The organism is Streptomyces sp. NPDC088261 (assembly GCF_044740805.1).
Taxonomy (GTDB): domain Bacteria; phylum Actinomycetota; class Actinomycetes; order Streptomycetales; family Streptomycetaceae; genus Streptomyces.
The window spans coordinates 228,213-285,361 of sequence record NZ_JBIURL010000006.1 but is presented as its reverse complement, the minus strand read 5'-3'; the positions used below and the strand labels follow the sequence as shown (position 1 = coordinate 285,361).

The following is a 57,149-nucleotide window of genomic DNA, read 5'->3' as shown; positions in this document are numbered from 1 at the left end:
GGGAGGGGGATCGCCTCGATGGCGCCCTTGAGAAACGTGACGTTGGTGGCGCCGGCCTTCTTCTGGTTCGCGAGGGCCAGCGCGAGCATCTCCTCGGTCATGTCCAGGCCGTACGCCATTCCCGTCGCGCCGACGCGGCGGGCGGAGAGCAGGACGTCGATGCCGCCGCCGGATCCGAGGTCCAGGACCCGCTCGCCCTCGTGCAGGTCGGCAACCGCGGTCGGGTTGCCGCAGCCCAGCGAGGCGGCGACGGCTTCGGCGGGCAGTTCCCCGCGCTCGGCGCCGGTGTAGAGGCCGGCGCCGAAGTGGTCGTCGATCTCGATCGCGGCCGGTCCGCAGCACGCGGTGCCGCCCTCGGCGACCTGGACCGCCGCTGCCGCGTACCGCCGGCGGACTGTCTCGCGCAGGTCGGTGGACTGCTGCACGGTGGACTGCTGGACGGTGGACTGCTGCTCGGCGACCTGCTGGTCAGTGGGCTGCTGCTCGGGGGACTGCTCGGTCATGACTCGCTCCTCGGCGACAGGGCCGGCGGGGTCGGCGACGCCCGGAGCGGCCTGCATTCACGTTTTTCGATGCAACCTTGCGCCCTGGATCGAAAAACGTCAACATAGAAGCATGTCGAAACAAGAGCGTGTGGTGCTCGGCCAGGACGACCCCGACGGCTGCTGCCCGACCCTGCTGACCGCCCCCCTGGACGAGGAGTCGGCGGCCGATCTGGCGCGGGTGTTCAAGGCGCTCGGGGACCCGGTGCGGCTGCGCCTGCTGTCGATGATCGCCTCCCGCGCGGGAGGAGAGATCTGCGTCTGCGACCTCACCCCGGCCTTCGAGCTGTCCCAGCCGACGATCTCCCACCACCTCAAGCTGCTCAGGCAGGCCGGGCTCATCGACTCCGAACGCCGGGGCACCTGGGTCTACTACCGGCTGCTGCCCGGGACGACCGACCGTCTCGCGGCCGTCCTCACCCGCCCCGCCGTCCCGGCCGAGCCCGCCGGGACCGCCCCGTGAACGAAACGGCCGCCCCGGCAGCCGGGCCCGTCGCGGGCCGGCTGTCCCTCCTCGACCGCTACCTCGCCGGATGGATCGCGGCCGCGATGGCCGCCGGTCTCGCACTCGGGCGTCTCGCGCCCGGCCTGGGCGACGCGCTCGCGAAGGTCACCGTCACCGGCGTCTCACTGCCGGTCGCGCTCGGCCTGCTCGTGATGATGTACCCGGCCCTCGCCAAGGTCCGCTACGACCGCCTCGACACCGTCACCCGCGACCGGCGCCTGCTCGTCCCGTCCCTGGTCCTCAACTGGATCGTCGGCCCCGCGCTGATGTTCGCCCTGGCCTGGGTGTTCCTGCCGGACCTGCCTGACTACCGCACCGGCCTGATCATCGTCGGGCTCGCCCGCTGCATCGCCATGGTCATCATCTGGAACGACCTCGCCCGCGGCGACCGTGAAGCCGCCGCCGTCCTCGTCGCCCTCAACTCCGTGTTCCAGGTGGTCGCGTTCGCCGGACTCGGCTGGTTCTACCTGACCGTGCTGCCCGGCCGGCTCGGCCTGGAACAGACCGCCCTCGACGTCTCCGTGGGGGAGATCGCCCGCTCCGTCCTCATCTTCCTCGGCATCCCCCTCCTCGCCGGGTTCCTCACCCGCCGCCTGGGCGAGAAGGCCAAGGGACGCATCTGGTACGAGACGACGCTGATGCCGCGCATCGGCCCGTTCGCCCTGTACGGACTGCTGTTCACCATCGTGGTGCTCTTCGCCCTCCAGGGCGACGCCATCACCGCCAAGCCCTTCGACGTCGCCCGGATCGCGCTGCCCCTGCTCGTGTACTTCGCGATCATGTGGGCCGGGTCCATGGCCGCCGGCCGCGCGGTCGGACTCGACTACCCACGCGCGACCACCCTGGCGTTCACCGCGGCGGGCAACAACTTCGAACTCGCCATCGCGGTCGCCATCGCCACCTTCGGCGCCACCTCGGGCCAGGCCCTCGCAGGGGTCGTCGGCCCCCTCGTCGAGGTCCCCGTCCTCATCGGCCTCGTCCACGTCGCCCTCGCCACCCGCCGCCACTTCCCCCCGCCCGAACCGGCAGCCGTGCCCGCCGTCTCCCCGGAAGGCCCCGCCCATGTCTGACCTCCGGCCCAGGCCGTCGGTGCTCTTCGTGTGCGTCCACAACGCGGGCCGCTCCCAGATGGCCGCCGCCTTCCTCACCCGCCTCTCCCACGACCGGGTCGAGGTCCGCTCCGCCGGGTCGGCCCCGGCCGACGCCGTGAACCCCGCCGCCGTCGAAGCGATGGCCGAAGTGGGCATCGACCTGTCCGCCCAGAACCCGAAGATCCTCACCGTGGCGGCCGTGCGGGCGTCCGACGTCGTGATCACCATGGGCTGCGGCGACACCTGCCCCGTCTTCCCCGGCAGGCGCTACCTCGACTGGACCCTCGACGACCCGGCCGGTCAGGGCATCGAAGCCGTACGCCCGATCCGGGACGAGATCGAGCGGCGCGTCCGCCTCCTGCTCGCCGACCTCCTGCCGGAACACGTCTGAGTACGGGGAGCACCCGACGGGAGCTCGCCGGACGCCGGACAAGCCCCTCGTCTCAGCCCGTCTCCCCCGACCGGGCCTCCAAGACCGCGCGGGCCGCCGCCACCACGGTCGCGCGGCGCAGCGCGGGGTCGCCGCCCAGGGCCGGGGCCAGCGGGCCGTTGGAGAGGGACAGGAGCACCATCAGATCGCGCAGTTCCTCCGCGGGGAGGTCGGCGCGGATACGCCCCTCCTTCTGGGCCCGGGCGATCCTCTCCGCCTTCTGGGCCTGCGCGTCGTGCACGGCCCGCGGCGGTACGTGCTCGGGCCGTTCCAGCTGGTGCCAGGCCGCCAGGCGTACGACGTGGGGGTGCGCCTGGTAGTAGTCGTAGAGGCGCCCGACGTACCCGGGCAGGTCCTCCGGGTCCAGGTCCACGGCCTCGACGATCTCGACCACATGGCGGCTGTACACGACGTCGAACAGCTCCAGCTTGCCGCCGAAGTAGCGGTACAGCAGGGCGTTGTTGACGCCCGCCGCGGTGGTGATGCGGTCGACACGCGCCCCGGCGATGCCGTACCGGGCGAATTCGTCCGCCGCGGCGTCCAGGATCTTGCGGCGGGTCTCTTCTGCGCTGCGTGCCATGGACCCAGGATATGTAGGTAAACACCTACTTGACAAGCATACCGGGCCGTCCTAGCGTCGAAGTAGGTAACTACCTACCTTCCTGTGGACCGGAGAAATCATGATCGTCTACGACAGGCTCTACATCGGCGGCCACTGGGCGCCCCCGTCCCTCGACGAGCGGATCGAGATCCTTTCCCCGCACGACCGGTCCCCCGTCGGCCACGCCGCCCAGGCGGCGCCCGCCGACGTGGACGCGGCCGTCGCCCTCGCACGCGAGGCCTTCGACCACGGACCGTGGCCCCGGCTGACCCCCGGAGAGCGCCGGGCAGCGGTGTCCCGGTTCAACGCGCTGCACGCCGCGCGGGCCGAGGAGATCGCCGCCCTCATCACGGCCGAGAACGGCTCGGCGAGCTGGTTCACCCGCAGCCTCCAGACCGCCCTGTCCGGGCAGACCGACGCGTATCTGCGCGCCTCCGAGGCGCTGCCGTGGGAGGAGGAGGTACGGTCCCCCGGAGGCGGCCGGTCACTGGTGCGCCGCGAGCCCGTCGGGGTGGTCGCGGCCGTCGTCCCCTGGAACGCGCCGCACCAGTCCGCCCTGGTCAAGATGGTGCCCGCCCTCCTCGCGGGCTGCACGGTCATCCTGAAGGCCTCGCCCGAGACCGCCCTGGACGCCCTCCTCCTGGCCGAGGTCTTCGACGAGGCCGGATTCCCCGAGGGCGCCGTCTCCGTACTGCCCGCCGGCCGCGAGACCAGCGAGTACCTCGTCTCGCACCCGGGCGTCGACAAGATCGCCTTCACCGGCTCGACCGCGGCGGGCCGCCGTATCGCCTCCATCGCCGGGGAGCGGCTCAAGCGGGTCAGCCTGGAGCTGGGCGGGAAGTCCGCCGCGATCGTGCTGGACGACGCGGATCTGGAAGCGGTGACGGAGGGGCTGCGCTACGCGTCGTACGGCAACAACGGCGAGTCCTGCGTGAGCCTCACCCGCGTCCTCGCCCCGCGCGCCCGCTACGAGGAGGTCGTCGCCGCGGTGGCCGCGCTGACGGAGAGCCTGACCGTGGGCGACCCGGCCGCGCCGGACACGTTCATCGGCCCGATGGTGCGCCAGGGCCAGCAGGAACGGGTCCAGTCGTACATCAGGACCGGCATCGAGGAGGGCGCGCGGCTGGTCGTCGGCGGCCCCGACACCCCCGCCGGGCTGGAGGGCGGCAACTACGTGCGCCCGACCGTCTTCGCCGACGTGGACAACTCCATGCGGATCGCGCGCGAGGAGATCTTCGGCCCCGTCCTCGTCGTCATCCCCTACGACGACGACAACGACGCGGTACGCATCGCGAACGACTCGCCGTACGGCCTCTCCGGAGGCGTGTGGACGGCGGACACCGGACGCGGTGTGGAGATCGCCCGCCGCGTCCGTACCGGCACGTTCTCCGTGAACGGCGCCGCGCCCAACTTCGACACCCCGTTCGGCGGTTACAAGGCCAGCGGGGTGGGCCGCGAGTTCGGCGCGGCGGGGCTGGGCCAGTACCTGGAGCTCAAGTCCATAGCGGTGTGAGGCCGCCGATCCGGAGGTACGGCCGGCGGGCGACGGTGCCGTACGAGCCCCCGGCCCGGCCGGGGCGCGACCTGGCGCCACCGGGCGCGTCCCTGCCGAGAGCCTGGAAGTCGGGCCCGAAACATGGTCCGATGGCGGCATGAGCGAATCACCGCAAACGCCGCGAACGGGACAGAGTCAGGGTGCGGACCTCACGTACGACGTCGTGGTCATCGGCGCGGGGCCCGTGGGGCAGAACGTCGCCGAGCGGGCGCGCGCCGCCGGGCTGAGCGTGGCGGCCGTGGAGCGGGAGCTGGTGGGCGGGGAGTGTTCGTACTGGGCGTGTGTGCCCAGCAAGGCGCTGCTGCGTCCGGTGCTCGCCGTCGCCGACGCGCGCAAGGTGGACGGGGCGCGCGAGGCGGTCAGCGGCACGATCTCCACGGACGGCGTCTTCGGGCGGCGCGACCGTTACGTCACCGACTGGGACGACACGGGCCAGGCCGACTGGGTACGGGGCATCGGCGCCGATCTCGTGCGCGGCGACGCGCGGTTGGACGGCGAACGCCGCGTGGTGGTCCGTACCCCCGACGGAGGGGAGACGGTCCTCACCGCCCGGCACGCCGTCGCCCTGTGCACCGGCAGCGACGCGGTCGTCCCCGACCTGCCCGGGCTCGCCGAGGCGCGCCCCTGGACCAACCGCGAGGCCACCGACTCCCGTACCGTTCCCGGCCGGCTCGTCGTGGTCGGCGGGGGCGGGGTCGGCGTCGAGATGGCCACCGCCTGGCAGGGGCTCGGCTCGCAGGTCACGCTGCTGGCCCGGAGTCCGCTGCTGCCCCGGATGGAACCCTTCGTCGGCGGGATGGTCGCCGACGGGCTCAAGGACGGCGGGGTGGACGTACGGATCGGCGTGTCCGTCACCGCGCTGCACCGGCCCGACCCGGACGGTCCCGTCGGCGTCGTCCTGGACGACGGCACCCGCCTGGAGGCCGACGAGATCCTCTTCGCCACCGGGCGCTCGCCCCGCACCAAGGACGTCGGCCTGGAGACGGTGGGGCTGACCCCCGGGACCTGGCTGGACGTGGACGAGACCTGTGCGGTCCGTGACGTCGACGGGGCGTGGCTGTACGCGGTCGGCGACATCAACCACCACGCGCTGCTCACCCACCAGGGCAAGTACCAGGCCCGGATCGTCGGCGACGCGATCGGCGCCCGCGCGGCCGGGGAACCGCTGGACACCGCGCCCTGGGGCGCCCACGCCACCACCGCCGACCGGCACGCCGTCCCGCAGATCTTCTTCACCGACCCCGAGGCGGCCGCGGTGGGCCTGTCCACCGAGGAGGCGACCCGCGCCGGCCACCGGGTCCGGGCCGTGGACGTCGACTTCGCGACCGTCCCCGGCGCCCTGCTCCACGCCGACGGCTACCGCGGCCGGGCCCGCCTCGTCGTGGACCTCGACCGGGAGACCCTGCTCGGCGCGACCTTCGTCGGCCCCGGCGTCAGCGAACTGCTCCACTCGGCCACGATCGCCGTCGCCGGCGAGGTGCCCGTCCCGCGCCTGTGGCACGCCGTGTCCTGTTTCCCGACCGTCAGCGAGATCTGGCTGTACCTGCTGAAGGCGTACCGGGACTGACCGCCGCGCACCGGGCGGCCCGGAACGCGTTCCGGCCCCGCCGCCGACGGGACGGTGGTGACAGCGGTCCTGGAGGCGTTTCCGGACATGATCGATTCCCATCTCAAACCAAACGGAACCCACCCCCGGGTGGGTTCCGGTCGGCTGATCTCCTGTCAGCTGATCTTCTGGAGTGTGACGTCGTCGACCGTCTGCCACGTGCTCGCGCCGGACGGGCCGTAGTACCCGGCGTACAGGGACAGTTGGGTCGCCGTGCCGGGCTTCACCGTGAGGACGTAGCGGTTCCAGCCGGGGCTGGTTCCGTGGCTGATCTCGTTGACCACGGTGCCCGTGGTCGTCTTGGCGCCGAGCCACGCGTGGTCGATGTTCCCGGAGTTCCTCACCCAGACCGTGAGCCGGTACGTGGCGCCGGCGGTGACGCTGACCGTCTGCTTGACGCCGCCCCAGTCCGTCGTACCGCTGGAGGAGATCCAGGCGTTGTCCTGACCGGTGTGCGCCTTGCCCTGGGCGACGTCCACGCCGTACGGCAGGCTGCCGTCGCCCGCCCAGGGCGTGCTGGTGGCCGTGAGGGCCGTCTGCTGCTCGAAGCCGCCGTCGGTCACGGCGTTCGCCCCCGCGGCCGGTGCGCTCTGCGCCTCGACGGCGCCGATGTCGGTGCCGAGGCCCACAGTGCTGTTGTTGCCGTAGATGTCGGTGGTGGCCGTCGCCGCGGTGCCGTTGTCCTTGGCCGGGCTCGTCGGACCGGGCCGGTAGTCGCCGCCAGCGGTGTTGGTGAACTGGGGGTCGGCCGCTATGTCACCGACGCCCGGGGAGTAGCCGAGCGCGCCGTGGACGAGGTTGTGGTGGTGCGGCCAGTTGTAGTCGTAGAGGACCACACCGGACGTCAGGTAGAAGATGTTGTTGGTGATCGAGAGCCAGGAGTCGGCCGCCGGAGGGCCCTCCTCGCGGTAGAAGTAGATCGCGAACTGCGTCTGGTTGTCGCCCCGGGCCCGTACGACCGTGTTGTGGTCGGCCCGGTATCCGGACGGCGTGGTGGTGGTGTCGAAGGCCACGAACTGCTGGTAGTCGTCGCTGATGTTGTACAGCAGGCTGACGTCGGAGCTGTGGGTCTCCGTCACCTCCAGGAAGCCCTGCGAACCCGAGGAGAAGTTGTGGTCGATCGTGATGTCGTTCTTGTCGTGGTCGAAGCCCTCGATCTCGACCGCGCCGCCGTCCGCTCCGTACGGGCTGTCGGTGGAACGGCAGTTGACGAACTGGTTGTAACTGACCTGGGCGTCACTGTTGTTGATCGAGACACCGACGGCTCCGTAGGACGTCTCGGTGCCGGAGTCGACGCCCCTGAAGGCGATCTTCAGGTCGTGGAACGCGTTGTGGTCGATCCGCGTGCCGGTGGCGTAGGTCTTGACCCCGAGGCCGACCTGGGTGAACTCGTTGTCGTGGACGTGCGCCGCCGTGGCCGGGTCGGTGACCGCGATCGCGCCGCTGAGCCGGTACTTGGGGCCGGTGATGCCCTGGCCGTCCGCGTTGTCGAACACCACGCCGTTCGCGAACCGCAGCTGGCTGACGTCGATGTGCGTGCCGGCCAGCTGGAGCATGTTCCAGCCCGTCGGGTTCGACAGGGTCGGCGCGGCTCCGCTGCCGAACGCGGTGACGCTGATGGGGGCGGCGGCGGTGCCGGAGCCGTTCACGGTCGCGCTGCCGGTGAACGTCTGGCCCCGGCGCAGGGCGACCACGTCACCGGGCGCCAGTGAGGCGGTGGTGATCCGGCCCAGTGTTTTCCAGGCGGTCGCGGTGGTGGTGCCCGCCGCGGTGTCGTTTCCGGACTGGGCGTCGAGGTAGTAGACCTTCCCGGTGCCCAGCGGAGTGGGGTTGCCCGACGTCTGGAGCCGGGCGCCGGTCGTCGGGGGCGCCACGGCCGCCATCAGGGACGGGGCCGGGACGGCCTTGTGGGGAGTGGTGGTGGTGTCGGCGTGGACCGGGACTGTCGCCGGGAGAGTGGCGAGAACGGCGACGACGAGACCTGTCGCGGCGTTCCGCAGGTGGCGTATACGGCGTGGTGCGTCGGCTCTGACGTGCACGCGATGCTCCTATCGGCTGGACCTGGGTGTCTGAATGGCCTGAGCTGCTGCCTGGGTTGCGTGGTGCGCCGCCTCGACCAGGCCGGTTCCGCGGGCGAGTCGGGCCGCCGTGACACCGGCGAACATGTCGCCCGCTCCCGTGGTGTCGACCGCGGTGAGCCTCGGTGCGGGGAGGTGGGTCGTACGCCCGTTCTCCACGACGAGGGAACCGTCGGAGCCGAGGGTGATGACAACCGAAACACACCGCTTCGCGAGGATCCTCGCGGCGTCCGACGGTGTGTCGGTGGCCGTCAGGAAGTGTGCTTCGGTGAGATTGACCACGAGGGGGTCCGCCGCGGCAAGGATCTCTTCGGGCAGGGCCGCGCTGGGGCTGGCGTTGAGCATCAGCCGTACGCCGTGGGTACGCGCCCACCGTGCCGCGGCCCCGGTGGCCGCGAGCGGGATCTCCTGCTGGGTGAGGACGACCCGGGGTACGAGGACGTCGAGGGCCCGGGTGACGTCGTCCGGCAGCAACAGGTGGTTCGCCTCGGGCAGGACGGTGATGCTGTTCTCGCCGTCGGGCGTCACCGTGATCAGGGCGTGGCCGCTGGGCCCTGCCACGGCGAGGAACTGGGACGTGTCGACACCGCGCCGTACCAGCTCGGCCTCCAGCACCCGCCCCGCCTCGTCGGAACCGCGGCGGCCGACGAACGACGTCGTGGTCACGGTCGCCGCCGCGGCGGCCTGGTTGAGGCCCTTTCCGCCGGGATGCTCGGAGTAACCCGTGCCGAGGACGGTCTCGCCCGGGGCGGGGCGGCGGGGCGTGTGGGCGACGAGGTCGAGATTGGCGGATCCGACGACGGCTACGCGGGTCCATTCCCGCTCCCGGTGGTCGTGGGTCAATTCTTGCTCCCGGTGGTGGCGACCGATGCGACGAAGTAGCGCTGGAGACCGAGCAGGATCGCCGCGGGGATGACCGCCAGCACCGCCGTCTCGGCGAAGACACGGCCGTAGTCCGAACTGAACGCGGCGAAGGTCTTGGCGATGGCGACGGGCGCCACGTCATTGCCGTCGCTGGTGGTGACGAGGACGGGCCACAGGTAGGCCTGCCACTGGAAGAGGAACAGGATGAGACCCGTACCGATGAGCGCCGGGCGCGTCAGGGGGAGGTAGATCCTGAGGAAGATACGGGGCCAGCCGGCACCGTCCACCCGGGCGGCCTCGGCCAGCTCCGACGGGATGCCCAGGAAGAACTGACGGAGTGTGAAGATCGCCAGCCCGTTGCCGAGCCCAGGCAGGATCAGGGCGGGCAGGTTGTCGGTGAGGCCCCAGTCGCTGAACGTGTGCGCCAGCGGGATGGCGATGGCCTCGAAGGGAACGAGGAAGCTCAGGACGACCATGCCGAAGACGATCTTCCGGCCCGGGAAGTCGACCACGGCCAGCGCGAAGGCGGCCATCGCCGAGATCACGATGCCGAGAAGGACGGTCACCGCCGCGACGATCACACTGTTGGCGAGGTTGCGCAGGAACCCGTTGTCGATCGCCGAGCGGAGGTTCTCCAGGGTCCAGTGGGCGGGCCACAGCATGTGCCCGTTCACGGACGAGCTGTTGGCGAAGGTCTCCGTGGAGCTGCGGAACGTACTGGCGAGGAGCCAGAGGACCGGCAGGAGGAAGGCGAGGGCCACGACGAGGGCGACGGCGGTCAGCACAACACGGCCGGTGCGGCCGCGCTTTTGGGCCACGTAGGAGGTGCCGGGATCCGGAAGCGGGGTGCGGTTCATGATCAGCTCTCCTCGGCGCTGCGCAGCAGCCGGAACTGGACCGCGACGATGACGATCATCAGGACGAGCAGGACGAGGAGTTCGGCCGCCGCGGTGTGCGGGTCGGACAGCTCGAAGCTGTTGTGGAAGATGTCGTACATCAGAAAGTTCGACTTTCCCTGCGGTCCCCCGTCGGTCAGGATCTGCATGGGGGCGAAGAGGACGAAGTTCGAGACGGTGTCGGCGACCAGGACGAACAGCAGGGGCCGGCGGAGCAGGGGGAGCGTCACCGACCAGAAGCGGCGCAGGGGCCCCGCTCCGTCGATCGCCGCCGCTTCGTAGTACACGGCCGGGATGTCGTTGAGCCCGGCGATGAGGAAGATCATCCAGTATCCGACGCCGATCCAGCTGGCGATGAGGATGATGCTCCCGAGGACCTGTCCCTGCCCGGTGAGGAAGGGCTGCTGGTGGATGCCGACGGAGGTGAGGGCCGCGTTGACGGGGCCGTCCGGGCGCAGGGCGATGCCCCACACCACCGCGGAGCCGGTCATCGGGACCGCGGCGGGCAGGAAGACCAGGGTGCGCCAGACGCCGGTGGCGGGGAGGTTCTGGGTGAGGAGCACCGCGAGGGCCAGCGCCAGCGCGATCTGGAGCGGGTTCACGAGGACGTTGAAGATCAGCGTCTGCCGCACCGAGGACCAGAAGGCGTGGGACGAGAACAGGGCGGTGAAGTTGTCCAGCCCCACGTAGCGCGGCGGCAGGGTGCTGCCGGGCAGGCTCGTGTGGGTGGCGTCGTTCACGGCCTGGACGACCGGGATCAGCCGGAGCACGACGATGAGCGCGAGCGCGGGGGTCAGGAAGACCGCCGCCGCGCCGAGGTTGCCCACGAACCTGCGCCGCTGGAGTGTGCCCTTGGGGAGTGGGGGCGGTTTCGCCCCGGTGCTCTCCGGGTGGTGTGTTGTCAGTGTCATTGCGGGTTGTCCCTCTCGCCGGCCGGGGCTCCATCGGCTCGCCCCGGCCGGCCGGCTCGCAGGAGTCAGCGGTACTTCGCCCACGCCTGGTTGATCGTGCTGGTGGCCGACGACAGCGCGCTCTTCGCGGAGGCGCCGTTACTGATGTCGTCGAAGGTCTTGGAGAGCGTGTCCTCGAACTCGACGTAGCCGGTGGTCCTGGCACGCAGGGTGGCGGTGTGGGCCAGTTCGTACTTGGTCAGGTCCACGGCGCCCGCCATGCGGGGGTCCTTGAAGATCTTCTCGTCGTAGAAGCTCGCCGTACCGGCCGTGTTGGACGGCGGGACCGCCAGGCTCGGCATGTACTGGGCGAAGCCGCCCTTGTCGAGGCCCATGAACTTCATGAAGATCTCGGAGGCGACCGCCTTCTTGCTCGCGGGGTTCAGCCCGAGGGACCAGCCGCCGGTGGGGGTGACCGCCTTGCCGCCCTCGAAGTACGGGTAGGCGGTGACGCCGAAGTCCAGCTTCGCGTTCGCGGCGAACTTGGGCCCCCACCAGGGGCCGCCCGGGAAGAACGCGACCTGGCCGGAGGCGAAGAGGTCGGGGGTCTGTGCCACCGGGACGCCGCGCGGGGAGATCTTGTCCTTGAACAGCGACCCGTACCAGTCCATCGACTTCTCCCAGCCCCCAGTCTGGAGCGCGGGGGTCAGGTTCTTGTCGCCGCCGGCGCCCGGGCCGCCGCCGAGGCTCTCGGCCAGGGGCTGCAATTGGTAGTACCGGTTGACCTGGTCGAAGACCAGTCCGTACGTGGCGCCGGCCTGCTGGGTCTTCTTGGCGTCGGCGGTGACCGCCTCCCAGGTCAGGCGGTCACCGGGCTTCGCCGAGGGGAAGGCGACGCCGGCCTTCTTGAGCAGCGCCTTGTTGTAGTAGAGGAGCTGGCTCGACGTCTGGTACGGCATCGTGACGAGCTTTCCGTCACTGGTCGCGGCGTCCAGGGACGCCTTGTCGACCTGTCCCGCGAGGTCGGGGAACGCCTTCGACAGGTCGGTGAGCCAGCCGCGTGCCTGGTACGCGTCGGTACGGGGCATGTCGACGTCGTACACGTCGAGGGTCGCGTCCTTGCGGCTCAGGCGGGTGCTCAGGACGCTGTTGAACTGGTCGAACGGGACCGCCTGGTAGTCGACGGTGATGTTCGGGTGTTCCTGGTGGAAGGCCGCGAGGACCGGCTTGATGTCGTCGGCCGCGTAGGCGGCGCCGGCGTAGGTGATGGTGACCGGCGTGGCCGGATCCTTGAGACCGGTGGCCGGGGTGAGACCCGCGGGCTGCTGGGCGCCGCCGGAGGAGTCACCGCCGGATCCGCAGCCGGTGATCAGCAGGGCCACGGCGACCGCGCCGCCGACGAGTGGTGCGGCCGCCCGGACGGGGCGGGTGAGGAGGGGGAACTTCATGACGGTCCTCTCTGACGGTCATGGGATTGCGGTCAATCGCCGGCGGGCGTACCGGTGAGGCGATCGAGGAAGAGGCGGCCGAAGCCAGGCACGTCGGTGTCGACGGCGACCGAGGCGTTGGGGGGTCCGAGGGGTGGGGCGAGGGCGAGTCCGCGGTCGGCGACGACCAGGCCCCGGGCCAGCTCGCTGGTGGTGTCGGTGACGACGTGCGCGTCGGCCCACGCGCACAGGGACGGGTCGAGGAACGCCGCCACCACGAGGGGGTCGTGCAGGAAGCACGCGTCCCGGTGCTCCTCGCGCAGCGGGAAGGCCCTGGCCAGGAAGTCGATCCAGGCCAGCGCGCACTCCCCGGCCCAGCGGCCGAAGGAGTCCCCGCGGGACAGGACCGCCGCGTCGTCGCGGGTGAGCCGTACGCGCGAGGTCTGGTCGATGCCCACCATACGGAGCGGGGCACCACTGGCCAGGACGATCGCGAGGGCCTCGGGGTCCACGTAGGCGTTGAAGTCACCGACGACGGTGATGTTCTGGGCGTACCCGGTGGCGGAGCCCGCCATCATGATGATCTCCGCCACGTTCCGGGCGAATTCCGGGTCGAGGCGCAGCGCCAGCGCGAGGTTGGTCATGGGGCCGATGGCGACGACCGAGATCTCGCCGGGGTACGCGGCCGCCAGCTCCACCAGGTACTCGGCGGCGGTGACGTCCGTCGTCGGTCCGATCCGGTCCTCCGCCGCCGTCCGGACCGGATGGTCCCCGGCCACGTCGTCGAACAGCGCCCGGACGGGGGCCATGTCGCGCAGCAGCGGACGGTCGGCGCCGCGCAGGACCGGCAGGTCCGGGTGGCCGAGGCGCCCGACGAGACGCCTGGCGACGTCGACCCCCGTGTCGACGTCGACGTTGCCGTTGACGACGGTCAGCGCCTCGACGGTCAGTTCCGGCGAGCGCAGGGCCAGCGCGATGGCCAGGCCGTCGTCGATGTCGGATCCGGGTTCGCCCAGACCGGGGTCGGTGTCGATCACGATCCTGCGGGTGGCGGTCATGCGGGCACTTCCTGTTCGAGGGCGGCACGGACGGCTTCGGTCCGTGCGGCGAGTTCGGTGACGGTGATCCGGTCGAAGCCCTGGACGGCGCTGCGGACCACTCCGCCGGTCGGCTCCACCAGCCGGGCGGGGACGGCGCCGGGCCCGTGCAGGGCGCCGAACACACTGCCGACGGTGGCCGCGGTGGAGTCGGTGTCACGGCCGGCGGCGACGGCGAGGGCCACCGTACGGACGAAGTCGCCCTCGCCCCACAACAGTGCCGCAGCGATGATGGCGGCGTTGTTGACGGTGTGCACCCAGTTGTAGTGGCCCAGCTCCCGGTCGATCCAGTCCTGCGCCGCCCGGGCGGTGGCACCCTGCTCGAAGAGGCGCAGCACCCCGGCCTGGCTCGCGTGGAGCCGGGAGCGCGGGGGGACGACGGTGAGCGCGGCGCGCAGGGCGTCTGCCGGCCCGGTGGAGACCAAAGCCTCGGCGACCAGGGCGGCCGACCACATCGCGCCGTAGATCCCGTTGGCGGTGTGCGACAGGACCGCGTCGGTGAGTGCCATCCTCGCCGCGGCGCGTGGGTCGCCCGGCCGGACGTAACCGTAGATGTCGGTACGGATCAGCGCACCGATCCATTCACGGTACGGGTTGTCGTGCGTGGCCGTCTCCGGTGTCCGCAGGCCGTGGACGAGGTTGCGGTACGCCGCGCGCTCGGCGGTGAAGGTCTGGGTGAAGGGGATGCGGTCGAGCCACTCGTGGCCGATGTCCTCCGTGGTGAGACGGCGCCCGTACGTCTCCAGGAGGTGCAGGCCGAGGATCGTCCAGTCCAGGTCGTCGTCCCGGGGGACGGCGTCGAAGCGGCCGGCCGCCGCGAAGGGGGCCGATTCGTGCAGGTGGCTGACCCCGGCGGGCAGCTCGTCCAGCAGCGGTACGAAGCCGGTCTGCGGCCACTGGCCGGCGGCCCGCAGGTAGACGCCGACCTCGTCGCGGGTCAGTCCCTCGACGGGCTTGCCCATCGTGTTGGCCACACACCGTCCCAGCCAGGCACCCGCCAGGCGGGTGGGAAGCTCCGCCGCGACGACGGTCCTGGCGGGCGACGGCGGCGGGGCGAGGGTCGCCCATATCTCCTCGGGGTCGGAGGGTTCGTCGAAGTCCCAGCCCGGGGAGCGCGGCAGGGCGGCGAGCGCGTCCGCTATGGAGGCCAGTTCCGCGAGGTCGTCGGCCGCGGCGGCCCGGCGGGCCGCGTCCAGCAGCTCTCCGGCCGCGTACCCCGAGGACAGAAGCTGTTCGGCTTCGTCGGGGACGAGATCGCGTGGGTCGAGTACGTCGTGCACGAGCGGTGGGCTCCTCAGGCAGATTCGCGATGAACGAGGTGGTGCTGGACCAGGACCCGGCGGGGTGTCTGGGAGGGGGCGTCCATGCGGGCGAGCAGCAGCTCTCCCGCCACCCGCCCGATCTCCTGGGCCGGCACCCGTACGGTGGTCAGGGAGGGGCTGACGAGGCTGGCCGCGTCGATGTCGTCCACGCCCAGGACGGCGACATCGGCGGGGACCGACAGGCCGAGCGCGCGGGCCGCGTCGAGCGCGCCGATGGCCATGAGGTCGTTGGCGCAGAACACCGCGGTCGGCCGCCGTTCCAGGTCCATCAGCCGGTGCATCGCCCTGGCCCCGGACTCGCGCGTCCAGTCCCCCACCGCCTCGGCCGCCCGCAGCGGCCGCAGGCCGTGGTCGCGCAGGGCCTGCCGGTAGCCGTCGAGGCGCGCGGATCCGGGGGCGACCCGGACGGGACCGGAGATGATGCCGAGGGTCCGGTGTCCCCGGCCGTACAGGTGGGCGACCGCGTCGGCGGCGATCCTCTCGTCGTCGGAGGACACCACGTCGGTCGACGTGCCGTGCCGGGGCGAGCCGACGGTCACCACCCGGGCGCCCGAGGCGAGCAGCGGTTCGAGCAGCCGGTCCGGTACGTCGACGGCGGCCACGACCACTCCGTCGACCCGGCGCTGGACGGCCTCGTTGAGGAACGCCTCGATCGGTGGTGTGCCGGCGCCGACGTCGGCCAGCAGCACGACGTAGTCCCGCCCGCCGACCGCCTGCTGGAGGCCCCGGGCGAGGGCGGGGTAGAACGGGTTGGTCAGGTCCTGGACGACCAGGGCGACGGTCTGGCTGCGCCGTCCCGACAGGCCGAGTGCGAAGAAGTTCTGCTGGAACCCCATCTCCTCGACCGCCCGGGTGACCTTGCGGCGGGTGGCCTCGGAGACGGGGCGCCGGCCGGACAGGACGTGCGAGACGGTCGTCTTGCTCACCCCGGCGCGGGCGGCGACGTCGGAGATGGTCGCGGGCCCCTTCGCTCTCTCGCCCGGCCCCTCGCCCGACCCCTCGCTCTCCAAACCGGTTTGCTCGGGGATCCCCGCAGGCGCACCGCCCGTCTCCTTCATCTGCGCTCCTTCGATGCAAACCGGTTTGCGTACGAGAGCAACAGTCAGCCAGATCCGGCCAGGAAGTCAAGAGGTGTGCTGTCCGGAATTCGACAACCGCTCCTTCGGCGTCCCGCTCCGCGCGGGCCGCCTCCTCGACGGTCACACTCCCCCACCATCGCGGCCAGCGATTTCTCGTAATGGAGATCAGCACCGCGTGTGATAATCGGGCCATGGAGCTACGCCACCTCGAATACTTCCTCGCGGTCGCCGACACCGGCAGCTTCACCCGGGCCGCGCGGGCCCTGCACGTGGTCCAGTCGGGGGTGTCGGCGACCGTCAAGGCGCTGGAACGGGAGCTGGGCTCCGCCCTGTTCGACCGAAGCCCCCACGCCGTCACACTGACGGCCGCCGGACGGGCCTTCCTGCCCCGGGCCCGGGACACACTCAGCGCCGCGAGCGCGGCCAAGGACGCCGTGCACCGGACCCAGGGCACCCTCCAGGGCGAGGTGACGGTGGGCACGCTGACCTCGATCGACGTCACCGATCTCCCGGAGCTGCTGAGCGCCTTCCGGGACCGGCACCCGGCGGTCACCGTACGGCTCAGGGCGGCGTCGGCCGGATCGGCCGGGCTGGCGCGGCAGTTGCGGGACGGGCAGCTCGACGTCGCCTTCCTGTCCCTGCCCGGCCCGGCCCCGGCCGGCCTGGACACCCGGCTGCTGGCCACGGCGCCCCTCTTCCTGTACGTGCCCCGCGCCCATCCCCTCGCCGGAACGGGCCGGGTGTCGCTGGCGCAGCTGGGCGAGTTCCCCTTCGTCGACTCCCCGCGGGGTTTCGGCAACCGCGTCCTGGTCGACCGGGCGTTCGCCGCCGCGGGGGTCGAGCGCGAAGTGACCCTGGAGGTCGCCGACATCGGCACCGCCGCGCACTACATCCGCGCGGGGCTCGGGATCGGATTCCTCAGCCGCTTCCTCGTCGGTGACCACACGGGCCTGGACGTCCTGGAGGTCGCCGACCACGAACTGCGCTGGCAACTCACCGTCGCCACCGCCGCGAACCGGCGTCCCGGCGCGACGACGGAGGCGTTCCTTGACCTGCTCAGGGAGCGCAATCCGGTACCGCGCGAACTCACCGGCCGGTAGGAAAGCCGCGAGTCCGTACCACCGGCCCGGCAGGACCGGCGCGCGTCCGTACCGGTCGAACTCCTTGACGTCCCGGCGAAGGCGGTCTAACAATGAGCGCGCTTGACAACGTTGTCGAAGCCTCGTGCCCAGGAGGTGCATGCGCGTGACACATCAACCGGCCGAACTGAACAGGCGCCGTTTCGCCCAACTCGCCGGGCTGACCGCCGCATTGACCGCGGTGCCGCTTTCCCTCGCCGAGGCCGGACCGGCCATGGCGTCCGGTCACCACGGGAAGAAGCCCCACGCGGCGCCGCCGGACGAGGTGGCCGCCGCGTACCACAAGGCGCTGCTCACGCACACCCGCTGGTCGGAGACGCAGTGGGACGCGGCCAAGGGCTACTACACCGCCAAGGACTTCGGGTTCGCGGTGGTCCTCGGACACGCAATCCTGCTCACCCGGGGCACCTACGACGCCGCGGAAGCGGGCGTCGACAAGGAGACCCTGCGCTCGCGCACCCTCGCCACGATCACGCACTTCGCGGCGTCGAACCGCCTGACGGGCGGCTCCGAATGGGGTCGTACCCTGTTCTTCGACACCACGTTCCAGCTGTACTTCGTGCTCGCCGCCCGGCTCCTGTGGGACCAGCTGGACGACACGACCCGGGGCAACATCGACACCATCGTCCGCGCCCAGGCCGCGTACACCACCGCCCTCGGCCCGGCCAACGACCCCGCCTCGGGCGGCTGGACGCCCAACGGCCTGACCGGCGGTTACGTGGGTGACACGAAGCTGGAGGAGATGGGCGTCTACGCCCAGTCCCTCGCGCCGGGCCTCGCCTGGGCCTCTGACGACGAACGGTACAAGGCCTGGAGCGACGCCTTCGGCCGGTGGAGCCGCAACGAGGCCGGCCTGCCCGCCGCGGACCTCGCCAACCCCGCCCTCGTGGACGGTGTCGCGGTCAGCGCCAACACGGCGCAGAACCTGTACGACACGTTCATCGTCGAGAACCACAACTCCTTCGGACCGCACTACCAGGAGGAGTTGTGGCGCACCTCCGGGCGTAACGCGGCCCACTTCATCACCGCCGGGCGTCCCCTCCCCCAGGTCCTCACCGCGCAGCCCAACGCGGGCCCGCTCTGGGACACCCTGCTCACCGTCATGAGCGACGCGGGCGAACCGCTGATGCCCATGGTCAACGACCGCGAGCACCTGTACGGGCGTGACGTCATCCCGATCGCCTTCCTGGCCCAGGTGTTGGGGGACCGGGCCGCGGCCCGCTCCGAGGCAGCGCTCGCGGAGCGGCTGGCCGCGTACCAGGCGTACGCGCCGGCCTACCGGCTCACCAAGTTCTCCGGCGAGCCCAAGTACGAGCCGGAGGCCCGCGCCGAGGTCGCCATCAGCTATCTGCTGCACGAGTGGCGGAACGCGCACGGCGCGGCCGTCCGGCCCCTCACCGACGCGGAGTTGTTCGCGCGGGCGAGCGGGGTGAAGGACTTCGGCGCGGGCCCCGGGCTGGTCGCGCACCAGACCCCGGCCGCCTGGGCGGCGGCCGTCAGCAAGCAGGGCTTCCTCAAGTTCTGCTGGCAGCCGGCCCACGACGACTGGCTGTTCTCGCTGAGCGGCACCACACCCATGTTCCTGCCGTCGGTCGCGGGCGGTACGACCACCCGCCACGTCTCCACGTACCGCAAGGTCAGGGACGGATTCGACGGCAGCGCCTCGGTGTTCACCCTCGGCACCGGCTTCGCCGGATTCACCACCCTGCCCACCGGTGACGTCGTCTACGCGTCCACCGGGGTCGCGGCGGGCGAGGGACACATCGAGGTGTGGAACCTGACGATGCCGGGCGTCGCCGGTCTGGACGGCAGCCGTACGTACACCACCGCCGAGGGCAGCGTCAGCGTCACGGCCAAGGACGCGGGCACCGCGCCGCCGTCCACGACGGGGCGTACCGACGACCTCACCTTCACCCGGGCGTCGTACCGTCACGTGCGGGTCCAGGGCATCAGCCCCGATCCCCGGTACGGGTACTCGCTGTTCGCGGTCGAGATACGCGACGGCGCCGCCGGCACCGACCTCGCGCGGAGCGGCACGGCCACGGCCTCCTCCGCCGACCCCGGCAAGGGCGCACCCCTCGCCATCGACGGCGACCTCACGACCCGCTGGGCGGTGTCGCTCGCCGACCGCCCCAAGGCGGACAGCTGGCTCGCGGTCGACCTGGGCGCGGAGCAGAGCTTCGACCGCCTCACCCTGCGCTGGGAGGCGGCGGCCGGGCGGGGTTACGTCGTCCAGGGCTCGGCGGACGGCAAGGCGTGGACGGATCTCGTACGGTATCCGCGTCCGAATCTCACCAGCGACGGCGGCTGGGTCGATGTCGACGGCCGGGCCGGATTTGTCGTCCGCGGCGCGAAGAACCCGCTCACCGTCTCCGACGACATCCTCGTCCTGTCCGACGGGCCCGCCGGGCCCGTGGTGATCGAGGGGTACGTGGGGAAGTCCGCGGCCGACGTGAAGGCCGCCGCGGCCCGCCCGGCGCCGGTCGCCGCCAGTACGGCGGTGAAGGCGAGCATCGCCGGAGGCCACCTGAGCCTCTTCAACCTGTCGGCCGCCGCGGTGAAGACCACGGTGTCCGTGGTCCAGGACACCCGTACGGTCCATCTGTACGCGGGGATCCAGACCGTCACGGCGACCGGCACCGACCATGTCGCCCAGCTCGCCGCCGCGTCGGCCGTGATCGCGCCCGCCCGGTTCACCCTGCGGCCGGGCAGCGGCACGCGCGTCCCGGTGGGGGTGCGCGCCGAGGTGGTGGACGCGGCGACGGTCGTGTTCTCGGGGCCGTCCTGCCAGCTCGTCCTGACCACCACGAGCGGCAAGGTCGTCCACGTCACCGTACGGAAGGGGCGCACCGAGCGGGTGTCGGTGTCGGGCGTCACCGCCTATCCGCTCGACGACCTCGCCCTTGGGCGGATCACGTTCCCCACGGCCCCGCTGCCGTCCGGGATGTCCGATCCGGCGGCCGCGGTGGACGGTGACCCGCACACCGCCTGGAACCCGGGTGCGCACGGCCGGATGGTGGTGGACCTGGGCGCCGTGATCCCGGTCGGTGAGGTGCGGGTGGCCTGGACGGGCGGCCGGATCCCGGCCGCCAAGGTGGAGTTCAGCACGGACGGGCTGACGTACACACCGGCGGGACGACTGCGGGTCAGGAGCCGTACCGGCTCGCTGGTCACCTCGGCGGGCGCGCGCTATGTGGCGTTCGCCGTCGAGGGACGGGGGGCGAACGACGCGCGGGTGGTCTCGGTGTCGGTGCTCGGTTCGTGAACCGCTGAGGAAACACTGAGCCGTACGGCCCCGGGGTGGGCACTCCCTGAGAACGGGAGGGCCCACCCCGGTGGCATGACGTCCGGCGGACGGTCACTCCCCCAGCAGGACGGTCGGGTCGCCGGAGAACCACGCGCTGTCGATGGTGAGGCGCCTGATGCGCCAGATCTCGCCGTCGCGCACCAGATCGGCGTCGTAACGGTTCATCATCAGCGCCTGGCGCGTGCGGTCCGGCTTCGGTCCGTCGCCGGGCGGGAAGTGCTGGGCCATCGCGTAGGCCCGGGCGTTGGCGGTGTCGCCGTCGACCGTCGTGCGGATGTTGCTGACCACGTGGCTGGTGTCCAGGGGGCCCACCGCGGGGATCAGCACCCCCACGACGGTCTCGCGCGGCGCCAGCACGGGGAAGTCCAGGCCGATCTTGCCGGTGGCGGGGGTCAGGTCGACCGTGGCGTCCTCGGTCAGTGAGGACGCGAGCAGGTCGGCGTCGCCGAAGTCCAGCCCCGCCGTGTAGCGGTGCAGTGTGTCGGCGATGGCGGCGCGGTCGGCGAGGAGCTGGAGCGTGGTGTCGGTCATTTCGTGGCCTCCGAGGGCGGGATGGTGTGGTTGAGGCGGAACAGGTTGCGGGGGTCGTACCGGCGCTCGACCTCGCGCAGGGGGCGGTAGGCGTCCGCGTCGTACGAGGCACGCACGTCCCACACGTCCGGTACGGAACTGTGGTGCGCGGCGAGGAAGTTGAGACGGCGGCCGTCGGTGGACCAGGGACGCACCCGGGCCGGCGGTTGGCCGGCGTAGGCGCCCTGTACGGCGAGTTCGCCGGGTGTCCCGAAGGCCACGGTCCCCAGGGCGTGGCGCGCGTTCCGGTTGCCGACGGCGTGGTCCGCCGGGCGGCCGGGCGCGCCGCCGAGGTGGCGCGGTTCGACGAACTGCACCGGCCAGTCCGCGCCCGTTCCCGGCGCCGCCAGGACCGCGTCGAGGGCGCCGGGCGTCAGCGCCGACAGTGGAGGGGTGTACTCCGAGAACGGCGCCGGATCGACCGATCCGGACGAGGTCCGCGTAGGCGCGCAGGGCCGTTTCCGTATCGTCCCCGGCGAAGAACAGGCCGCACGCCCACAGGTGGGTGACGGGGAACAGGGCGAACTCCATGGCCCTGACGACGCCGAAGTCGCTCTTGCCGCCGCGCGGGGCCCGGAAGGGGCCGGGTCCCGTGGTGGCGTCCACGTGGTGCGGGGTGCCGTCGGCGGTGACGACGTCGATCGAGGTGACGTGGTCGCTCGCCCAGCCGTGGGCGCGGCCCATCGCCGGGCTGAGGCCGCCGCCGAGGGTGTGGCGGACGACCCCGACGAGCGGGGAGGAGCCGTTGACGGGGCGACCCGTGGGGGGCGGCCGCGTCGACCACCTGCTGCCAGATCGCTCCCGACCCGTACCGTACGGGCCTCCGGGTCGACGCTCAGCCGGGCCATCCGGCCGGTGGCGACGAGGACGGCCCCGTCGGCCGGGACGATCACCCGGTGCCCGGCGGCCAGGACGTCGCGCTTCGATGAATTCGGCATGGGCCCATACGACAGGAGCCCTGTCGACGTGGTGTCGACGAACCGCCGACGGACGGTCGATCGAGGCCGTCCCCGGCCCCCGGACGGCGCTCCGGGCGGAAACACTCTGCGTTTGCGGGCCGCCGCGCCAGTACGTGTGCCGGAGCCGGCCCACTCGCTCCGGTACGGGCATCGGCGCCGCGTCCACGTCCAGGAGGGCGGCGGCCTGGTCGCGTACCGGCCCGTACGTCCGAGAGGTCGGCGGACCCGTCCGCCGGGTAGGGGCGCAGCAGACGCCGGAGCGCCCGCGCGAGCGGCGCGCGGGTCGGACGCGTCGGTGCGGACGCCGTACGGTCCGGGACCGATCTCCGGGACCGAGGCGTCCGGTTCGGCCTTCCTGCGGCCCGGGAGGTAGACGCGGGCTCCTTCCGCCACGAACTCGGCGGCGATGGCTCGCCCGATACCGGACGAGCCGCCGGTGACAACGGCGATCCTGCCTTCGAGTGGTGCGATCACAGCGATGCTCCCCGGGGTTCCGTCGCACCGGTGGACGAGGTCGGTGAAGGGACGGCGACGGCTTCCGCGGCCGGCGGGTAGTCGGTGTAGCCGCGGGAGCCGCCCTGGTAGAACGTCTCGCGGTCGCCGTCGGCGAGCGGGAGGTGGTGGGCGAAGCGCTTCGGCAGGTCGGGGTTGCTGATGAACAGCGCCGCGAACGACACCAGGTCGGCGAGGCCTTCGCCGATGACGGCGTTGCCCGACTCCTGGTCGAGGCCGGCGTTCGCGATGAGGGTCCCCCCGTACAACGGCCGGAACCGTCCCAGCGATTCGAGTCGCTGCTCCGGCGTCACCCGGACGTTGGGCTGCCGGGTCATCATCAGGTGCAGGTAGGCCAGCGGGTGGTCGTCGAGGCGGGCCGCCACGTACTCGTGGACCGCCAGCACCTCGGGCGACGCCTCCGCCGACCCGCCCAGCACCTGGTGCGGGGCGAACTTGACGCCCACCCGGTGCGGCCCCCACACACCGACCACCGCGTCGATCACCTCGAACAGGAACCGTGCGCGGCCCTCGGCGGTGCCGCCGTAGGCGTCCGTACGCAGGTTGAGCGCGGGGTTCAGGAACTGGGCGATCAGATAGCCCCGTTGGGCGTGCAGCTCCACGCCGTCGAAGCCGGCCAGCTTCGCGTTGACGGCGGCCGACCGGTACTGCTCCACGATCTCCGCGATCTGCGACACGCTCAGCGCGCGGGGCGTGACGACGCGGGTGAGTCCGTTCGGTGTGAACACCGTGCCGCCGGGGTTGACCGCGGAGGGCGCGACCGGCAGGCGGCCCTGGTGGAAGTCCGGATGCGAGGCGGCGCCGGTGTGCGCGAGCTGCGCGAAGATGGTCCCGCCCTCGGCGTGCACCGCCGAGGTGACCTCCCCCCAGGCACGGGTCTGTTCCTCGCTGTACATGCCGGGTACGTGCACCGCCCCGATCGCTCCTGCGCTGATCCAGGTGCCTTCCGACACGATCAGGCCGGCGCCGGCGCGCTGCCGGTAGTACGCGCTGTGCAGCTCCGTCGGGGCCAGTTCCGGATTCTCCGCCCGGGCCCGGGTCATCGGGGCCATGACCACGCGGTTGCGCAGGGTCAGCCCGTCGCCGAGATCGTACGGATCGAGCAGGGGCTGCTTCGCGGTGCGCAGCGGGAGGGACATCCCCGCCTCCTCGTCATGACAGATGGATCAAGCCGGCCCTTCCACCGTCGCCCCGCGCCACCCATCACGTCCAACGATCCTTGATGATGAACGCCAGCATCAGCGGTGATGGGCCGGAGTCCTGAGAAGGCGCTACCGTCGCAGGTGAGGGGGACTACTCACCCACCCGCTCCACCCCGCACGGGTAAGGAAGAACCTCACATGAGCGAGCACACGAACGAGAACAAGGTGCTGACCGATCTCGTCCTCTCCGACTCGACGGTCCACGCGACCGTCGACGCTCCGTTCGACCAGGTCGACCTCGCCGACTGGCTGGGGAATCTGTCGGACGACGAGTACCAGCGCTGCGCGCCGGGCGAACACAAGGCCTGCGCCCACGGCATCACCGACGACGGCCGCCGCGAGACACTGAACGTCGAGATGATCGGCACCACCCTGACGATCCAGCACGCCGTGCACGACGTCTTCGAGAAGCACCACCTGCGCCTGGTGTCGCTCTCCGACGCGCTGACACCGAACGGCTGGACCACCTCGCAGGGCATCTGGGAACTCAGTGTCACGGACAACGGTGACGGCACCTGCCGGCTGAGCAACAGCATCCTCGCCCATCCGACCACGGAGGGCATGGAGTTCTACGAGGCGAACGGCATCACGTTCGAACAGGCCGCGTCAGCACGCCAGGAGGCCTCGGACGCCCACAACCACCGGGAGACCCCGAACTACGCCGCCAGCATCACGCGCAAGGCGCTGGCCTAGGGCGTGTCCGCGCCGTCGCCGCGGCGCACACCGGTGCTCTTCCAGGCAGGCGCCTCGGGACCGGGCAAGGCGGTCGCCGCCCGGAACGGAGATTACTTGACACGACATACATGTCGTGTCATCTTTCTTCTATGACGACCTACCCGAACCCCGCCCCCGTCCAGCGCGTCTCCGTGGTCAGCACCGGTGAGGTGATGATCCGCCCCGAGCACCGGGCCGCGACCCGCACGCCGGTGTACTGGTGGCTGGCCACCTCGCGGCGCTGGACCGAGCCGCTGCCGATCAATGTGTACGTGGTCGAACACCGCGACGGACTCGTGCTGTTCGACACCGGCCAGGACCGCGCCTCGGTGACCGACCCGGCCTACTTCCCCGGCGGCCCCGTCGGGCTGATCTACAAGCGGCTCGCCCGCTTCGAGATCGCCTCCCACCAGACCCTCACCGCCCGGCTCGCCGCCATCGGGTACGACATCCGCGACGTCACCACCGCCGTCATCTCCCACCTGCACCAGGACCACATCGGCGGCCTGCGCGAACTGACCCACGCCGAGATCGTCGTCAGCCGCCGCGAGTGGGAGACCCTGGGTGAACGGGCCCCCGAGCAGAAGGGGTTGCTGCGCTCCCACATCCAGATCCCCGGCCTGCGCTGGAAGCACGTCGATCCCCGGCCGCTCACCGATCCCGCCCTCGCCCCCTTCACCAGCGGACACGACCTGTTCGGCGACGGCAGCATGGTGCTGCTGCCCACGCCGGGCCACACCCCGGGTTCCCTGTCGATGCTCGTGCGCGGGCCCCACCACCCGCCGCTGCTCATGGTCGGAGACGTGACGTACGACTCCGCCCTGCTCGAAGCGGGACACGTCCCGGGCGTGGGCGAGAGGAAGCGCCTCACCGACACCACCGCGCTGATCAACGAGATGCGCCGGCGCGACCCCGGCCTGACCGTACTGGCCGCCCACGACCCCGGCGCCGCGTCCGCTCTCGCCGCCGCCACCCGCGGGACCCGGCTCGCCGAAGCGGCCCACGCCTGAGCGGGCGCGGGCCCGTACACGTACGCCTCACGAAACACCCCGCACCCCTGGCACCCCCGACAAGACAAGGACCCGCCATGACCACCCAGCAAGCCACCCGTTTCCTCGACGCCTCCCCCGCCCAGGTCCGCCGCGCCCTCCTGGACCCGCTCGCCCTGCGCGACTGGAACCCGGCGTTCAAGCACGTCGACGGGCCCGCCCGCGCCACCACCGGAGTGCCGTACGCCCTCACCGTGATCGGCGGGCTGACCGGGACCTGGCAGTACACCCGTATCGAGGAGCGGGAGATCGACTGCGCCTGGCAGGTCCCCGGCTTCCAGGAGACGGGCACCTGGCGCCTCCAGCCGCACCTCGGCGGCACCCTGGTCACCCACGCGTTCACGCACCGGGGGCCGTTGGCCCGCGCCCTCGCCAAGGCGTACCGGGGCGTGGCCGAGCTGCGCCTGGACCGGCTCACCGAACGCGCGGCCCACGCGGGGCCCCTCGCGGGCGCGGCCGTATGAACGAAACCGCCCCCGCCGATCAGGGAGAATGTCCCCATGCCCGCCATGCGTCCCGCCGAGGAACTCCGCTACCTGATCCTGGCCGCCCAACGTGAAGGCAACCGGCTGCTCGGCCAGGCCCTCAAGCCCCTGGGGGTCACCACCTCCCAGGCGGAGGTCATCCGCGTCCTGGAAGAGCGCCAACCGCTCACCCTGAACGGTCTGGGCGACCTGCTGGTCTGCGAGAACGGCAGTCCCAGCCGCCTCGTGGACCGGCTGGTCTCCGCCGGCCTGGTCACCCGTGAGGCGGCCGCGCACGACCGCCGTCACATCGAGATCGCGCTCACCCCGGCCGGCGCCCAACTGGCGCGCAGGATCGCGGAGATCGAGGAAACGCTCTACCGGTCCATCGACGCCCTGGCCGACACGCACGACACCGCGCAACTCACCGATTTCCTCCGCGCCTTCGTGGCCGGCCTCCCCTCCGGCCAGGCCCTCGTCAACCGCATGGCCTGACCCCGGCCGGTGTCACGCGGGCACCACCCCGTCCCCCCGCTCCGGAGCCTCACAGGAACCGGCGGATGGGGGTGACGGCGGCCTCCCGCAGCCGTTGCGCGGTCGGGCGGCGCTTCCAGCGCCCCTTCTCGATCCGCTCGCTGACCGCCAGGTCCTCGTCGAAGTGGCCGTCCAGGGTGGCGGTGAAGTCCTCGTCCAGGACGGCGAGCATGACCTCTTCGTCGTGGTCGAGGGAGCGGCGGTTGAAGTTGGTCGAGCCGATCAGGACGGCGACGCCGTCGACGGTGATGACCTTGGCGTGCATCATCGTCGGCTGGTACTCGAAGATCTCCACTCCGCAGGCGAGCAGTTCGTCGTAGTGGTTCTGGCCCGCCAGCTGGCAGACCCGCTTGTCGGTGTGGGGGCCGGGCAGCAGGATCTCCACGGTGACGCCGCGCCGGGCCGCCGCGCACAGCAGCTCGATGAAGTAGGGATCGGGCGCGAAGTACGCGGTGGCCAGGCGGAACCGCTCCTGCGCCGACTCGATCATGACGCGCAGGAGGGTCTGCATGTCCTGCCAGCCGAAGCTCGCCGAACCGCGGACCACCTGGACGACGGCGTCCCCCTGCGGCTCGTGGCCGGTGAAGCGGTCGTGCGTGTCGAAGAGGGTGTCGTGGCACTCGGCCCAGTTCTGCGCGAAGGCCGCGGCGATGCCGTCGACGGCGGGGCCGCGGACCTGGACGTGGGTGTCCCGCCATTCGTTCGCGTTGCTCGCGTTGCCGCACCACTCCTCGGCGATTCCCACCCCGCCGGTGTAGGCGACGCGTTCGTCCACGACGAGGACCTTGCGGTGGCACCGGTGGTTCTGCTTCAGCGGCGAGAGGTAGAGCGGCTTGCGGAACCACTCCACCTGCGCGCCCGCCGCCGCCATCAGATCGAGCAGATCCTTCTCGATCAGCCTGCTGCCGAAGCCGTCGAGCAGCAGCCGTACGCGGACCCCTTCGCGTGCCCGGTCCGCCAGGGCCGTCGCGAACTGGCGGGCTATCTCACCGCGCCAGTACACGAACGTCATCATGTCGATGGTGTACTCGGCGCCGCGGATGCTCTCCAGCATCGCCGCGAAGATCTCGTCCCCGTTGCGCAGCGGGAGCAGCGTGTTGCCCTCCGTGGCGGCGATCCCGATCAGCCGTTCCAGGCGGCGCCGCATGCGCTGCTTCCGCTCCGGTACGGATCCGGGCCGGTCGGCGACGTCCGGGGCCGGTTCGCGTTCGCTGGCTTCGCTGGTCATTCGTGTTCACTGCCTTCGCTGGTCATACGCTGCCACCTCGCCGGGACGGGCCACACCTCCGCGCTTCCGGCGACCGCCGAGGGGACTGCGAGCCGGTCGGAAGGGGTGGCTGACGGAGTTCGACGAAGAGTCTGGCCGCGAACACGGTCCTCAAACCCGTCCCGGCGAAGGCAGCGCGTGGCCGCTGGGTCAGGGGCCGTGGTCCGCCTCGGCGAAGGCGGGCGGCTCGGCGGGGGCCCGGGGCGCGGAGGGGCGTTCGGCGACGGCGCTGACGGCCGTGATGAGCAGGGTCAGGGCGACACCCCCGAGGATCGCGACCGAAGGGGTCGCCAGATTCAGCGCCACGGCGGACAGGGACGCGGTGAGGCTGTAGCCCACCCCCTGGACCGCGTACATGACGGAGTACGCGGCGGCGTGGGCGTGTTCGGGCAGGCGCTCGCGGAGGCTGAGGTTGCGGGTGACCATGACCCCGGACTGGAAGACGCCCGCCAGGAGAAGGCCGGCGGCGATGCCCGGCAGGCCCGGCAGGAACGCGACCAGACAGACGCAGCCGGCGGTGACCGCGAGGAACACGAGGCTCTGGACCCGTACGGTGCCGGGCCAGTTCCGCAGGCCGTAGCAGAACGCCCCGGCGGCGCTGGCCAGCGCGAATCCGGCGAGCAGCGGCCCCGACCACCCGACGGCGACGTCCCGGTCCTCCAGGAGGGCCGGCAGGACGAGTTCCGCGGTGGCCAGCATCGCCATGGCGGCCGCGCTGGTGAGGTAGACGGGCCAGCCGGACAGCAGGGTCCGCGTCATCGGCGCCGCGGTCCGCCCGGTGGGTTCGGCGACCCGGGGTTCCGGGAGCCGCAGCACGAGGAGCGAGCCGGCGGCCGCCAGCACCGCGCCCAGGATCAGCGGGGCTCCCGGGTGCACCTGGAGGGAGAGCAGGACCACCAGGCCGGGCGCCGCGGCCCAGGTGATCTGGGTCAGGGTCGCCTCGGCGCTCAGGGCGCGCGGTACGGCGTCGTCGGCCACCAGCCGCGTCAGCATGACGCGGACGCCGCCGGGGCAGGCGGCCGGGGCCGCGCCGGCCAGGAAGGCGAGGCCGATCAGGACGGCGGACGGGGCGGAGGCCGCGAGCGGCAGGGCGCAGAAGGCGAGGGCTCCCACCATCAGCCCGGCCGACAGCTGCGGCCTCATCCGGCCGCGGCCGAGGCGGGTCCCGAGCAGGGGGGCGCCGACGACCTCTCCGAGGACGTACGCGGAGGCCAGGATCGCGCCCAGGGTGTAGCCCCCCTGGCTCTCCCGGCTCAGGAACACCACCGCGAGCGGTGCCATGGCCACCGGGGCCTTGCTGGCCAGTGCGACCAGGGCCCACAGCAGGAGCTCACGGGTCATCAGGTCCCGGTAGCGGGGTTTTGCGACGGACAACTCGATCAGCCTTTCGTGCCGAGGGGGGCGAGCAGGTCCTCGACGGCCTGTTCCAGTTCCCGGGCGTGCCCGGCGTCCCGCGCCACGACGCAGTACTCACCGAAACCGCCCGACGCGCCCGCGTCGTCCACGGTGATCAGCACACCGGTGCGCGAGGCGGGGTCGTAGGCCAATCCCTGGTCGGCGAGGGCCTGGACGGTGGTGGTGAAGGGCGGGAAGGTGCAGCGGCGCAGCTCGACCAGGATCCGCTCCTCGAAGTAGTCGTCGCCGACGACGCGTTCGCCGATGCGGTGGATGTGGGTGGAGCCGCCCGTACGGCAGTTGAACTCGTTGATGAGGATGCTCCGGGCGGGTGTGACGATCGCGTCGATGCTGACGATGCCGCGGTAGCCCATCGCGTGGATCGGGTGGCACAGGCGCCGTACGGCGTCCAGGAAGCCGGGGAAGGCGGGCAGTTCCGCCGAAGGGGCGGGCACGATGAGCCCGTTGAGCACGGGCTTCATCCGCATCTCTCCGTGCCCCGTGAACTCCGTGCCGTGCTCCTCGATCCGGACCTCGGCGTAGATGGGGGCGGAGTCCGGTACGTACTTCTCGATCACCACCCGGTTGCGTCCGCCGTCGGTGAGCCAGGACCAGCGTTCCGTCAGGTACGCGGCGAGGTCGTCGCGGCTCGCGGTCACCACGGCGCGCTGGGCGCCGAGCGGGTCGACGCCGGGCACGGGGCTGACGATCTCGTTGCCGAATCCCGCGACGTGGAAGTCCTGCTTGAGGATGGCGGGGTGGCCCTGGGAGAGCAGGCGTTCCCAGAGGTAGTCCTCGGCCTCCTCCCGGGTCGAGAACACACCGCCGGGCGGCACGGGCGCGCCGGCGCCGCCGGCCAGGGCGCGGAAGGTGGCCTTGCTGTTCAGCAGCCGGCCGCCGCTCTGGTCGAGGAAGCCGAAGCCGGGGATCGTCTTGTCCAGGCCGAGCGTCCGGGTGAGTTCGGCCACGGAGCTGTCGAAGTGGAAGGGCAGGACGCGGTCGACGCCGTGCGTCTGGACGGCGTCCCCGAGGGCGGTGAGGAATCCCTCGTCGGTGAGCCGGTCCTGGGACAGCACACCCTCCCCGAAGCGGCCGGGCGGCGGTACGAGCACCTGGACCGAGTCGCGGGGGATCCCCAGGGCGGCCGTGACGTACCGCAGGAATTCCTCGTGCACGGGCATGGGGAGGACGAGCACGTCGCCCTCCTGGAGGCACCACGCCATCCGCTGCGCCTGGTTCCCCACGTACAGCCGGTATTCCGGGTCGAGTAATTCGAGGTCGCCGACCATTTCCTCGGTTCGCTGATTGCTGATGATCAGTGTGGTCATTTCGGTGCTCGCTTTCCGTGCGGCTCTGGAATTTCGCCATTGTGCTGCCGCTTCTCCGGGAGAACCACTACTCACGCGAGTAGAACCGCAGGCCGCCGCTCTTACCGGGTCGGGTAGTGCGGCCGCGTCGGGCGCCCGGCTACTGTCCAGGTGACCTTGCCGAGGAGAGGGATTTCACCATGACCGCTATCGGGGTCAACAGCCCTGTGACGGACGCCGAGGTGTTCGCCGCTCATGAAGGTGGAAAACTGAGCGTGGGTGTCACCACCGCATTCCACGACTCCCGTGCGCTGTCCATCGCCTATACCCCGGGCGTGGCCACGGTCAGTACCGCGATCGCGAGGGACCCGGGTCTCGCGGACCGCTACACGTGGGCCGGCCGGCTGGTCGTCGTGGTCACCGACGGCACCGCGGTGCTCGGCCTGGGCGATGTGGGGCCGGCCGCGGCCCTGCCCGTCATGGAGGGAAAGGCCGCCCTGCTCAAGGAGTTCGGCGGGCTGAACGCGATACCGCTGGTGCTGGACACCACCGATGTGGACGAGATCGTCGAGACGCTGGTACGGCTGCGGCCGTCGTACGGGGCGGTGAGCCTGGAGGACGTCGCGGCGCCCCGGTGCTTCGAGTTGGAGGACCGGCTGGTCCAGGCCCTGGACTGCCCGGTGATGCACGACGACCAGCACGGTACGGCCATCGCGGTGCTGGCGGCCCTGCGCAACGCGTGCGCGGTGGTCGGCCGGGCCGTGACGCGGCAGCGCGTCGTCGTCTCCGGCGCCGGGGCGGCGGGGGTCGCGTGTGCGCGGATCCTGCTCGCGGCGGGGGTCACCGATGTCACCGTGCTCGACTCACGCGGCATCCTCGTCCCCGGGCGCGCCCACATGAATCCGGCGAAGGCCGCGCTGGCCGGGGCCACGAATCCGCGCGGGCTGCGCGGCGGTCTCGCCGGGGCGCTGCGGGGCGCGGACGTGTTCGTGGGGGTGTCCAGTTCCGCGGTGCCGGAGGAACTGATCGCGTCGATGGCGCCCGGCGCGATCGTCTTCGCGCTCTCCAATCCCACGCCGGAGATCCGTCCGGAGGTGGCCGGGCGGTACGCGGCGGTGGTGGGGACGGGCGGCAGTGACCATCCCAACCAGATCATCAACACCCTTGCCTCACCCGGGATCTACCGGGGTGCGCTGGACGCGGGCGCCCGGTGGATCACGGAGGGCATGAAGCTCGCCGCCGCCGACGCGATCGCGGAGGTCGCCGCCGGCGATCTGGCCGCGGACCGCATCGTGCCGCACTCGCTCGACCCGAGGGTGATGCCCGCGGTCGCCTCCGCCGTGGCGCGGGCGGCCCTCGAGGACGGCGCGTTGGAGCGGGACCGTCCCGACGCGTGCCGCCTGTCGCCCGGTACCTCGCTCTCGTACTGACACCCCACACGCGGACGGAGCCCCGACGGCATGGCCTCGGTACAGGATGTGATCGCTGCACTGCCCGCCCTGCAACAGCCCGACTGGGGCGACCCCGAAGGGGTCGAGCGGGTACGGAAAAGACTCTCGACCGCCCCGCCGCTGGTCCACGCGGAGGACGTGGCGGTCCTGCGGGACCATCTCGTGGTGGCCGCGGCGGGCGAGTTGCAGATCGTCCAGTCCGGCGACTGCGCGGAGGACTGGGCCGAGTGCACCCCCGGCGACCTCGCCCGCAAGGCGGGCCTGCTGGACGTGCTGGCGGGCACCATGGCCATGGCCGCGGGCCGCCCGGTGCTGCGGGTGGGCCGGCTGGCCGGCCAGTTCGCCAAACCGCGCTCCCGCCCGTACGAGACCGTGGGCGGGGTGGAACTGCCGGTCTACCGCGGCCACATGGTGAACTCCCCCGAACCGGACGCCGAGCTGCGCCGCCCGGATCCCACCCGTCTGCTGACCGGGTACCAGGCGTCCAAGGGTGTCATGGACCTGCTCGGCTGGCGGGACGGACCCCACCGGTCGCGGTCCGGCGCGCCGGTGTGGACCAGCCATGAGGCGCTGCTGCTGGACTACGAACTGCCCCTGGTACGGCGGCAGCCGGACGGCCGGCTCCTGCTCACCTCCACCCACTGGCCGTGGATCGGCGAGCGCACCCGGCAGCTCGACGGCGCCCACGTGGCCCTGCTCGCCGCCGTGGCCAACCCGGTGGCCTGCAAGGTCGGCCCCGGCATGACCCCGGACGACCTGCTGGCGCTGTGCGAGCGGCTCGACCCCCGCCGCGAGCCGGGACGGCTCACCCTGATCGCGCGGATGGGCGCCGGGGCCGTGGGCGACCGGCTGCCGCCGCTGGTGTCGGCCGTGAGCGCGGCGGGGCACCCCGTCGTGTGGCTGAGCGACCCGATGCACGGCAACACCGTGACAGGACCCGGCGGTCTGAAGACCCGGCTGGTCACCCATGTCGCCCAGGAGGTCGGGGAGTTCCACGCCGCGGTGACGGGCGAGGGCGGGATCACGGGCGGACTGCACCTGGAGACCACCCCGGACCCGGTGACCGAGTGTGTGGCCACCCGGGACGACCTCCAGGAACTTGGCACCAAGTACACCACCCTGTGCGACCCGCGCCTGAACCCGCGGCAGGCGGTCGCGATCGCCTCGGCCTGGCGCGGCTGACCGCGCGCGCCGGAGAGACAAGAAGGACGAGAGACATCCGATGCCCAGCATTCCCCCCATCACGCCGTATCCGATGCCCGCGCAGGGCGACCTGCCCGCGAACACCGCCGACTGGACCGTCGACCCCGGCCGGGCGGTCCTGCTCCTCCACGACATGCAGCGCTTCTTCCTGCGGCCCTTCCCCGCGGGCCAGGCACCCGGTGACGACCTGGTACGCAACACGGTCTCGATCCGCGACCGCTGCGCCGCGCTGGGCATACCGGTCGCGTACACCGCGCAGCCCGGCCGCATGACACCCCAACAGCGCGGTCTGCTCCTGGACTTCTGGGGCCCCGGCATGCGCACGGACGCGGCGGACCGGGAAGTCGTCCCGGAGCTGGCCCCCGCCGCCGGCGACTGGCTGCTGACCAAATGGCGCTACAGCGCGTTCTTCAGGACGGATCTCCTGGAACGGATGCGGGCCCACGACCGTGACCAGCTCATCATCTGCGGTGTGTACGCCCATGTCGGGGTGCTCATGACGGCCGTGGACGCCTTCACCCACGACGTCCGGCCCTTCCTGGTGGCCGACGCCGTCGCCGACTTCTCCGAGTCCTACCACCGGCTGGCGCTGGAGTACGCGGCCGAGCGCTGCGCCCTGGTCACGACCACCAAGTCCCTGCTGGACGGGCTCGGCGGAGGTGCGTCCGGATGACCGACGACCTGCTGGCCCGGGTGCTCCAGGGGCAGGCGCCCGCGTACGCGCTGCTCCACCGCCCCGAGAGCGCGGGCGACACCCTGGAGGTGCTGCTCGGCGCGATGTCCACGGCGGACACCCTCGCGGAGATCCCCCTCCCCGACCCGGTACCTCCCGCGGCGGGACACCGGCACGACACGCTGGTGATCGTCCCCTACCGGCAGGTCGCGGAACGGGGATTCGCCGCCCCCGACGACGGCGCGCCCCTGCTCACCATGGCGGTCGCCGACCAGGAGCGGCTGCCGCTGCGCGAGGCGCTGCGCCGGCTCCCCGACGACGCCGTCACCCTCGGCGGGGGGCACTTCGAGCCGGACGACGAGCGCTACGCGGGCCTGGTGCGCCGGGTCATCGACGAGGAGATCGGCCGGGGCGAGGGGGCCAACTTCGTCCTCAGGCGTTCCTTCGTCGCCGACATCACCGGGTACGGCCCGCACAGCGCCCTGTCGTTCTTCCGGCGGCTGCTGGAGCGGGAATCGGGGGCGTACTGGACCTATCTGGTCCACACCGGCACCCGTACCTTCGTCGGGGCCAGTCCGGAGCGGCACATCAGCGTCCAGGACGGCACCGCCGTGATGAACCCGATCAGCGGCACGTACCGCTATCCCACCTCCGGGCCCGCCCTGTCCGGGGTCATGGACTTCCTCGCCGACCGCAAGGAGTCGGACGAGCTGTACATGGTGGTGGACGAAGAGCTGAAGATGATGGCCCGGATCTGCGACACGGGCCTGCGGGTCGTCGGGCCGTACCTCAAGGAGATGGCCCGGCTGGCCCACACCGAGTACTTCATCGAGGGCCGCACCGGCCGTGACGTCCGGGAGATCCTGCGCGAGACGCTGTTCGCGCCGACGGTGACCGGCAGCCCCCTGGAGAGCGCCGCCAAGGTGATCGCCCGGTACGAACCGGAGGGGCGCGGCTACTACAGCGGCGTACTGGCCGTCATCGGCCGGGACGAGCACGGCGACCGTACGCTCGACTCGGCCATCCTCATCCGTACCGCCGACATCGACGCCGCCGGACGGCTCCGGGCCGGGGTGGGCGCCACCCTCGTGCGCCACTCCGACCCCCGCTCCGAGGTCGCCGAGACCCGGGCGAAGGCGGCGGGCCTGCTCAGCGCGCTCCAGCCCCTGATGCCCGACCGCTTCGCCGACCATCCGGACGTCCGCCAGGCGCTGGCGCGGCGCAACGACACCATCGCCGGGTTCTGGCTGGGCGACGGCCGCGGGCCCGGGCACACCGTGCCGGGGCTGGCCGGGCGTACGGTGCTGGTCATCGACGCCGAGGACACCTTCACCTCGATGATCGACCATCAACTCCGTTCCATGGGGCTCGCGGTGACGGTCCGGCGCTTCGACGAGCCGTACCGCTTCGACGCGTACGACCTGGTCGTGCTGGGGCCCGGGCCCGGCGACCCGCGCGACGGCGGCCATCCCAAGATCGCCCGTCTGCGGTCGGCGGTCGACACCCTGCTGCGGGAGCGGCGGCCCTTCCTCGCGGTCTGCCTCAGCCACCAGGTCCTGAGCACCCGCCTGGGCCTGGAGCCGGCCCGTCGCACCGTACCGAACCAGGGAGTCCAGCGGGAGATCGACCTGTTCGGGCGCCGGGAACGGGTCGGCTTCTACAACACCTTCGCCGCCCGCGCCGAGGACGACACCCTCGACCATCCCGGGCTGGGCGGCGTGCGGTTCAGCCGGGACAAGGAGACCGGAGAGATCCACGCGATGCTCGGGGAGGGCTTCGCCTCCCTGCAATTCCATCCCGAGTCCGTCCTCACCGAGGACGGCCTGCGTATCTTCGGCGGGTTCCTGACGGAGGTGCTGCGCGCCCGCGTGGCGTGACCGTACGGCAGGTGTGACACGCCGCGAACCGGGTACCGGCCACCGTAACGGAACAAGACAATCTGGTGTGGCAGTGATGGACATCACCGCGCCCGGCCGCCGGGTGGGGCATCGTTGCGAACCGGTCCTTCGGTCCGGGCGGTCCCCAGCCGGCGGGCTCGCGTATCTCGGTGTCGTCAACGGGAGAGCACATGTCCGAAGCCGTCAGGTTGCACGGACGCGAGGACGAACAACGGCGCCTGGGAGGCTTCCTCACCCGGGCCGGAAGCGACTCACCCCCTGTCCTGATCGTCGACGGCCAGCCCGGCATCGGCAAGAGCCGGCTGCTGCACGAAGCGGCGCACCGGGCCCGGCAACAGGGCCTCGCCGTCCGTCACCATTCCATGGCCGACCTCAGGGCCCTCGTGTCCACCGGCATGGCACACCGGCCGGGCGCCCCCGCCCACCGCACGCTGATCGTCGTGGACGATGTGGAGACGCTCACCGCCGCGGAGTTGAACGCCCTGGTGCGTTTCACCCGGCGGGACCTCCCCGTGGCCCCGGCCCTCCTGCTCGCCCGGGACGCGAAGACCCAGCGCGCGTCGTTCGAACAGCCCCTCCAGGCGGCCGGCGGTGCCCCCGTGGACCGGCTGGAGCTGGACCCGCTGGCCGGCGGGGCGGTGCGCGGCCTGGTCCGTGACCTCATCGGCGTCCCGCCCCAAGCGGGGCTGCTGGATGTGGTGAACTGCGCCAACGGCAATCCCCGGCTGATCGTGGAGCTGGTCGAGGGCCTTACCGAGGAGGGGCGCATCGGCCCCGAGGGCGAGCTTCTGCGCCTCACGCCGGGCCGGCTCCCCATCCGCGTCCAGGGCCTGATCCAGGACCAACTGCGCCAGCTGTCCCGGGAGTCGGTGCAACTCCTGCGCGTCGGCACGATCCTGGGCCGCACCTTCCCGCTGTCGGGGGCCGCGGTCATGCTGGGGACCGGTACGGCCGGGCTGCTCTCCGCCCTGGAGGAGACCGCGGCCGCCGGGCTGCTGACCCTCGCCGACGACGGGGTGAGCTTCCAGCATCCACTGGTCCGGCGCGCCGTGTACGAGTCCATCCCGGAAGGTGTGCGGGCGACCCTGCACCACGAGGCGCGGCAGCTCACCGCCCGGCCCGCCGCTCCCGTCGAGGACTTCGCCGAACCCTTACCGGAGGAAGGGACACCGGAGCGGTACGGCACGGGGGCGCCGGGCGGCGCGAGGACGGTGGGAGCGGTCCGTACCCTCCTGCGGACGGGCCACGTCGAAGCGGCCGTCCTGCTCGTCCGCGGTGTCCTCGACCGGCGGCTCCCGGCGCACGAGGAGATGGTCCTCAAACTCCTCATGACCGACGTCCTGTTGAGCAGCGGACACGCGGGAGCCGTGTTCGCGGCCGGCGCGCCCCGCGCGCAGGCCCGTACGGGCGGGCTCACCGAAACGTGCGCCGACCTCGCGATCGACCGGCTGGCGGCCGCCGGCCCCGAGGCCGCGCGGGTCGCGGCGGCCGCGCTGTCCGGCCTGGAGTGGGCGGAGGGCCGTACCGCGCAGGCCGTCCACTGGGGGCGCCGGGCCGTCGACCACCTCGCGACTCCCAGCGCGCCCGCCCGCCACGCGTACCACCGGCTGTCCCTGGCGGCCAAGCTCGTCCCGCTGGGCGGCGTCCAGGAGGCGGAGGGCCTCCTCCGCCAGGTGCGGGGGGAGCAGTCGGCCGACGAGGACCGCGCGGTGTACCTCCTCTCCGCCGACCTGGTCCAGGCGGCGGCGCATCTGCGGGCCGGGGAGCCGGACGCCGCCCGGCAGCGGGCCCGGGACGCCCTCAACGTCGCGTCGGCCGGCCGGCTGCCCGGCCTGGCGGCCTGGGCGTCGGCCACGCTGTGCCGTACCGAACTGTTCGCGGGCGACACGGAAGCGGCGGCCCGGCACCTGGCCCGCTGCCGGGAGTACGGGGACGCGGCGGAGGCGGTCCCGCACCTCGTCCCGTACCGCCAGTGGCTCGACGTGCTGCTGCACGCCGCACGGAACGACGTCCGTGAGGCGGCCGGCCTGCTCACCACCTCCGCGGGGCATCTGCCGTCCCTGCGCCCGCTGTTGCTGGCCGAGCCGGGCGCGGCCGCCTGGTTCGTCCGCTTCTCCCGCCGTGTCGCCGACCGTACGCTCGCCGACACGGCCCTCAAGGCCGTGGAATGGCTGGCGGCCGACAACCCGGACGTTCCCGCCGTCCAGCTGGCCGCCCTCCACGCGCGGAGCCTGTACGAATGCGCCCCGGACGGGATCGCGCGGGTGGCGGCGGAGCATCAGGACGCGTGGGCGCGGATCTGCGCGGCGGAGGATCTGAGGGCGCTGCTGGACGAACGGCGGGTGGCCCAGGCGGCTTTGCCCGAGCCGTCCTCACCCCGGCACGGTCCGTGGATGGCGCGGAACCACGTGGGCCGGATGACCGTCGTCGAGGCCGCGGACTACCGGCGGCCCGCCCCGGAGCCGGCCGCCGACACGCTGAACGACATCGAGCGCACCATCGCCGGCCTCGTCGTCGAGGGACTGACGAACCGTCAGGTCGCCCAGCACGTCCACCTGTCGCCGCACACGGTCAACTACTACCTGCGGCGCATCTACGGGAAGCTCGGCATCCGCTCCCGCGTCGAACTCGCCCGCCACATCCACGATCACGGCCTCGGGGCGGTGTGCGAGGGGATGTGACGGCGCGAGGGGGGCGAAGGGCGAACGCCCGTCCGGCGTCCGCCCCTTGCCCCCCCTGCCCCCGTTGCCGTCCCGGTCCGGCGGTCACTGACTCGCGGGCACCGTGTCCTCGAAGGTCCTGCCCGCCGCGCGGTACGCGGCGACCTTGGCGTTGACCTGTGCCGGTGTCAGCACCTGGTCCTTGACGTGCAGCACGTAGTCGACCTTCTGGTCGTACGACCGCGGCGTCGTGCTCGTCTGCCCCGCGAGGTCGATCAGCCACTGGTTGAAGTTGATCGACATGGGCCGCTCGGGCAGATAACGGGCGTCATGGGTGCCGAACGGCTGCCCGTCCACGTAGTACGTGATCGCCGTGTTGTCGATGGTGACCACCAGATCGTGCCAGCCCGCGTAGCTGGTACGGGACTCGGAGTGCTGGTTGACCGCCTCCCAGGGATCGGGGCGGTAGGTCTCCCAGGAGGTGGTGTACAGGATGTTGGACGGCTCCCCCCAGCCGCCGTTGGGCAGGTACTCGAAGTCGTACTCGGCGTAGTCGTCCGCCATCGGCGCCTTCAGGTCGTTGATGGTGAAGAACGTCTGCACCAGACGGTCGCCGTCGGGTCCCGACCTCGGTGTGTCCGTGAACCTCACCCGCGCCGCGTACGTGCCGTTCCGGAACTTGGTCGCCTTGGTGAGCACTTCGGTCTGTTCCGTCGTGGCGGCGGTACCGGCCGTCGACGTCTCCAGGTTCATGACCGAGTTGGTCCCCTCCTTGGCGAAGGTGACGTTGTCGGCCGCCCAGGCCGCGCCCGGCACGCCGGGGCCGCCCGCGTTGGACCGTACGTTCCAGCCGTGGGTGCCGATCGCCGGATCCGTGTACGAGGTGTAGTTGAAGTCGTCGAAGAGGGCCGCGCCACCGGTGGGCGGGTCCGTCGGGGGGTCGGTGGGCGGGTTGGTCGGGCCGCCCGGGTCGTTGCCCGCCGGGGCCGTACCCCAGACCGTGGTGCCGCCGACCGTCGCGGTCGCCTTGGTCCAGTCCCCGTACGTGGTCTGCGCGGGGCCGAAGGAGTAGTCGTCGCTCTGGTTGAGCGCCGCCCAGTTGGAGCGGTGGAAGCGCAGTTGCAGGTCTCCGGTGTCCGCCCCGGCGGCGAGGCTGCCCGCCCCCGCCGTGAAGCCGATCTCCAGATAGCGGTCGGCGGTCGCGGTCGGGTGGGCGAGGGTGCCGAAGGTGCCGGTGATGTTCGCGCAGCCCTTCACCGCCCAGGAGCAGGCGAAGGTGTACGAGGCGCCGGCCTCGGCCCGGAAGTAGTAGCGCACCTTGACGCCGGTGAGCGCGACGGACGAGCCGGAGGTGTTGACGACCTTGAACCAGGGCTCCGCCTGGTCGGATCCCGTCGAACTCTGGCGGTACTGCACCTTCACGGTCGGGTCGGCCGCTCCGGCGGGCACCGCGGTCAGTGCCGCGCAGCCGAGCCCGGCCGCCACGCCCAGGGCGACGGCGGTACGGAGTCGCCGGGCGGACCGCTTTCCGGTGGTCCCTGTTCCTTCGGTCCTGCTGCTTTCGTGCCCGTTCATCGGGTGTCCGGTCATCGACCTGATTCCTCTCCTGGCGGGGGGATGTGCGGGGAGTGGTGCGGGCCGTGCTGATCGTGCGGGTGGTGCGGGTCCCGCGGGTTCTGCTGATCGTGCGGGTGGTGCGGGGGTCGGTCCGGCACGCCGAGCGTGTCGAGCCGGGTTCTGTGGTGGGCGAGACGGCGCTGGAAGCCCGGCCAGTCGCGGTGGGCGGACCAGGCCGTCTCCGCGAGGGCGCAGAGGCGGGGGAAGGCCAGGTATTCGGCGTGCGCGGCGGTGGGCACGTACTCGCTCCACAGCTGCGCCTGGGTGCCGAGGACGCGGGCGGCGGTGGCCGCCTCCCAGCCGGCGGGCGCCGGGTCGAGGTCGTACACGTCCCGCAGGGTCACCGGGCCGCCCGGCTGGCCGGGCGGTTCCTCGGGCCGTCCGCTCTGCGGGTAGTCGAGGTACGTGGAGCGGTGGGGCGCCATGATGATGTCCTGGCCCCGCCCCGCCGCCACCAGGCCGTGCGCCGCGTCCCGCCACGGCAGCGCGGTGAAGGCGAGGGGCAGGTCGCGGCCGCTCTCGGTCCAGCCGAGAGGGGTACGGCCCCGCTCGGCGAGGAAGCCGCCGATCCGGTCCATGAACCAGCGGTGCAGCTCACCGGGGCCGTTCAGGCCTTCCCGCGCCGCCCTGCGCCGGGCGTCGTCGGACCGCTCCCACTCGACGATCGGGCACTCCTCGCCCCCGACGTGCACGTACGGCGAGGGGAAGACGTCGGCGACCTCGTCCAGTACGGCGCGGCAGAAGTCCAGGACCTCGTCGTGCACGCCGAGGATCGTGTCGCAGACCCCCCAGCGGTTCCACACCTCCAGCCGGCGGGAGGGGTCGTTGCCCAGTTCGGGATAGGCGGCGAGCGCGGCCCGTACATGGCCGGGCATCTCGATCTCGGGGACGACGGTGATCCCGCGCGCGGCGGCGTAGGCGACCAGGTCCTCCAGCTCGCCCCGGGTGTAGGCCCCGCCGTGCGGCTCGCCGCCCACGGTGGTGAGCCGCGGATAGGCGGCGACGGGCATGCGCCAGCCCTGGTCGTCGGTGAGGTGCAGGTGCAGCACGTTGAGTTTGTGCAGGGCGAGCAGGTCGACGAACCGGCGGAGGAAGGAGACGGGCCGGAAGCGCCGGGCCACGTCGAGCATGACACCGCGCCAGGCGAAGCGCGGGACGTCGGTGATCTGGACGCACGGCAGCGTCCACTCCGTCCCGCGTACGGGCTCCGCCGACAGGGCCTCGGGCGGCAGGAGTTGGCGGATCGTCTGGACGGCGTTGAGGAGGCCGTCCGGGTGCGCGGCGCGCAGCAGCACGGCGTCGGCGCCGACCGTGAGGCCGTAGCCCTCGCGGCCGAGCCCGGTGAGGGCGGGGTCGACCACCAGGACGACGCTCCCGTCCGCCGCCGGGGGCAGGGGCAGTCCGGTGGCGGGGGCGAGGAGGGTACGGAGCAGGTCGGCGGCGGGGGTGGCGGCGGCCTCGGCCCGTATCGCGGTGTGCGCGTCGAGTGTGAACCTCCCGGGCAGGGTGGTCAGTTGGGACGGGCGGGGGATCAGGGGTGGTCCGCCGCGCCGGGTGGCGGGGTCGGCTGCGGGGTGTGCGGGTGCGGTCATCCGGTGTGTGTCCCTATCCCTTGACGGCGCCGCTGGTCATCCCGGCGGCGACCCGGCCCTGGAGGACCAGGAAGAGCAGCAGCACGGGCAGGGCGAAGAGAGTGGAGGCGGCCATGGTGGCGCCCCAGTCCGTGCCGAAGACGTTCGAGAAGGAGGACAGCCAGACGGGGAGGGTCCGGTCGTCCTGGTTCTTGATGATCAGCATGTTGGCGAAGGCGAACTCGTTCCAGGCGGTGATGAATCCGAAGAGCGAGGTGGCGAGGAGGCCGGGTGCGAGGAGCGGCAGGGTGACCCGGCGGAAGGCGACCGCCCGGGTGCATCCGTCGACCTGCGCGGCCTCTTCCAGTTCGACCGGGATGGCGGTGAGGAAACCCCGCAGGGTGACGATGGTGAAGGGCAGGGTGATCATGAAGTAGATCAGCGTCAGGGTGGCCAGCCGGTCGAGCATGTCCGTGTCCCTGGCGATGATGTACATCGGGATCAACAGCGCTTCCCAGGGCGCCACTTGCGCGATGAACACCATGAGGATGAAGCCCCGGCGCCCCTTCCAGCGCAGCCGCGCCACGGCGAACGCCGCACCGAGGGCCACGATCAGGGCGAGGACGACACAACCGACCGTGACGATCAGACTGTTGCGCCAGAAGAGCCAGAAGCCGTCGGCCTCGAAGGCCTTGGTGAAGTGGTCGAGGGTCACCGAGGTGGGCAGGAAGACCGGGGTCTCGGACTGGATGTCCGCCGTGGGCTTGAAGGCGGTCAGCACCATCCAGTAGACGGGGAAGGCGGACAGGACGAACACCAGCAGGGCGGCGGCGTGCAGCGGGACGCGCCGGGCCCGGGAGCGGGAGCGGCTCACAGCTCAGCCTCCTGCCGGAACATCTGCCGGAAGTAGAGGACGAGCGCGGCCAGGAGCAGGAGGACGGTGACGGTGGAGACCGCCGCGCCGAGGTCGTACCGGTGCAGGGACTGGGCGACGCGGTAGGCGTAGACGGGCAGGGTGGTGGTGGCGTCGCCGGGGCCGCCCTTGCTGATGGCCCAGATCTGGGCGAAGCAGCGGAAGACCCAGATGACTTCGAGGCAGAGCACGAGTCCGAAGATCGGGCGGAGGATCGGCAGCGTCACGGAGCGGAAGATCCGCGCCGCGCCGGCGCCGTCGAGCCGCGCCGATTCGTACAGCTCCGCGGGGACGGTGAGCAGGGCCGCGTGCAGGGTGATGGCGGCGAACGGGACGGACTGCCAGACGACGACGATCACCAGGATGGTGAAGGTGGCGCGGCCGTCGGCGAACCAGGAGTAGTTCTCGTACGACGTGAAGCCGAGCCGGACGAGCAGCCAGTTGACCACTCCGAGCCGGGACGAGAACAGCCACTGGAAGACGGTGGTGGTGGCGATGACGGGGCTGGCCCAGGCGAGCACCAGCCCGCTCAGCACCAAGAGGCGGGCCCGGCGGCCGAGTTGCTGGAGGAGGAGGGCGACCAGTGTGGCCAGGACCATGATCAGGAAGACGTTGACGGCCGTCCACCAGAGGGTGCGGCGTACGACCTCCCAGAACTCGTCGTCCCCGAGGATGTCCCGGTAGTTGGCGAGACCGGCGAACGAGGCGCCGCCGCGCACGAGTTCGCCCATTCCGTACCGCTGGAAGGAGATGACGAGGTTGCGGACGAGCGGGTAGAGCAGCAGGGCGGCCGCTCCGAGGACCGTGGGAGCGATGAGCAGATACGGCCAGAAGGCCCTGGGGAGAGTCCTGGGGAGCGCCGTGGGGAGGGCCCGGTTCATGAGCCGAGCGTCTTGGTGATGCTGTCGGACGCGTCCCCGGCCGCCCGCGCGGGGTCGGCGCCGGTCAGGACGGCGGTCATGTACTGCTTGATGGGGTTGGTGGCCTCGACGGCGGCCCACTGCGGGGAGTTGGGGGTCGCCCGCCCCCGCGCCGCGCCGGCCGCCATCGCCGCCGTACCCTCGTCGCCCTGGACGGCCGACGCGAGGGACGTCCTGTTGGGTACGTAGCTCATGGTCTTCGCCATGTCCTTCTGCCAGGTGTCGCCGGTGAGGGCCTTGATCACCTGATAGGCGCCGTCCTGGTGGCCGGAGGCCTCGGGGACGACGAGGTCGGAGCCGCCGGTGAAGACGGATCCGGGGACGCCGGCGGTCCTGCCCGGCACCGGGAAGAAGCCGATCTTCCCCTTCAGCGCGGGATTGGCCTCCTCGACGATCTTCGCCCCGCCGGGGACGGAGATGATCTGCGCGACGCCTCCCTCGGCGAAGACCTCGGCCTGGGGCGGCTTGGCCTCGTCGGAGTCCTTGGGCCCCTTGCCGAGCGCCTGGAGGCGACGGTAGAAGTCCATCCCCGCCAGGGCCTGGGGAGTCTCCAGGGCTCCCTTCCAGGTGTCGCCGGAGCGGGTGGCGAGGTCCCCGCCCTGGTCCCAGATGAATCCGGCGAGGGTGTACCAGTTCTGCCCGGGGAGGTAGATGCCCTGGGTGGCGCCCTTGTTGAGCTTCCGCGTGGCGGCGAGCCAGGCGTCCTGGGTGGCGGGCGGCGCGGTGATCCCGGCCTCGGCGAAGAGGTCCTTGTTGTAGAGCACGACCCGGTTGGCCGCGTACCAGGGGATGCCGTACTGCTTGCCGTCGATCCTGCCCGGCTCGGCGAGACCGGGCAGCCAGTCGCCGCCGGACAGGTCGCCGGTCCGGTCGGTGAGGTCCTTGACCCCGCCGCTGGCGGCGTACTGCGCGACCTGGGTGTTGCCCACCTCGATCACGTCGGGGGCGTCCTTGCTGGCGAGGGCGGCCGTGACCCGCTCGCCTATGCCGTCCCACTCCTGGATCTGGATGTCCAGGGTGAGATCCTCGTGCCGCCGTTCGAAGTCCCGGGTGAAGCGGCCGAGGAAGTCGGAGGTGACGCTGTCCTTCATGATCCAGACAGTGAGCTTCTCGGGCCCGGCGGCGGTGTCGGAGGAGGAGCTACAGGCGCTGAGCGCCAGGGTCGTGGCGAGAGCTGCGATACCGGCGATGAAGCGGATCTTCACGGACCACCTCGATGAGAGATTTACCAATTGGTCAACTGGCAAGACGCGGTGACCAGAAGGTGGCATGGACCAATGGAGCCGTCAAGCCCGGAAACAAAGGATTCACTTGCGCCCGGGGCTCACGCCGACGGCTGGAATGGTGCAGAATAGCCCTTACCAGTTGACCAGCCATCGAGGCAGCCATTGACCAGTAGGATCGACTCGGGATCGATTCAGGGTCGACGCGAGCGAAAGAGGTCACCTCCATGGGGAGCGGTTCGTCGGGCGGGGTACTCAAGCGCGAGCGGGTCAGGGACCACCTGCTCGGCCTGATCGAGACGCGCCACGCGGGCGACGCGATCCCCTCCGAACGCACCCTCTGCGCCGAACTGGGCGTCTCCCGGCCGACGTTGCGCTCGGCCGTGGACGAACTCGTCGCCACGGGACTGCTGGTGCGGGAGCACGGCCGCGGCATGTTCGTCGCCCCGGCGAAGATCACCCAGGAACTCAGCGCCGACGACACCGCGTTTGTCGTCCCCCGGGCCTCCGGCGCCTGGTCGAGCCGCGTCCTGGAACGCAGCACCTCCCAGGCCGGCGCCAGGATCGGCCGCAAGCTGCGCGTCTCCCCGGCGGCCGAGCTGATCTACATCGCCCGCCTGCGCCTGGTGAACGGCGCCCCCATGGCGATCGAGCACCTGCACATCCCGGCCGAGCTGGCCCCGGGACTGACACCGCAGGAGCTGGAGTCGGGCGAGCTCTACGACCACCTGCGGGAACACCACCAGGTGTACGTGCACGAGGCCACCCAGTCCATCGAACCCACCGTCGTGAACGAGGCGGAGGCGTCCGTCCTGGACGTTCCGGTCCTCTCCCCCGCCCTGCTCATCGAGCGGCTGACCCTGGACACCTCGGGCCGCCCCGTCGAGTACGTCCATTCCCTCTACCGGGGCGACCGCTACCGCATCGTCTCCCGCCTGGCCCTCGGCACGTCGACCCCCCACCCCCGCCCCCAGGGCCACCACCCCGGCATCCCCCCGGGCGACTTCGCCCACGACGGCATCATCACGTCGTCCACGACGGGGGACGCGTACTGACGGTCACGGCGGCCCGGACCTGGTGACTCCGCGGAGGACGGCCGCTTGCGCGGTCAGCGCGGGGTCGGGTCAGCGCGGGGTCGGGTCCGGGGGGCCGTAGTGCACGAGTGTGGTCGGTACGACGGTGCGCCGGTACGGAGTGGCGGGTTCGGCGCTCGCGGGTCCTCCGGCCATGCGCGCGACCAGCAACCGGCCCGCCTCGCGGCCCAGTTCGTCGCTGTCGTAGGCGACCACCGTCAGCGGGAGGCCGAGTGTGTCCGCGAGTTCGAAATCGTCGAAGCCCGCCAGCACCGTGGCGGTTCCCGCGCGGCGGACGGCGCGGAAGGCCCCGATGGTGTTGCGGTTGTTGGAACAGAAGAGCGCGGTGGGGGGTGTCGGCAGGCTGAGCAGTTCCGCGGCGGCGCCCGCGGCCTCGCCGGTCTGCTGCTGTCCCTGGCGGACGTAGGCGGGGTCGGTGGGCAGGCCCGCGGCGGCGAGGGCGTCGGAGAAGCCGCGCAGGCGCTCGGTGCTCGTGTGGACGGCGGGCGGCGGGCCGAGGAATCCGATCCTGCGGTGTCCGGCGCCGAGCAGGCTCTCGGTGGCGGCGCGGGCACCGCCGTAGTCGTCGACCAGTACACAGTCCGCGCCGAACCCCTCGGGCGGACGGCTGGCGACCACGACGGGCACGCCCTCGGCCGCCGCGGCGGCCAGATGCCGCTGGTCGGCGCCGGCCGGCACGGCGATGATGCCGTCGACCCGCCGCCCGACCAGGTCCGCCACGAGACCGCGCTCGGTGTCGAGGTCCTGGCCGGTGTTGCCGATGACGGCCTTGAGGCCGTGCCGTACGACGACGGAGTCGACGCCCAGGGCCAGCCGTGAGTAGAACGGGTTGGCCAGGTTGGTGACCACCAGGCCCACGAGGCCCGTACCGCTTCCGAGACGCAGGCTGCGGGCCATCTCGTTGCGGCGATAGCCGAGTTCGGCGACCGCCGCGCGCACGCGGGCGGCGGTCGCCGGCAGCACCTTCGGATCGTCACGCAGGACGCGGGAGACGGTCATGGCGCTGACCTTCGCCCTCTCGGCGACGTCACGCACCGTCGGCTGGGCGTCCTTCGACCCGTGTGTCTCCGGCATCCCGGCCGTGTTCCCTTCGTCCGTCCTCACCCGGTGGCCGCCGCGCGCGCCGCGCCGATCAGCGCGGCGTCGTCGGCGGAGCCGGCGGGCACCACCGCACGAGTATGCCGTGCGGCTCCGGCCGGGGCGCCACGCGGCTGGGTGCCGTCCGGGCCGTCGCCCAACTCCCCGTCGCCCAACTCCCCGTCGTCCGGGACCCAGCCGCCCGAGGCAAGTCCGCCGCGCAGGGCCGGGGAGACGAGGTCCCAGGAGCGGGCCATGGAGCCCCCGACGATCAGGGCGGTCGCGCCGAAGGCAGCCAGGCGCGGGCCGAGAGCGGCACCCAGCACGGTCAGGGCGTCGGCCAGCACCCGGCGGGCCCGTTCCTCCCCCGCCCTGGCGCGGTCCGCGATGTCGCGCACGTCGGCGGCCGGATCGCCGTACCGGACGAGGATCGCCCGCCGGGAGACGCTGTCCTCCAACGGCCTGCCGCCCACCTCGGTCAGGTCCATGCGCCCGCCGGGCGGCACGCCGGATCCGTCCTCGCGGATCAGGCCGTCGGCGAGAAACGCCGAGCCGACGCCCGTACCGAGCGTGATGCCGACAGCACGGCGGTGTCCGCGGGCCGCGCCCCCGCACCACTCACCCGCCAGGAAGGCGTGCGCGTCGTTGAGGAACACGACGTCACCGGGGCGCCGCCACACCCCGCCGAGGAGTGCCGCCCGCACGTCCACTCCGTACAGGGCCTCGAACTTGCCGACACCCGCGAACAGCGCGATTCCCTTTACGTAGTCGAACGGCCCGGGCACGGCCACCCCCCACCGTGCGCCGGGAGGCGCCGGCAGCCCGGCCGCGCAGCGCCGTATCCCCTCCAGGATGTCCCCGGCGGCGCCGTGCGGGTCGAGCGGGCTCCTGGTGCGGTGGACGACCCGGCGCCCGGGCAGGTCGACAAGCGCGGCGGTGACATGGGTGCCGCCGATCTCCAGGACGGGGATCACCGGACGAGCGCCTTCACGACCCGTACCGTACGGCCGCCGACCGCCCGCAGGGTGTAGCCGCCGACCGCGGCCGGCACGGTCAGCGTCTCCGCGTAGGACAGTTCGTGCCGGTCCCCGGCCGCCGTGTGCACGGTGACGCCCTCGCCCTCCACCACGTTCAGGAGGTGGAAGCGGTCGCGGGTGTGGTCGTCGGCCTCGGCGCCGGCGTCGATCACGTACCTCCTGACCTCGTAGAACATCTCGTCCAGCGCGCCGATCACCTCTTCCCGCCAGCCGTCGCCCTCGCGCAGGGTGCGCGGCTCCTGCATCAGGTCCCGCGCGACGCTCCCGCCGCGCCGTCCGCTCTCCAGGTTCGCGAATCCGTGGTCGTACGGCAGGGGGCGCGGGGTGCCGTCGGCGGCGGCCCGCAGCCAGTCGTAGAACCTCAGGCTGTACAGGTACGGGGTGGCGCTGATCTCCAGCACCAGATTGCCCGCCCCGCTGGCGTGCGGGGTACCCGCGGGGATCATGAACAACTGCCCCTGCTGGGCGGGGAAGGCGAGGACGTGGTCCTCGGGGTCCATGGGCACTCCCCCGGCGACGGACTCCCGTACCTCCTTGCGGAAGAGATCCACGTCGGCGTCCTCGCGCAGGCCGAGGAAGACCTTGGCACCGGGGCCGCCGAGGGTCAGGTAGTACGTCTCGTGCTGGGTGTACGGCCAGCCGAAACGCTCCCGCATGTACGGCTCCTTCGGGTGGCAGTGCACCGAGAGGTTGCCGCCGCCGACGGTGTCGAGGTAGTCGAAGCGGATCGGGAAGGAGGTCCCGAAGCGGGCGTGCGCCTCGGCCCCCATCACGCTCTCGGGTTCCAGCACGCACATCAGCTGGAAGGGCACCTCGACCTGGTCCCCCGGCCCGGTGCCGACGAGAATGCCGGCCTCGGGCGCGATCAGTTCGTAGCCGAGCGCGGTGTTGTCCGCGTCGGGGTTGAAGCCGAGCTCACGCTGGGCCCAATGGCCGCCCCAGGGGGTGGAGTTGAAGTACGGACGGGTACGGACCGGCCGGCGCGCCAGCGTCGCGTAGGTGGCGCGCAGGCCCTCGCCGTCGATCAGCGCGGGCCGGTCGGGTTCCTGCGTGTCGAGCCAGGCGTCGAAGCGGTGCGCCAAGGCGTCGCGGTGGCGGTCGAGCATCGGCCAGTCGACGTAGAACAGCCGCCTGAAGTCGGGCTTCCCGTCGGGCAGTCCGAGGTTCGCGCCCCGCTGTCCCGCGGCCACGGCGGCCTCCGCGTACCGCTTGGGCACGTCGGCGTACCACAGCAGGTCGTGCTGCACGAGAGCGGCGCCCGGCCCGTGGACGAGCAGGACCCCCTCCGTCGGGGGAGCCGGTCGCGGGAGGGTGTCGAAGAGGTCGTCGAGGGGGTTCTCGGCGAGCTTGCGGAAGTACGGGTCGTCCGCGTCCTCCGGTCGTTCGGTGCGCCGCCCGACCTGGGCGGGCGAGGCGTAGTGGGTGCGGACGTCGAGCAGGGTGAGCGGGACGCCTCGCGCCGTCAACTCGCCTTCCAGGCCGTCGCGGAGCCGCTCCCAGTCGACGGACGGGGGGCCGTCGACGGCCACCACCACCGGGCCGTCCGGGAGGCGCGCGGACACCGCCCGCCATCCGGTGGCGAGGACGGCCTGGGGTGCGGGGGTGTAGCGCGGGTCGAGCCGGTACATGCGGTCTCCTTCTGGAGAGGTCGAACGGGGGATCCCGCGGGCGGGTCCTTGATCGTCGTGAATGTTATCGTTAACACGCTGCGCGTCGAGGGTGCCCGCCGAGCACCGCCGATGTCAATGTCCCCGCACCGCCGGCCGATACGGAACGGACCCCGCCTTGATAGGCAAGTGGTGACTTGCCTATCCTGTGGTCGTGGCCGACGACCTCTTCAGAGCCCTGGCCGACCCCACCCGCCGTACCATCCTCGACGAACTCGCGGAGAAATCCGGACAGACATTGTTCGAGATCTGCTCGCGACTGACCATGAAGCATCACCTCGGCCTCTCGCGTCAGGCGGTCTCCCAGCATCTCGCCCTGCTGGAGGCCGCCGGGCTGGTCGAGACCAGGCGGGAGGGCCGGTACAAGTTCCACGACCTCAACACCGCCCCGCTGCGGCGGATCACCGAGCGATGGCCCCTGCCCGACACCCCAGGACCGGAAGAGAGCACCCCGTGAAGATCCATCTGACCAGCGTCTTCGTCGACGACCAGGCCAAGGCCCTCCGCTTCTACACCGAGATCCTCGGTTTCGTGAAGAAGTACGACGTCCCGCTCGGCGGCCAGGACCGGTGGCTGACCGTCGTCTCGCCCGCCGAACCGGGCGGCACCGAACTCCTCCTGGAGCCGTCCGGCCACCCGGCCGTCAAGCCCTACCGCGACGCGCTCGTCGCGGACGGCATCCCCATCCACCAGTTCGCCGTCGCGGACGTACGGGCGGAGTACGAGCGGCTGCGCGGCCTCGGCGTCGTCTTCACCCAGGAACCCCTGGAGATGGGCCCCGTCACCACCGCCGTCTTCGACGACACCTGCGGCAACCTGATCCAGATCGCGACGGAGCCGGAGCAGGCGCCCGCGAACACGCCCTAGGCGCGGGCCACGCGCCGGGCCACCCCCTAGGCGCGCAGCGCGGCGACAGCGTCGTCGAGCGTCGGCTGGAAGCTGAAGAGCTGGTCCAGGCCGACGATACGGAAGACACGCGTCAGGTCGGCGTTCAGCCCGACCAGGACCAGCGGGGTACCGGCCTGCTGGGCGCGGTTGTAGGCGGCGACGAGAACGGTGAGGCCGGTGGAGTCGCAGTAGGTGAGATCCGTCAGGTCGATGATGACGGGAGCGTCGGAGGTGAAGGGCGCCTCGTCCACGACGTGGCTGAGCTCCCGGGCGGTGTGGTGGTCGAGTTCGCCCGTGACGGCCAGCACCGTGGCGCCCGCGGGGTGGGGTCGTCGGGTCGCGGTCAGAGTTCGGTCGGTCACCTGTTCTCCTGTACGGGTCGGTCGGTGGTACCCACGGGGACCAGGGGCACGGAAAGGGCGAGCAGCGCGGTGTCGTCGCTGACTCCCGTGCCCAGGTCGGTGAAGAGGGCGTGCAGCATCGCGAGCAGGGCGTCGGCCCCCTGGGCCGGGTGCTCGGACAGGTGGCGGGCCAGCCCGTCCTCGCCGAGCATGGCACCGCCCGCGGTGCGGGCCTCGCTGAGTCCGTCGGTGTACAGCAGCAGCGCGTCCCCGGGGGCGAGACGGGTCGTGGTCCCCACGAAGTGGGGATCGGGCAGCAGTCCGATCAACTGACCGCCCGTGGTGGAGATCGCCTCGACGGTGCCGTCCGCACGGAGCGCCAGGGCCGGGGGGTGGCCGCCGCCGGCCAGCGTGACGGCGAACGACCCGTCGGCCAGGGCGTCGAGCACGCCGAACACCGCCGTGCAGAACCGCGGGGTGCTGCCTTGGTACTCCCCTTTCAGAACGGTGTCGAGATTCGCCAGCGCGGTGCACGGGTCCGGGTTGTAGATCGCCGCGGCGCGCAGGGTGTAGCGGGTCAGCGACGTCAGGGCGGCGGCATCCGCCCCCTTGCCGCACACGTCGCCCAGGAAGAACGCCCAGCGCCCGTCGTCCAGGGGGAACAGGTCGTAGAAGTCGCCGCCGACCTCGTCGACCGAGGCGGGGTGATAGGCGGCGGCCGCGTCGAGGCCCGGTACCAGAGGTAAGGCGGGAGGCAGGAGAGTGCGCTGGAGGGTACGGGCCAGCCGTTCGGCGTCGGTCCGCCGCTCGCGCTCGGCGGCGACGGTACGCAGCGTGGACAGGCGCACTTCCAGTTCGTCCATGACGAGCGCGGCAAGGTCCTCCAGTGCTTCGAGCTGACCGGGGGTGGGATGCCGGGGCCGGGTGTCCAGGACGTTGACCGTGCCGAGCCGGTGGCCGTCGGCGGTGGTGATCGGCGCCGCCGCGTAGAAGCGGACGGCCGGACGGCTCCGTACGAGAGGGTGGACGGTGGCCCGGGGGTCGGCCCGCGTGTCGCTGATGACGTAAGGACCGCTGTGCTGGATCGCCGAGGCGCACAGGCCCGGGGCGCGGCTGGTCTCGCTCATGTCCTTGAGGCCGTGGGCGGCCTTGAACCACACCCGGTCGCTGTCCACGATCGTCACCGTGGCCATGGGGGCGTCGAAGATGCGTGCCGCCAGGGAGGCGATCCTGGCGAGGGCGCCGTCGGGCGCGCTGTCGAGGATCCGGTAGCGGTGTACGGCGGCGAGGCGCGCCCGCTCGTCCGGCGAAGGCCCCGCGTCCGGTTGGAAGGCGTCCTGGGTCGCCGTCATCGTGTCTCCCCCGCTGCCGGCAACCGGACCTGCCGGCCCGAAGGCGGCTGCCCTATTCTACGGATCGCGTCCCATGAGCTACCCCGGGGTGGCTCGAAGCAGTCCTACGGCGAGCGCGCGGTCTGTGGCGTACCGCTCACCGGCACGCCGGAAGCGGCCGGCACGGAAGGGACTGACGTGAACGGAAGGATGGAACAGTGACAGGTTCCGAGGACGCGGGGCTCGACGTGCCTCCCGCGGCAGGCGCCGCCGTGTTCACGGCCGACGAGGAGATCGGCCGCGATCTGGCCCGCGTGGACTGGGCGGCCGTACCGCTCGGGGATCCGGCCGGCTGGCCGCAGAGCCTCCAGACAGCGGTGAGCATCCTGCTGTCGTCGCGTTTTTCCATGTGGATGGCGTGGGGCGAGGATCTGACGTTCTTCTGCAACGCCGCGTACCGCCGCGACACCCTGGGCCGCAAGTACCCCTGGGCGCTGGGGCGTCCGGCCAGTGAGGTGTGGGAGGAGATCTGGGACGACATCGGCCCCCGCATCCACACCGTCCTGAACACCGGCAGGGCGACGTGGGACGAGGCGCTGCTGCTGTTCCTGGAGCGCTCCGGCTATACGGAGGAGAGCTATCACACGTTCTCGTACAGTCCGCTGCGCGACGACGCGGGGAACGTCGTCGGCATGCTGTGCGTGGTCATCGAGGAGACGGAACGGGTCATCGGCGAACGCCGCATGGGCACGCTGCGCGATCTCGGCTCCGACCCGAGCGTGGTGCGCACCGAGCAGGAGATGCTCGACTTCACCAGCCGGCAGCTGGAGCGGAACCGGCACGACCTGCCCTTCACGCTGACCTACCTCTTCGACGACGACGGCGCGGCCCGCCTGACGGCGGCCACCGGCATCGCGCCGGGCCATCCCGCCGCCCCCGAACTCCTCCTCTCCGCCGGCGACGGCGTCTGGCCGGCGGGTTCCGCCACGGGCGGGCAGTCCGTGGTGGTGCCGCTCGACAGCGACGCGTTCCCGGACCTGCCGACCGGGGCGTGGCAGGAGCCGCCCGTCCAGGCCGTGGTGGTGCCGCTGCTGCGCCAGGGCGGCGCGCCGTACGGGTTCATGGTGGCCGGCCTGAACCGCTACCGGGCCTGGGACGACGACTACCGCGGCTTCGTGGACCTGGTCGCCGGCCATGTCGCCGCCGGTGTGGCCAGCGCCCGCAGCTACCAGGCGCAGCAGCGCAGGGCGGAGGAACTGGCGGAGCTGGACCGGGCGAAGACGACGTTCTTCTCCAACATCAGCCACGAGTTCCGCACGCCCCTCACGCTGATCACGGGCCCGGTCCAGGAACTGCGGAACCGGCTGTCCGGCGCGGACGCGGAGGTGCGCGAGGAGCTGGAGCTGATCCATCGCAACGGGCTGCGCCTGAGCAAGCTGGTAAACACGCTGCTGGACTTCTCCCGCCTGGAGGCGGGACGGATGCGGGCGAGCTACGAACCGGTCGATCTGGCCGCCGTGACCGGCGAGTTGACGAGCGTCTTCCGTTCCGCCATCGACCGGGCGGGCCTGGACTTCCAGGTCGACTGCGCGCCGTTGCCCGAGCCGGTCTACATAGACCGGAGCATGTGGGAGAAGGTGATCCTGAACCTGCTCAGCAACGCGCTGAAGTTCACCTTCGACGGCTCGATCCGGGTCAGTGTGCGCGCCGCGGACACCGCGGCGGAGGTGGTCGTCGTGGACACCGGGATCGGTGTCGCGGCCGAGGAGATGGCCCGGCTGTTCGAGCGCTTCCACCGCATCGAGAAGGCCCGCTCCCGCTCGAACGAGGGCAGCGGCATCGGCCTGGCCCTGGTCAAGGAACTGGTGGGCCTGCACGGCGGTACGATCACCGCCGCGTCCACCGAGGGCCTGGGCACCCGCTTCACCATCCGGCTGCCGTTCGGATCGGCGCACCTGCCCGCCGACGCCCTCCTGCGGGAGAGCGGCGCGGACACGGTCCCCGTCGCCTCCGACCCGTTCGTACAAGAAGCCCTGAGGTGGCTTCCCGGCGACGAGGCGCCGTCGGTCCCCGCGCCCGCGACCGAATCGGAATCCGGCCCGGGGGGACCGGCCAGGGTGCTCGTCGCCGACGACAACGCGGACATGCGCGAATACCTCACCCGCCTGCTGCGCGGCGCGGGTTACAGCGTCAGCACGGCGAACGACGGCCGGCACGCCCTGGAGGCCATCCGCGCCGAGACCCCCGACCTGGTGGTCAGCGACGTCATGATGCCCCGCCTGGACGGCCTGGCCCTGGTCGAGGCGCTGCGGGGCGACTCGCGGACCGCCTCCGTACCGGTCCTGCTGCTGTCCGCCCGGGCCGGGCAGGAGGCGTCCATCGAGGGCTTGCAGGCCGGCGCCGACGACTATCTGGTCAAGCCGTTCGCCGCCGCCGAACTCCTCGCCCGGGCCCGGGCGGCCATCCGGTTGGCGCGGCTGCGCGGCCACCACGCCCGCTGGCGCACGGCGTTGATCGAGTCGCTCCAGGAGGCCTTCTTCGTCTGCGACGAGGAGGGCGCCGTCATCGAGATCAACGCGGCGTTCACCGACATCCTCGGTTACGGCCCCGAGGGGCTGCCCTACGCGCCCGTACAGCCGTGGTGGCCGAACGCGGACAGCGATCCCGAGGCCTACGAGAAGGTACGGAGCGCCTTCGACCTGCTGGTCGGCAACCCGAAGGGCAGCTACACCGTCCCCCTCACCCACCGTGAGGGACACCGGATCTGGGTCAGCGCCACCTTCAACCAGGTGCAGGATCCCGACACCGGCCGCACCGTGATCGTCGGCACCTTCCGCGACGTCACGGCCGAGCACTACGCCATCCAGCGCGAGAGCGCCCTGGCGGCCCTGGGCACCTGCCTGTCCCGGGCCACCAGCCAGTCCGAGGCGCTGGCCGGCGCGCTGGACGAGCTGAGGAAGCGGTGGCGGGCCCAGGGCGTCACGGCCGCGGTCTTCGCCCACGGCGACGAACCCACCCTGACGGCCACCACCCAGGGCCTCACCTGGGAGGACCTGCCCGCGGACCGGCGGCAGGCGCTCGCGGGGCTGCGCCGGCAGCCGGTGCTCGCCCCGGTGACCGACGCGTCGGGGGCCGGCGTCCTGCTGGAGCATCCCGACGGGCCGCTCGTCCTCTGGATCGACCTGGGAGAACAGCGGCCCTTCAGCGGGGAGGACCAGCTGCTGCTGTCGCTGCTGGCCGGTCATCTCGCGCAGGGCCTGGCGCGTGCCCACCAGATCGACCAGCAGCGTGAGACCGCCATCGCCCTCCAGCGCGCCATCCTGGGCCCCTCGCACCTGCCCGACGGTTTCGCCGTCCGCTACGAGCCCGCCACCCGGCCCCTGGAGGTGGGGGGCGACTGGTACGACACCGTTCCGCTCCCCGACGGGCGTATCGGCATCGTCGTCGGCGACTGCGTCGGCCGCGGCCTGCAAGCGGCCACCGTGATGGGGCAGTTGCGCAGTGCCTGTCGCGCCCTGCTGTTGCAGGACGCGCGCCCCGCCCAGGCGCTGATGGCCCTGGACCGGTTCGCCGCCGGTGTCCCCGGCGCGGTCTGCACCACCGTCTTCTGCGGGGTCCTCCATCCCGAGAGCGGGCAGCTGACGTACTCCAGCGCGGGACACCCGCCGGGCATTCTCGTCCAACCCGACGGAACGACCCGCCTGTTGGAGGAGGGGCGTTCCCTGCCCCTCGCCGTACGCCCCGGCACGCCGCGCCCGGAGGGGACGTGCACCATCCGGGCCCGCTCGACCCTCCTGCTGTACACCGACGGGCTCGTCGAACGCCGGCGCCGCCCGCTCACCACGGGCATCGACCAGGCGGGCCAGGCCCTCCGGGACGGCCGCAACACCGCGATCGACGACCTGGCCACCGACGTGATGGCCTCGCTGGCCCCGGCCGACGGCTACGACGACGACGTCGCCCTGCTGCTGTACCGCCACCCCGCCCCGCTGGAGATGTCCTTTCCCGCCGAATCGGCCCAGCTCGCCCCCGTCAGAAAGACCCTGCGCGGCTGGCTCGACCAGTGCGATCTGCCCCCCAACACCGTTCAGAACGTCCTGGTGGCGGCCGGCGAGGCGTGCGCGAACGCCATCGAGCACGGCCATCGCGACGCCCCTGGCGCGCCTGTCCACTTCCGGGCGGAGGCGTTTGTCGACAACCTGCATCTGACCATCACCGACACGGGCCGCTGGAAGACCCCCCAGCCCGAGCTCAACGCCCACCGCGGTCGAGGCATGGGCCTCATGCATGCCCTGATGCACCACGTCACCATCACCTCCGGCCCGACCGGCACCACCGTCGACATGCACACGAGGATCGCCTGATGACCACGCCTCTCACCCTCACCTCCGGCCGACGGCCCGACGGCACGGCGCTGTTGACCGCGGTCGGCGAGATCGACCTGAGCAACACCGAGGTCCTCGCCTCCGCCCTCGACGGTACGAGCGGCCTCCTCGTCCTCGACCTGACCGGCGTCGAGTACCTCGACAGCGCGGGCCTCAGCGTGCTGTTCCCGCACGCCGACCGGATCGAGCTCATCGCCACGCCGCTCCTGAGACCCGTACTGACCATCTCCGGTCTCGCCGATCTCACGACCATCCACGACGCGTGACCACGGGCCCGAACTGGAACAGAGAAGGAGAAGCGTGACCGAGACCGGCGACACCCGATCCGCCACCGGTGAGGCGCGGGAGGCGCCGCGGGGCGGCCTGCGGCTCCTGATGCGCTACCTTCCCCTGGTCGCCCCCGTCCTGCTCTGGGCCGTACCGTGCTGGGTTCTCCTGTACGGCGGTCAGCACTGGCCGTTCCCCGTCACCGTGACCGGCACCGTGCTGTTCGCCCTCGGCCTGACCGGTATGCCGCTCGCCATGGCTCGCGGTCACGGCAGGCGCCAGCAGGACCGGGCGGCGATCGTCGGGGACACGCTGCTGGGCGCCGTCTGGGTCCTGTTCACCTGGTCCGTGCTGCTCGGTGTCCTCCTGCGGCTCGCCCTGACCGCGGCCGGTGCCGGTGACGGGCAGGACCGGGCGCGTACCGTCACCTGGGCCGTCCTCGGCGTGACCGCCGCGCTGCTGGCCTGGGGGTACGCCGAGGCGCGGCGCGTGCCACGCGTGCGCCAACTCGACGTACCACTCCCCCGGCT

48 protein-coding genes and 1 pseudogene (2 of these 49 cut by a window edge) are annotated in these 57,149 nt (G+C 72.0%); 22 read left to right on the top strand and 27 right to left on the bottom strand.

Going from position 1 to position 57,149, the window contains the following annotated elements; translation table 11 throughout:
• A protein-coding gene (gene arsM / locus ACIODU_RS15125; protein WP_401767721.1) for an arsenite methyltransferase crosses the window boundary here: on the bottom strand, positions 1-503 show its 5' portion. The gene continues 337 nt to the left of window position 1, outside the view; the window shows 503 of its 840 coding nt (coding positions 1-503); the start codon lies at positions 501-503; its stop codon lies off the left edge, out of view.
• Between the two features lie 112 nt (positions 504-615).
• On the opposite strand from arsM, the gene ACIODU_RS15120 reads away from it, so the two are divergent.
• From ACIODU_RS15120 to ACIODU_RS15110, 3 genes are read left to right on the top strand one after another with little or no spacing between them, the layout of a single operon-like run.
• Positions 616-1,005: an ArsR/SmtB family transcription factor gene (locus ACIODU_RS15120; RefSeq protein ID WP_401767719.1), complete on the top strand. Its 390-nt coding sequence runs from the start codon at positions 616-618 to the stop codon at positions 1,003-1,005.
• Complete coding sequence (arsB, locus tag ACIODU_RS15115; RefSeq protein ID WP_401767717.1) at positions 1,002-2,117, top strand: ACR3 family arsenite efflux transporter; 1,116 nt, start codon at positions 1,002-1,004, stop codon at positions 2,115-2,117. The genes ACIODU_RS15120 and arsB overlap by 4 nt, the downstream gene beginning before the upstream one ends.
• Positions 2,110-2,529 (top strand): arsenate reductase ArsC, encoded by a 420-nt coding sequence (locus ACIODU_RS15110; RefSeq protein WP_401767715.1) that lies wholly within the window; start codon positions 2,110-2,112, stop codon positions 2,527-2,529. Before arsB ends, ACIODU_RS15110 begins: the two co-directional genes overlap by 8 nt.
• Positions 2,530-2,581: 52 nt before the next feature.
• Here ACIODU_RS15110 and ACIODU_RS15105 read toward each other — a convergent pair whose 3' ends face one another.
• On the bottom strand, positions 2,582-3,148 hold the full coding sequence (locus ACIODU_RS15105) for a TetR family transcriptional regulator (protein ID WP_401767714.1): 567 nt from the start codon (positions 3,146-3,148) through the stop codon (positions 2,582-2,584).
• A 100-nt stretch (positions 3,149-3,248) separates the two neighbouring features.
• Between ACIODU_RS15105 and ACIODU_RS15100 the strand changes: the two genes are divergently transcribed.
• Complete coding sequence (locus ACIODU_RS15100) at positions 3,249-4,682, top strand: aldehyde dehydrogenase (protein ID WP_401767712.1); 1,434 nt, start codon at positions 3,249-3,251, stop codon at positions 4,680-4,682.
• A 139-nt stretch (positions 4,683-4,821) separates the two neighbouring features.
• On the top strand, positions 4,822-6,291 hold the full coding sequence (locus ACIODU_RS15095; protein WP_401767710.1) for a dihydrolipoyl dehydrogenase family protein: 1,470 nt from the start codon (positions 4,822-4,824) through the stop codon (positions 6,289-6,291).
• 155 nt (positions 6,292-6,446) lie between these two features.
• Here ACIODU_RS15095 and ACIODU_RS15090 read toward each other — a convergent pair whose 3' ends face one another.
• The 8 genes from ACIODU_RS15090 to ACIODU_RS15055 form a co-directional block, all read right to left on the bottom strand.
• Positions 6,447-8,369 (bottom strand): choice-of-anchor Q domain-containing protein, encoded by a 1,923-nt coding sequence (locus tag ACIODU_RS15090; RefSeq protein WP_401767708.1) that lies wholly within the window; start codon positions 8,367-8,369, stop codon positions 6,447-6,449.
• A 9-nt stretch (positions 8,370-8,378) separates the two neighbouring features.
• Entirely contained in the window at positions 8,379-9,251 is an 873-nt protein-coding gene (locus tag ACIODU_RS15085) for a ribokinase (RefSeq protein WP_401767707.1), read from the bottom strand.
• On the bottom strand, positions 9,248-10,129 hold the full coding sequence (locus tag ACIODU_RS15080) for a carbohydrate ABC transporter permease (protein ID WP_401767705.1): 882 nt from the start codon (positions 10,127-10,129) through the stop codon (positions 9,248-9,250). Before ACIODU_RS15080 ends, ACIODU_RS15085 begins: the two co-directional genes overlap by 4 nt.
• Positions 10,130-10,131: 2 nt before the next feature.
• Positions 10,132-11,079 (bottom strand): carbohydrate ABC transporter permease, encoded by a 948-nt coding sequence (locus ACIODU_RS15075; RefSeq protein ID WP_401767703.1) that lies wholly within the window; start codon positions 11,077-11,079, stop codon positions 10,132-10,134.
• Positions 11,080-11,144: 65 nt separating this feature from the next.
• Positions 11,145-12,506, bottom strand: a complete 1,362-nt coding sequence (locus ACIODU_RS15070) for an ABC transporter substrate-binding protein (RefSeq protein WP_401767701.1) — start codon at positions 12,504-12,506, stop codon at positions 11,145-11,147.
• Positions 12,507-12,538: 32 nt separating this feature from the next.
• Complete coding sequence (locus ACIODU_RS15065) at positions 12,539-13,543, bottom strand: nucleoside hydrolase (protein ID WP_401767700.1); 1,005 nt, start codon at positions 13,541-13,543, stop codon at positions 12,539-12,541.
• Positions 13,540-14,862, bottom strand: a complete 1,323-nt coding sequence (locus tag ACIODU_RS15060; protein ID WP_401767698.1) for an ADP-ribosylglycohydrolase family protein — start codon at positions 14,860-14,862, stop codon at positions 13,540-13,542. The genes ACIODU_RS15065 and ACIODU_RS15060 overlap by 4 nt, the downstream gene beginning before the upstream one ends.
• A 14-nt stretch (positions 14,863-14,876) precedes the next feature.
• The gene (locus tag ACIODU_RS15055) at positions 14,877-15,962 is read right to left on the bottom strand and encodes a LacI family DNA-binding transcriptional regulator (protein ID WP_401767696.1); all 1,086 of its coding nucleotides are present in this window, start codon (positions 15,960-15,962) and stop codon (positions 14,877-14,879) included.
• 212 nt (positions 15,963-16,174) lie between these two features.
• Between ACIODU_RS15055 and ACIODU_RS15050 the strand changes: the two genes are divergently transcribed.
• A complete protein-coding gene (locus tag ACIODU_RS15050; protein ID WP_401767694.1) occupies positions 16,175-17,083 on the top strand; it encodes a LysR family transcriptional regulator in 909 nt (302 codons plus the stop codon).
• A 139-nt stretch (positions 17,084-17,222) separates the two neighbouring features.
• Complete coding sequence (locus tag ACIODU_RS15045) at positions 17,223-20,387, top strand: discoidin domain-containing protein (RefSeq protein WP_401767692.1); 3,165 nt, start codon at positions 17,223-17,225, stop codon at positions 20,385-20,387.
• A 93-nt stretch (positions 20,388-20,480) separates the two neighbouring features.
• Here ACIODU_RS15045 and ACIODU_RS15040 read toward each other — a convergent pair whose 3' ends face one another.
• The 4 genes and pseudogenes from ACIODU_RS15040 to ACIODU_RS15025 all read right to left on the bottom strand — a co-directional run bounded on the left by ACIODU_RS15040 (position 20,481) and on the right by ACIODU_RS15025 (position 23,610).
• On the bottom strand, positions 20,481-20,960 hold the full coding sequence (locus ACIODU_RS15040; protein ID WP_401767690.1) for a nuclear transport factor 2 family protein: 480 nt from the start codon (positions 20,958-20,960) through the stop codon (positions 20,481-20,483).
• On the bottom strand, positions 20,957-21,316 hold the full coding sequence (locus tag ACIODU_RS15035) for a BBE domain-containing protein (protein ID WP_401767890.1): 360 nt from the start codon (positions 21,314-21,316) through the stop codon (positions 20,957-20,959). The genes ACIODU_RS15040 and ACIODU_RS15035 overlap by 4 nt, the downstream gene beginning before the upstream one ends.
• A 969-nt stretch (positions 21,317-22,285) precedes the next feature.
• Positions 22,286-22,432: pseudogene (locus tag ACIODU_RS15030) on the bottom strand (SDR family NAD(P)-dependent oxidoreductase); the annotation flags it as partial.
• Positions 22,429-23,610 carry an alkene reductase gene (locus ACIODU_RS15025; protein WP_401767688.1) on the bottom strand — a complete coding sequence of 394 codons (1,182 nt, stop codon included), beginning with the start codon at positions 23,608-23,610 and terminating at the stop codon, positions 22,429-22,431. The pseudogene ACIODU_RS15030 and the gene ACIODU_RS15025, both read right to left, overlap by 4 nt.
• Positions 23,611-23,811: 201 nt before the next feature.
• Here ACIODU_RS15025 and ACIODU_RS15020 point away from each other — a divergent pair, with 201 nt between their 5' ends.
• From ACIODU_RS15020 to ACIODU_RS15005, 4 genes are all read left to right on the top strand, one after another.
• Positions 23,812-24,366, top strand: coding sequence for a hypothetical protein (locus tag ACIODU_RS15020; protein ID WP_401767687.1), 555 nt, complete (start codon positions 23,812-23,814; stop codon positions 24,364-24,366).
• A gap of 131 nt (positions 24,367-24,497) precedes the next feature.
• A complete protein-coding gene (locus ACIODU_RS15015; protein WP_401767685.1) occupies positions 24,498-25,397 on the top strand; it encodes an N-acyl homoserine lactonase family protein in 900 nt (299 codons plus the stop codon).
• Positions 25,398-25,474: 77 nt separating this feature from the next.
• Positions 25,475-25,900, top strand: a complete 426-nt coding sequence (locus tag ACIODU_RS15010) for an SRPBCC family protein (RefSeq protein ID WP_401767683.1) — start codon at positions 25,475-25,477, stop codon at positions 25,898-25,900.
• Positions 25,901-25,936: 36 nt separating this feature from the next.
• Positions 25,937-26,395, top strand: a complete 459-nt coding sequence (locus ACIODU_RS15005) for a MarR family winged helix-turn-helix transcriptional regulator (RefSeq protein ID WP_401767681.1) — start codon at positions 25,937-25,939, stop codon at positions 26,393-26,395.
• 49 nt (positions 26,396-26,444) lie between these two features.
• On the opposite strand, the gene ACIODU_RS15000 is transcribed toward ACIODU_RS15005, so the two are convergent.
• The 3 genes from ACIODU_RS15000 to ACIODU_RS14990 form a co-directional block, all read right to left on the bottom strand.
• Positions 26,445-27,662 carry a phosphatidylserine/phosphatidylglycerophosphate/cardiolipin synthase family protein gene (locus ACIODU_RS15000; RefSeq protein ID WP_401767679.1) on the bottom strand — a complete coding sequence of 406 codons (1,218 nt, stop codon included), beginning with the start codon at positions 27,660-27,662 and terminating at the stop codon, positions 26,445-26,447.
• A 189-nt stretch (positions 27,663-27,851) separates the two neighbouring features.
• Positions 27,852-29,042: an MFS transporter gene (locus ACIODU_RS14995; protein WP_401767677.1), complete on the bottom strand. Its 1,191-nt coding sequence runs from the start codon at positions 29,040-29,042 to the stop codon at positions 27,852-27,854.
• Positions 29,043-29,080: 38 nt separating this feature from the next.
• Positions 29,081-30,424: a peptide ligase PGM1-related protein gene (locus tag ACIODU_RS14990; RefSeq protein ID WP_401767675.1), complete on the bottom strand. Its 1,344-nt coding sequence runs from the start codon at positions 30,422-30,424 to the stop codon at positions 29,081-29,083.
• A 179-nt stretch (positions 30,425-30,603) separates the two neighbouring features.
• On the opposite strand from ACIODU_RS14990, the gene ACIODU_RS14985 reads away from it, so the two are divergent.
• The 5 genes from ACIODU_RS14985 (at position 30,604) to ACIODU_RS14965 (ending at position 38,309) form a co-directional block, all read left to right on the top strand.
• Complete coding sequence (locus ACIODU_RS14985) at positions 30,604-31,833, top strand: NADP-dependent malic enzyme (protein ID WP_401767673.1); 1,230 nt, start codon at positions 30,604-30,606, stop codon at positions 31,831-31,833.
• A gap of 30 nt (positions 31,834-31,863) precedes the next feature.
• The gene (locus tag ACIODU_RS14980) at positions 31,864-33,036 is read left to right on the top strand and encodes a 3-deoxy-7-phosphoheptulonate synthase (RefSeq protein ID WP_401767671.1); all 1,173 of its coding nucleotides are present in this window, start codon (positions 31,864-31,866) and stop codon (positions 33,034-33,036) included.
• A 40-nt stretch (positions 33,037-33,076) separates the two neighbouring features.
• Positions 33,077-33,730 (top strand): isochorismatase family protein, encoded by a 654-nt coding sequence (locus ACIODU_RS14975; protein ID WP_401767669.1) that lies wholly within the window; start codon positions 33,077-33,079, stop codon positions 33,728-33,730.
• Positions 33,727-35,607 (top strand): anthranilate synthase family protein, encoded by a 1,881-nt coding sequence (locus ACIODU_RS14970; protein WP_401767667.1) that lies wholly within the window; start codon positions 33,727-33,729, stop codon positions 35,605-35,607. The genes ACIODU_RS14975 and ACIODU_RS14970 overlap by 4 nt, the downstream gene beginning before the upstream one ends.
• Before the next feature lie 191 nt (positions 35,608-35,798).
• Positions 35,799-38,309, top strand: a complete 2,511-nt coding sequence (locus ACIODU_RS14965) for a LuxR C-terminal-related transcriptional regulator (protein WP_401767665.1) — start codon at positions 35,799-35,801, stop codon at positions 38,307-38,309.
• Positions 38,310-38,393: 84 nt separating this feature from the next.
• Here ACIODU_RS14965 and ACIODU_RS14960 read toward each other — a convergent pair whose 3' ends face one another.
• Genes ACIODU_RS14960 through ACIODU_RS14940 form a run of 5 tightly spaced genes read right to left on the bottom strand, consistent with a single transcriptional unit; the run spans position 38,394 to position 44,514 of the window.
• Positions 38,394-39,863, bottom strand: a complete 1,470-nt coding sequence (locus ACIODU_RS14960; RefSeq protein WP_401767879.1) for a cellulose binding domain-containing protein — start codon at positions 39,861-39,863, stop codon at positions 38,394-38,396.
• 11 nt (positions 39,864-39,874) lie between these two features.
• Positions 39,875-41,497, bottom strand: a complete 1,623-nt coding sequence (locus ACIODU_RS14955; RefSeq protein WP_401767663.1) for a beta-N-acetylhexosaminidase — start codon at positions 41,495-41,497, stop codon at positions 39,875-39,877.
• Positions 41,498-41,510: 13 nt separating this feature from the next.
• A complete protein-coding gene (locus tag ACIODU_RS14950; protein WP_401767661.1) occupies positions 41,511-42,350 on the bottom strand; it encodes a carbohydrate ABC transporter permease in 840 nt (279 codons plus the stop codon).
• Positions 42,347-43,270, bottom strand: a complete 924-nt coding sequence (locus ACIODU_RS14945; protein ID WP_401767659.1) for a carbohydrate ABC transporter permease — start codon at positions 43,268-43,270, stop codon at positions 42,347-42,349. Before ACIODU_RS14945 ends, ACIODU_RS14950 begins: the two co-directional genes overlap by 4 nt.
• Positions 43,267-44,514: an extracellular solute-binding protein gene (locus ACIODU_RS14940; protein WP_356425142.1), complete on the bottom strand. Its 1,248-nt coding sequence runs from the start codon at positions 44,512-44,514 to the stop codon at positions 43,267-43,269. The genes ACIODU_RS14945 and ACIODU_RS14940 overlap by 4 nt, the downstream gene beginning before the upstream one ends.
• Positions 44,515-44,759: 245 nt before the next feature.
• On the opposite strand from ACIODU_RS14940, the gene ACIODU_RS14935 reads away from it, so the two are divergent.
• Positions 44,760-45,587 (top strand): GntR family transcriptional regulator, encoded by an 828-nt coding sequence (locus ACIODU_RS14935; protein ID WP_356425139.1) that lies wholly within the window; start codon positions 44,760-44,762, stop codon positions 45,585-45,587.
• A gap of 69 nt (positions 45,588-45,656) precedes the next feature.
• On the opposite strand, the gene ACIODU_RS14930 is transcribed toward ACIODU_RS14935, so the two are convergent.
• The 3 genes from ACIODU_RS14930 to ACIODU_RS14920 are packed head-to-tail and all read right to left on the bottom strand — an operon-like array spanning position 45,657 to position 49,368.
• Positions 45,657-46,700: a LacI family DNA-binding transcriptional regulator gene (locus ACIODU_RS14930; RefSeq protein WP_401767656.1), complete on the bottom strand. Its 1,044-nt coding sequence runs from the start codon at positions 46,698-46,700 to the stop codon at positions 45,657-45,659.
• Between the two features lie 26 nt (positions 46,701-46,726).
• Positions 46,727-47,677: an ROK family protein gene (locus ACIODU_RS14925; RefSeq protein WP_401767654.1), complete on the bottom strand. Its 951-nt coding sequence runs from the start codon at positions 47,675-47,677 to the stop codon at positions 46,727-46,729.
• Positions 47,674-49,368, bottom strand: coding sequence for a class I mannose-6-phosphate isomerase (locus tag ACIODU_RS14920; protein ID WP_401767652.1), 1,695 nt, complete (start codon positions 49,366-49,368; stop codon positions 47,674-47,676). The genes ACIODU_RS14925 and ACIODU_RS14920 overlap by 4 nt, the downstream gene beginning before the upstream one ends.
• Before the next feature lie 193 nt (positions 49,369-49,561).
• On the opposite strand from ACIODU_RS14920, the gene ACIODU_RS14915 reads away from it, so the two are divergent.
• Entirely contained in the window at positions 49,562-49,864 is a 303-nt protein-coding gene (locus ACIODU_RS14915; protein ID WP_401767650.1) for an ArsR/SmtB family transcription factor, read from the top strand.
• Complete coding sequence (locus tag ACIODU_RS14910) at positions 49,861-50,274, top strand: VOC family protein (protein WP_401767648.1); 414 nt, start codon at positions 49,861-49,863, stop codon at positions 50,272-50,274. Before ACIODU_RS14915 ends, ACIODU_RS14910 begins: the two co-directional genes overlap by 4 nt.
• Positions 50,275-50,300: 26 nt before the next feature.
• Here the strand turns inward: ACIODU_RS14910 and ACIODU_RS14905 are convergent, their stop codons facing one another.
• Together ACIODU_RS14905 and ACIODU_RS14900 are read right to left on the bottom strand one after the other, a co-directional pair.
• On the bottom strand, positions 50,301-50,657 hold the full coding sequence (locus ACIODU_RS14905; RefSeq protein WP_356425122.1) for an STAS domain-containing protein: 357 nt from the start codon (positions 50,655-50,657) through the stop codon (positions 50,301-50,303).
• Positions 50,654-51,988, bottom strand: coding sequence for a PP2C family protein-serine/threonine phosphatase (locus tag ACIODU_RS14900; protein WP_401767645.1), 1,335 nt, complete (start codon positions 51,986-51,988; stop codon positions 50,654-50,656). Before ACIODU_RS14900 ends, ACIODU_RS14905 begins: the two co-directional genes overlap by 4 nt.
• 197 nt (positions 51,989-52,185) lie before the next feature.
• Between ACIODU_RS14900 and ACIODU_RS14895 the strand changes: the two genes are divergently transcribed.
• The 3 genes in view from ACIODU_RS14895 to ACIODU_RS14885 are tightly spaced (at most 34 nt apart) and all read left to right on the top strand, a layout consistent with a single transcriptional unit that may run on beyond the window.
• On the top strand, positions 52,186-56,331 hold the full coding sequence (locus ACIODU_RS14895) for a SpoIIE family protein phosphatase (RefSeq protein ID WP_401767643.1): 4,146 nt from the start codon (positions 52,186-52,188) through the stop codon (positions 56,329-56,331).
• The gene (locus ACIODU_RS14890) at positions 56,331-56,618 is read left to right on the top strand and encodes an STAS domain-containing protein (protein WP_356425114.1); all 288 of its coding nucleotides are present in this window, start codon (positions 56,331-56,333) and stop codon (positions 56,616-56,618) included. Before ACIODU_RS14895 ends, ACIODU_RS14890 begins: the two co-directional genes overlap by 1 nt.
• A 34-nt stretch (positions 56,619-56,652) precedes the next feature.
• Positions 56,653-57,149 carry the 5' end (the start) of a metallophosphoesterase gene (locus ACIODU_RS14885; RefSeq protein WP_401767641.1) on the top strand. Its footprint extends 724 nt past the window's final position, so only the first 497 of its 1,221 coding nucleotides appear in the window; the start codon lies at positions 56,653-56,655; its stop codon lies off the right edge, out of view.

Coding starts and splice junctions, on each gene's coding strand:
- ACIODU_RS14955 (WP_401767663.1), bottom strand. CDS start 41,497: ATGACCGCACCCGCACACCCCGCAGCCGACCCCGCCACCCGGCGCGGC.
- ACIODU_RS15075 (WP_401767703.1), bottom strand. CDS start 11,079: ATGACACTGACAACACACCACCCGGAGAGCACCGGGGCGAAACCGCCC.
- ACIODU_RS15005 (WP_401767681.1), top strand. CDS start 25,937: ATGCCCGCCATGCGTCCCGCCGAGGAACTCCGCTACCTGATCCTGGCC.
- ACIODU_RS15025 (WP_401767688.1), bottom strand. CDS start 23,610: ATGTCCCTCCCGCTGCGCACCGCGAAGCAGCCCCTGCTCGATCCGTAC.
- ACIODU_RS15045 (WP_401767692.1), top strand. CDS start 17,223: ATGCGCGTGACACATCAACCGGCCGAACTGAACAGGCGCCGTTTCGCC.
- ACIODU_RS15015 (WP_401767685.1), top strand. CDS start 24,498: ATGACGACCTACCCGAACCCCGCCCCCGTCCAGCGCGTCTCCGTGGTC.
- ACIODU_RS15110 (WP_401767715.1), top strand. CDS start 2,110: ATGTCTGACCTCCGGCCCAGGCCGTCGGTGCTCTTCGTGTGCGTCCAC.
- ACIODU_RS15070 (WP_401767701.1), bottom strand. CDS start 12,506: ATGAAGTTCCCCCTCCTCACCCGCCCCGTCCGGGCGGCCGCACCACTC.
- ACIODU_RS14945 (WP_401767659.1), bottom strand. CDS start 43,270: ATGAACCGGGCCCTCCCCACGGCGCTCCCCAGGACTCTCCCCAGGGCC.
- ACIODU_RS14900 (WP_401767645.1), bottom strand. CDS start 51,988: ATGACGGCGACCCAGGACGCCTTCCAACCGGACGCGGGGCCTTCGCCG.
- ACIODU_RS15055 (WP_401767696.1), bottom strand. CDS start 15,962: ATGAAGGAGACGGGCGGTGCGCCTGCGGGGATCCCCGAGCAAACCGGT.
- ACIODU_RS14920 (WP_401767652.1), bottom strand. CDS start 49,368: ATGTACCGGCTCGACCCGCGCTACACCCCCGCACCCCAGGCCGTCCTC.
- ACIODU_RS15010 (WP_401767683.1), top strand. CDS start 25,475: ATGACCACCCAGCAAGCCACCCGTTTCCTCGACGCCTCCCCCGCCCAG.
- ACIODU_RS14935 (WP_356425139.1), top strand. CDS start 44,760: ATGGGGAGCGGTTCGTCGGGCGGGGTACTCAAGCGCGAGCGGGTCAGG.
- ACIODU_RS14970 (WP_401767667.1), top strand. CDS start 33,727: ATGACCGACGACCTGCTGGCCCGGGTGCTCCAGGGGCAGGCGCCCGCG.
- ACIODU_RS14960 (WP_401767879.1), bottom strand. CDS start 39,863: ATGAACGGGCACGAAAGCAGCAGGACCGAAGGAACAGGGACCACCGGA.
- ACIODU_RS15020 (WP_401767687.1), top strand. CDS start 23,812: ATGAGCGAGCACACGAACGAGAACAAGGTGCTGACCGATCTCGTCCTC.
- ACIODU_RS15105 (WP_401767714.1), bottom strand. CDS start 3,148: ATGGCACGCAGCGCAGAAGAGACCCGCCGCAAGATCCTGGACGCCGCG.
- ACIODU_RS15065 (WP_401767700.1), bottom strand. CDS start 13,543: ATGACCGCCACCCGCAGGATCGTGATCGACACCGACCCCGGTCTGGGC.
- ACIODU_RS14990 (WP_401767675.1), bottom strand. CDS start 30,424: ATGACCACACTGATCATCAGCAATCAGCGAACCGAGGAAATGGTCGGC.
- ACIODU_RS15080 (WP_401767705.1), bottom strand. CDS start 10,129: ATGAACCGCACCCCGCTTCCGGATCCCGGCACCTCCTACGTGGCCCAA.
- ACIODU_RS15100 (WP_401767712.1), top strand. CDS start 3,249: ATGATCGTCTACGACAGGCTCTACATCGGCGGCCACTGGGCGCCCCCG.
- ACIODU_RS14995 (WP_401767677.1), bottom strand. CDS start 29,042: ATGACCCGTGAGCTCCTGCTGTGGGCCCTGGTCGCACTGGCCAGCAAG.
- ACIODU_RS15050 (WP_401767694.1), top strand. CDS start 16,175: ATGGAGCTACGCCACCTCGAATACTTCCTCGCGGTCGCCGACACCGGC.
- ACIODU_RS14975 (WP_401767669.1), top strand. CDS start 33,077: ATGCCCAGCATTCCCCCCATCACGCCGTATCCGATGCCCGCGCAGGGC.
- ACIODU_RS15040 (WP_401767690.1), bottom strand. CDS start 20,960: ATGACCGACACCACGCTCCAGCTCCTCGCCGACCGCGCCGCCATCGCC.
- ACIODU_RS15000 (WP_401767679.1), bottom strand. CDS start 27,662: ATGACCAGCGAAGCCAGCGAACGCGAACCGGCCCCGGACGTCGCCGAC.
- ACIODU_RS14985 (WP_401767673.1), top strand. CDS start 30,604: ATGACCGCTATCGGGGTCAACAGCCCTGTGACGGACGCCGAGGTGTTC.
- ACIODU_RS15120 (WP_401767719.1), top strand. CDS start 616: ATGTCGAAACAAGAGCGTGTGGTGCTCGGCCAGGACGACCCCGACGGC.
- ACIODU_RS15095 (WP_401767710.1), top strand. CDS start 4,822: ATGAGCGAATCACCGCAAACGCCGCGAACGGGACAGAGTCAGGGTGCG.
- ACIODU_RS14890 (WP_356425114.1), top strand. CDS start 56,331: ATGACCACGCCTCTCACCCTCACCTCCGGCCGACGGCCCGACGGCACG.
- ACIODU_RS14965 (WP_401767665.1), top strand. CDS start 35,799: ATGTCCGAAGCCGTCAGGTTGCACGGACGCGAGGACGAACAACGGCGC.
- ACIODU_RS14930 (WP_401767656.1), bottom strand. CDS start 46,700: ATGCCGGAGACACACGGGTCGAAGGACGCCCAGCCGACGGTGCGTGAC.
- ACIODU_RS14980 (WP_401767671.1), top strand. CDS start 31,864: ATGGCCTCGGTACAGGATGTGATCGCTGCACTGCCCGCCCTGCAACAG.